The sequence below is a fragment of the Candidatus Nitrotoga sp. BS genome, assembly GCF_927797785.1.
Taxonomy (GTDB): domain Bacteria; phylum Pseudomonadota; class Gammaproteobacteria; order Burkholderiales; family Gallionellaceae; genus Nitrotoga.
On the sequence record NZ_CAKMLL010000100.1, the window covers coordinates 1 to 43,239 of the forward strand.

General features: G+C 49.0%; 44 protein-coding genes. 17 read left to right on the top strand and 27 right to left on the bottom strand.

The window, feature by feature from the left end; all coding sequences use genetic code 11:
* Positions 1–630 precede the first annotated feature (630 nt).
* Positions 631–888: a hypothetical protein gene (locus MJ769_RS12205; RefSeq protein ID WP_239237419.1), complete on the top strand. Its 258-nt coding sequence runs from the start codon at positions 631–633 to the stop codon at positions 886–888.
* 388 nt (positions 889–1,276) lie between these two features.
* Entirely contained in the window at positions 1,277–1,708 is a 432-nt protein-coding gene (locus MJ769_RS12210; RefSeq protein WP_239237420.1) for a type II toxin-antitoxin system HicB family antitoxin, read from the top strand.
* A 96-nt stretch (positions 1,709–1,804) separates the two neighbouring features.
* On the opposite strand, the gene MJ769_RS14800 is transcribed toward MJ769_RS12210, so the two are convergent.
* The 4 genes from MJ769_RS14800 to MJ769_RS12230 all read right to left on the bottom strand — a co-directional run bounded on the left by MJ769_RS14800 (position 1,805) and on the right by MJ769_RS12230 (position 3,792).
* A complete protein-coding gene (locus tag MJ769_RS14800; RefSeq protein WP_445083097.1) occupies positions 1,805–2,119 on the bottom strand; it encodes a type II toxin-antitoxin system RelE/ParE family toxin in 315 nt (104 codons plus the stop codon).
* Positions 2,100–2,327 carry an addiction module protein gene (locus MJ769_RS12220; RefSeq protein WP_239237422.1) on the bottom strand — a complete coding sequence of 76 codons (228 nt, stop codon included), beginning with the start codon at positions 2,325–2,327 and terminating at the stop codon, positions 2,100–2,102. Before MJ769_RS12220 ends, MJ769_RS14800 begins: the two co-directional genes overlap by 20 nt.
* A 162-nt stretch (positions 2,328–2,489) precedes the next feature.
* Positions 2,490–2,957 carry a tRNA (uridine(34)/cytosine(34)/5-carboxymethylaminomethyluridine(34)-2'-O)-methyltransferase TrmL gene (gene trmL, locus MJ769_RS12225; protein WP_239237423.1) on the bottom strand — a complete coding sequence of 156 codons (468 nt, stop codon included), beginning with the start codon at positions 2,955–2,957 and terminating at the stop codon, positions 2,490–2,492.
* Positions 2,958–3,075: 118 nt separating this feature from the next.
* Complete coding sequence (locus tag MJ769_RS12230) at positions 3,076–3,792, bottom strand: ComF family protein (RefSeq protein WP_239237424.1); 717 nt, start codon at positions 3,790–3,792, stop codon at positions 3,076–3,078.
* A 56-nt stretch (positions 3,793–3,848) separates the two neighbouring features.
* On the opposite strand from MJ769_RS12230, the gene bioB reads away from it, so the two are divergent.
* Genes bioB through bioC form a run of 4 tightly spaced genes read left to right on the top strand, consistent with a single transcriptional unit; the run spans position 3,849 to position 7,695 of the window.
* Complete coding sequence (gene bioB / locus MJ769_RS12235; protein WP_239237425.1) at positions 3,849–4,862, top strand: biotin synthase BioB; 1,014 nt, start codon at positions 3,849–3,851, stop codon at positions 4,860–4,862.
* A gap of 41 nt (positions 4,863–4,903) precedes the next feature.
* Complete coding sequence (gene bioF, locus MJ769_RS12240) at positions 4,904–6,070, top strand: 8-amino-7-oxononanoate synthase (RefSeq protein ID WP_239237426.1); 1,167 nt, start codon at positions 4,904–4,906, stop codon at positions 6,068–6,070.
* On the top strand, positions 6,054–6,833 hold the full coding sequence (gene bioH, locus MJ769_RS12245) for a pimeloyl-ACP methyl ester esterase BioH (RefSeq protein ID WP_239237427.1): 780 nt from the start codon (positions 6,054–6,056) through the stop codon (positions 6,831–6,833). Before bioF ends, bioH begins: the two co-directional genes overlap by 17 nt.
* Positions 6,826–7,695 carry a malonyl-ACP O-methyltransferase BioC gene (gene bioC, locus MJ769_RS12250; RefSeq protein WP_239237428.1) on the top strand — a complete coding sequence of 290 codons (870 nt, stop codon included), beginning with the start codon at positions 6,826–6,828 and terminating at the stop codon, positions 7,693–7,695. The genes bioH and bioC overlap by 8 nt, the downstream gene beginning before the upstream one ends.
* Positions 7,696–7,884: 189 nt before the next feature.
* Here bioC and MJ769_RS12255 read toward each other — a convergent pair whose 3' ends face one another.
* The 4 genes from MJ769_RS12255 to MJ769_RS12270 form a co-directional block, all read right to left on the bottom strand.
* The gene (locus MJ769_RS12255) at positions 7,885–8,316 is read right to left on the bottom strand and encodes a type II toxin-antitoxin system VapC family toxin (protein ID WP_239237429.1); all 432 of its coding nucleotides are present in this window, start codon (positions 8,314–8,316) and stop codon (positions 7,885–7,887) included.
* Positions 8,313–8,567 (bottom strand): type II toxin-antitoxin system Phd/YefM family antitoxin, encoded by a 255-nt coding sequence (locus MJ769_RS12260; protein ID WP_239237430.1) that lies wholly within the window; start codon positions 8,565–8,567, stop codon positions 8,313–8,315. The genes MJ769_RS12255 and MJ769_RS12260 overlap by 4 nt, the downstream gene beginning before the upstream one ends.
* 517 nt (positions 8,568–9,084) lie before the next feature.
* Positions 9,085–9,744 (bottom strand): ankyrin repeat domain-containing protein, encoded by a 660-nt coding sequence (locus MJ769_RS12265; protein WP_239237431.1) that lies wholly within the window; start codon positions 9,742–9,744, stop codon positions 9,085–9,087.
* Positions 9,745–9,974: 230 nt separating this feature from the next.
* Positions 9,975–12,407, bottom strand: coding sequence for an alpha-amylase family glycosyl hydrolase (locus MJ769_RS12270; protein WP_239237432.1), 2,433 nt, complete (start codon positions 12,405–12,407; stop codon positions 9,975–9,977).
* 601 nt (positions 12,408–13,008) lie between these two features.
* On the opposite strand from MJ769_RS12270, the gene MJ769_RS12275 reads away from it, so the two are divergent.
* The 3 genes from MJ769_RS12275 to MJ769_RS12285 all read left to right on the top strand — a co-directional run bounded on the left by MJ769_RS12275 (position 13,009) and on the right by MJ769_RS12285 (position 15,446).
* Entirely contained in the window at positions 13,009–13,893 is an 885-nt protein-coding gene (locus MJ769_RS12275) for a hypothetical protein (RefSeq protein ID WP_239237433.1), read from the top strand.
* Between the two features lie 392 nt (positions 13,894–14,285).
* Positions 14,286–15,092: a hypothetical protein gene (locus MJ769_RS12280; RefSeq protein WP_239237434.1), complete on the top strand. Its 807-nt coding sequence runs from the start codon at positions 14,286–14,288 to the stop codon at positions 15,090–15,092.
* A 9-nt stretch (positions 15,093–15,101) separates the two neighbouring features.
* A complete protein-coding gene (locus tag MJ769_RS12285) occupies positions 15,102–15,446 on the top strand; it encodes a DUF3135 domain-containing protein (protein ID WP_239237435.1) in 345 nt (114 codons plus the stop codon).
* 173 nt (positions 15,447–15,619) lie between these two features.
* Here the strand turns inward: MJ769_RS12285 and MJ769_RS12290 are convergent, their stop codons facing one another.
* Positions 15,620–16,009, bottom strand: a complete 390-nt coding sequence (locus MJ769_RS12290) for a VOC family protein (protein ID WP_239237436.1) — start codon at positions 16,007–16,009, stop codon at positions 15,620–15,622.
* Between the two features lie 254 nt (positions 16,010–16,263).
* On the opposite strand from MJ769_RS12290, the gene MJ769_RS12295 reads away from it, so the two are divergent.
* The 3 genes from MJ769_RS12295 to MJ769_RS12305 all read left to right on the top strand — a co-directional run bounded on the left by MJ769_RS12295 (position 16,264) and on the right by MJ769_RS12305 (position 18,541).
* Positions 16,264–16,422, top strand: coding sequence for a hypothetical protein (locus tag MJ769_RS12295; RefSeq protein ID WP_239237437.1), 159 nt, complete (start codon positions 16,264–16,266; stop codon positions 16,420–16,422).
* A gap of 332 nt (positions 16,423–16,754) precedes the next feature.
* Positions 16,755–17,357: a hypothetical protein gene (locus tag MJ769_RS12300; protein WP_239237438.1), complete on the top strand. Its 603-nt coding sequence runs from the start codon at positions 16,755–16,757 to the stop codon at positions 17,355–17,357.
* Positions 17,354–18,541 (top strand): DUF2157 domain-containing protein, encoded by a 1,188-nt coding sequence (locus MJ769_RS12305; protein WP_239237439.1) that lies wholly within the window; start codon positions 17,354–17,356, stop codon positions 18,539–18,541. Before MJ769_RS12300 ends, MJ769_RS12305 begins: the two co-directional genes overlap by 4 nt.
* A gap of 604 nt (positions 18,542–19,145) precedes the next feature.
* Here the strand turns inward: MJ769_RS12305 and MJ769_RS12310 are convergent.
* The gene (locus tag MJ769_RS12310; RefSeq protein ID WP_239237440.1) at positions 19,146–19,763 is read right to left on the bottom strand and encodes a hypothetical protein; all 618 of its coding nucleotides are present in this window, start codon (positions 19,761–19,763) and stop codon (positions 19,146–19,148) included.
* 186 nt (positions 19,764–19,949) lie between these two features.
* The gene (locus tag MJ769_RS12315; protein WP_239237441.1) at positions 19,950–20,717 is read right to left on the bottom strand and encodes a class I SAM-dependent methyltransferase; all 768 of its coding nucleotides are present in this window, start codon (positions 20,715–20,717) and stop codon (positions 19,950–19,952) included.
* A gap of 386 nt (positions 20,718–21,103) precedes the next feature.
* Here MJ769_RS12315 and MJ769_RS14470 point away from each other — a divergent pair, with 386 nt between their 5' ends.
* The 4 genes from MJ769_RS14470 (at position 21,104) to MJ769_RS12330 (ending at position 25,302) form a co-directional block, all read left to right on the top strand.
* On the top strand, positions 21,104–21,235 hold the full coding sequence (locus MJ769_RS14470; RefSeq protein WP_256445725.1) for a hypothetical protein: 132 nt from the start codon (positions 21,104–21,106) through the stop codon (positions 21,233–21,235).
* A gap of 194 nt (positions 21,236–21,429) precedes the next feature.
* A complete protein-coding gene (locus MJ769_RS12320; RefSeq protein ID WP_239237460.1) occupies positions 21,430–22,401 on the top strand; it encodes an extracellular solute-binding protein in 972 nt (323 codons plus the stop codon).
* A gap of 4 nt (positions 22,402–22,405) precedes the next feature.
* Positions 22,406–24,052, top strand: coding sequence for an ABC transporter permease (locus tag MJ769_RS12325; protein WP_239237442.1), 1,647 nt, complete (start codon positions 22,406–22,408; stop codon positions 24,050–24,052).
* 167 nt (positions 24,053–24,219) lie between these two features.
* Positions 24,220–25,302, top strand: a complete 1,083-nt coding sequence (locus tag MJ769_RS12330) for an ABC transporter ATP-binding protein (RefSeq protein WP_239237443.1) — start codon at positions 24,220–24,222, stop codon at positions 25,300–25,302.
* A 103-nt stretch (positions 25,303–25,405) separates the two neighbouring features.
* Here the strand turns inward: MJ769_RS12330 and fur are convergent, their stop codons facing one another.
* The 16 genes from fur to lnt form a co-directional block, all read right to left on the bottom strand.
* Positions 25,406–25,831 (bottom strand): ferric iron uptake transcriptional regulator, encoded by a 426-nt coding sequence (gene fur / locus MJ769_RS12335; protein WP_239237444.1) that lies wholly within the window; start codon positions 25,829–25,831, stop codon positions 25,406–25,408.
* A gap of 749 nt (positions 25,832–26,580) precedes the next feature.
* Positions 26,581–26,997: an ExbD/TolR family protein gene (locus MJ769_RS12340; RefSeq protein WP_239237445.1), complete on the bottom strand. Its 417-nt coding sequence runs from the start codon at positions 26,995–26,997 to the stop codon at positions 26,581–26,583.
* The gene (locus MJ769_RS12345) at positions 26,997–27,725 is read right to left on the bottom strand and encodes a MotA/TolQ/ExbB proton channel family protein (protein ID WP_239237446.1); all 729 of its coding nucleotides are present in this window, start codon (positions 27,723–27,725) and stop codon (positions 26,997–26,999) included. The genes MJ769_RS12340 and MJ769_RS12345 overlap by 1 nt, the downstream gene beginning before the upstream one ends.
* A 13-nt stretch (positions 27,726–27,738) precedes the next feature.
* Positions 27,739–28,509, bottom strand: coding sequence for an energy transducer TonB (locus tag MJ769_RS12350; protein ID WP_239237447.1), 771 nt, complete (start codon positions 28,507–28,509; stop codon positions 27,739–27,741).
* Positions 28,510–28,912: 403 nt separating this feature from the next.
* Positions 28,913–30,337 carry an efflux transporter outer membrane subunit gene (locus MJ769_RS12355; protein WP_239237448.1) on the bottom strand — a complete coding sequence of 475 codons (1,425 nt, stop codon included), beginning with the start codon at positions 30,335–30,337 and terminating at the stop codon, positions 28,913–28,915.
* Positions 30,338–30,408: 71 nt separating this feature from the next.
* A complete protein-coding gene (locus tag MJ769_RS12360) occupies positions 30,409–33,546 on the bottom strand; it encodes an efflux RND transporter permease subunit (protein ID WP_239237449.1) in 3,138 nt (1,045 codons plus the stop codon).
* A complete protein-coding gene (locus tag MJ769_RS12365; protein WP_239237450.1) occupies positions 33,540–34,712 on the bottom strand; it encodes an efflux RND transporter periplasmic adaptor subunit in 1,173 nt (390 codons plus the stop codon). Before MJ769_RS12365 ends, MJ769_RS12360 begins: the two co-directional genes overlap by 7 nt.
* Before the next feature lie 105 nt (positions 34,713–34,817).
* The gene (locus tag MJ769_RS12370; RefSeq protein WP_239237451.1) at positions 34,818–35,459 is read right to left on the bottom strand and encodes a CerR family C-terminal domain-containing protein; all 642 of its coding nucleotides are present in this window, start codon (positions 35,457–35,459) and stop codon (positions 34,818–34,820) included.
* A gap of 208 nt (positions 35,460–35,667) precedes the next feature.
* Positions 35,668–36,411: a 3-oxoacyl-ACP reductase FabG gene (gene fabG, locus MJ769_RS12375; RefSeq protein WP_239237452.1), complete on the bottom strand. Its 744-nt coding sequence runs from the start codon at positions 36,409–36,411 to the stop codon at positions 35,668–35,670.
* A complete protein-coding gene (gene fabD, locus MJ769_RS12380) occupies positions 36,408–37,364 on the bottom strand; it encodes an ACP S-malonyltransferase (RefSeq protein ID WP_256445726.1) in 957 nt (318 codons plus the stop codon). Before fabD ends, fabG begins: the two co-directional genes overlap by 4 nt.
* Positions 37,365–37,387: 23 nt before the next feature.
* Entirely contained in the window at positions 37,388–38,374 is a 987-nt protein-coding gene (locus tag MJ769_RS12385) for a beta-ketoacyl-ACP synthase III (protein WP_305854711.1), read from the bottom strand.
* Complete coding sequence (gene plsX / locus MJ769_RS12390) at positions 38,344–39,381, bottom strand: phosphate acyltransferase PlsX (RefSeq protein ID WP_239237454.1); 1,038 nt, start codon at positions 39,379–39,381, stop codon at positions 38,344–38,346. Before plsX ends, MJ769_RS12385 begins: the two co-directional genes overlap by 31 nt.
* A gap of 102 nt (positions 39,382–39,483) precedes the next feature.
* Complete coding sequence (rpmF, locus tag MJ769_RS12395; protein WP_239237455.1) at positions 39,484–39,663, bottom strand: 50S ribosomal protein L32; 180 nt, start codon at positions 39,661–39,663, stop codon at positions 39,484–39,486.
* A 30-nt stretch (positions 39,664–39,693) separates the two neighbouring features.
* The gene (locus MJ769_RS12400; RefSeq protein ID WP_239237456.1) at positions 39,694–40,218 is read right to left on the bottom strand and encodes a YceD family protein; all 525 of its coding nucleotides are present in this window, start codon (positions 40,216–40,218) and stop codon (positions 39,694–39,696) included.
* 130 nt (positions 40,219–40,348) lie between these two features.
* Positions 40,349–40,594: a GIY-YIG nuclease family protein gene (locus tag MJ769_RS12405; protein ID WP_239237457.1), complete on the bottom strand. Its 246-nt coding sequence runs from the start codon at positions 40,592–40,594 to the stop codon at positions 40,349–40,351.
* 23 nt (positions 40,595–40,617) lie between these two features.
* A complete protein-coding gene (gene lnt / locus MJ769_RS12410) occupies positions 40,618–42,138 on the bottom strand; it encodes an apolipoprotein N-acyltransferase (RefSeq protein WP_239237458.1) in 1,521 nt (506 codons plus the stop codon).
* A 140-nt stretch (positions 42,139–42,278) separates the two neighbouring features.
* Here lnt and MJ769_RS12415 point away from each other — a divergent pair, with 140 nt between their 5' ends.
* Positions 42,279–43,004, top strand: coding sequence for an HAD-IA family hydrolase (locus MJ769_RS12415; protein ID WP_239237459.1), 726 nt, complete (start codon positions 42,279–42,281; stop codon positions 43,002–43,004).
* Positions 43,005–43,239 lie beyond the last annotated feature (235 nt).

The window sequence follows — 43,239 nt, forward strand, 5'->3', positions numbered from 1 at the left end:
GCTATTCAAATCGCTTTGGCGGGTAAGGCTCTTGAGGGATGGGGTGAGTAGTTACCAATTGAATTAATATTTGCGCTGGAGTGACGAATTAATCAGTGCTTCCCCAGGCTTTATTTCATTCAGCTCTGCCGAGTTGAGGATGGACTCCCTTGGAGAAAATGCACATCAAAAAGTCCTTCACAGATAGCAATACCTCTATTCAATAACACTAATAACGTTGCGAGCAGCCGCTTTGCGGCTTGCCTGTTTATCTCTCTATCTGCACAATATAGCGATACTAAAAAGGTATCGTTTACATATCGACAAAATTGATAAGCAAAATTCGTGCCTTAATGAAAATATAAAAATAACTACATTAATTACAATATGTTAAATAATTAAATTCAGGTGTCAAGCACTTACAGGAGCAGTTTTATAGGCCAAGTGTACAAATTTTCGACAAATACAATTATGAACTCTATGGAGGATTCTCAAGTTTAGATATTCTGCGTCAAGCGAACGGCACATAGCGAGTAGCAAAGTCGCAAAGCGGCTGCTCGCAAAATTTGATTTTTAGAGGTGCCCACTATTCAACCTTAACTCTCGCCGTTTACATTACTAGACAATAATCTGACAACATAAAAAGGAACAATGATGAGCGCTTCAAATTACAAAAAAACAAAACTCTTAATGATCAATGCTTTGGGGGTTGCTTCACTAGTACTATTTTCAAATTCAACTGTAAGCGCGAAGGAGCCTTCCACGATAGCTGGCGGTGACTTGGGAAGTGGTCGAATAAAAGCTGAGACGGCAAAACCAATTAAGAAACCTTCAGCGATATCTAGCGGTGATTTGGGAAGTGGTCGAATAAAAGCTGAAAAGGAAAAGCCAAATAAGCCTACTAAATGAATTCAATAACGAGTTAAAACTCAAACTGTAGTGACACGCGGTAGAACCCGCGTAAGGCAATGCGCTTTGCTTATTGATGCCCTGCTTCATTGAGGTGGTCTGCTCTTTTTAATCTATCACGCAAAAATTTGTTGCATATTCGGTCGTTTTCGTCCGAAAATCGCACTATGACTGGAAACGAATTTATCCGCAAAGTAAAGGCGTAAGGCAAAAAGCTAGTCGTTGCCGTCGTGCTTAACACCTCCCGTGGCAAAGGTAGCCATCAAACGCCTTAACTTTGCCGCGCATTTACGATAGTTCGCAATTCAAAAGATGAGTTGAAAACGGGAACGTTTCACGGCATGTGTTCTCAACCCGGAATTAAACCCAGTGATTTGTGAGGTGTAAAATGGACCGATTTGAATATCCTGTATTGCTGAAAGCTGCCGAAGAAGGCGGATTTGTTGTGACTTGCCGAGACCTGCCACCGTTGATTACTCAAGGTGAGGACAGGGAGGATGCTCTGGTACAGGCCGTTGATGCGATGGATGAGGTGTTCGCGACTTATATGCTGGAAGGCATAATTTTCCCGACGCCGAGTAAAACCAGGCGCGGTGAATATTCGGTCGCGCCGCCCGCTGAAACAATGGCAAAAGCGGCTTTGTATACGGCGATGAGTGAAGCGGGAATCACAAAAGTGCAGCTTGCCAAACAAATGGGCATTGATGAAAAAGAAGTGCGCCGCCTGCTTGATCCGCACTATGGCTCAAAGCTGCCGCGCATCGCCCAAGCCATCCAGTTGCTTGGTAAACGGCTGGTGATTGGATTGGAAGCCGGCTGAAATGGTGCGCAATGACAAGGGGGCGGGTTCACATTGCTTTCAAAATACAAACCGCTTAATTCCACTTTTTAAGATGAGTTGGTAGGAAGGTGTATCTTAAGAGGTTCTCGCCACCCAAACTGCGGGATCTCTGCGGCCATGAAACACGGCCAGGACTATAATGCGGTGCTGTTCTGCACGAAAATAAACGCTGTATGGAAAACGTTTGGCCAAAACACGCCGAATGTCCTCGCGAACAACGGAAAACTGGAGGGGATGTTCAGATGCAAGCGATACGCAACGGTCAATCTCAGCAATGAACTCAAGAGCGAGGCCGCGTCGCTTACTGTCATACCAAATGCTTGCTTCAATAATCTCTATACTGGCGGCGCGATGAAAAGTGACAACAGGCTTATTGCCTGATTTTGGCAAGAGCAGCAGCTTTTACTTCGCTCCAGGGAATAACATCGTTTGGGTTTGCCAGATGATCTCTAAGACGGCGGTCAAGTTCTGTTTTTTGCGATTCTGTTAACGCTGGCGCCGCCCCTCGACTAACGATGCCGTACCAGATGGCCTCAACCAACTCGATCTGCTCATCAATATCGAGCACACTTGCTTGCTGTAAGAGTTGTGTGTTCATGACCAAGGCTCCATTCAAAACTTATGGGGCAATTCTAACCCGCTTAAGGCGCAATGTGCTTTGCTTATTGACGCCCTACTTCATTGCGGCTACCGTTCCGAACAAGTCATCACTCATCACCCATCCCGCATGCAGGAAAGAATGGAGCTGTATGTACGCTTACTATTTATTAGCCCCCGTAAACCCGCATTGACGCCAAGCTTCAAACACCGCTACCGCGACTGTGTTGGATAAATTCAGGCTGCGATTATTCGGTAGCATAGGCATGCGCAGGCATTGCTCCGGTGATAATGATGCCAATATATCCGCAGGTAAGCCACGCGTCTCTGGCCCGAACAGCAACGCGTCGCCCGCCTGATAACATATCTCGTGATAAGGCTGCTTGCCTTTGGTCGTGTATGCAAACAGACGGGCACCCGGCAGGGTTTGCAGGCAGGTAGTGAGGTCGTCGTGTACGCGCAGATCGGAGTATTCGTGATAATCCAGCCCGGCGCGCCGCAACTGTTTATCATCCAGTGAAAATCCAAGCGGCCGGATCAAATGCAGTTGCGCCCCGGTGTTGGCGCACAGGCGAATGACGTTGCCGGTATTAGGTGGGATTTCAGGCTGGAAGAGGATGACATTAAACATTTAGGGAAACCTCTGTTTTGAAATGATGCGCATCCCATCTTTTCCCTGCATGCAATGATGGTTATCTTTGCTTATAGGGGCGTGGAGATTGCGGGACAACTTGGTGTGAATAAAAAATTTACGAAGCTGAATGCGGCAATGTCCGCGCAATAACCCAGGCACTGATTTCGCGTGTGCCCGCTTTGCGTAAGGTTTGCGCCACTTCGTTCAGCGATGCACCGCTGGTCATTACATCGTCCACTATGGCGACGTGCTTGCCCGAAAAATCTTGCGTGCAAATAAATGCGTGACGCATGTTTTTGTCTCTTTCTTTTCGTGATAACGCTGCTTGTGGCGGCGTATCGCGCCTGCGTTGGCAGGCATTCAGCAGTACTGGAATAGCCATTCGTCGCCCAATATGCCGTGCCAGTTCAAATGACTGGTTGAAACCACGCGCACGTAAACGCACCGGGTGTAGCGGCATTGCCACCAGGAAATCAGGACGCACCGCAATACGCTGAATCAGTTTGTCTGCAAGACTGTTCGCCAGTACCAGTTTTTCATTATGCTTCAGCGCCAGCACTAACTTGTTGAGCGGAAAAGCGTAGGCGAACACGGCCACTGTGCGGTCGAAATGCGGCGCTTGTTGCAAGCACTGGCCACAGGTCGCGCCATCGTGCGTAGGCAGGGCGCACACCGGGCAACATGGCGCAGTCAGATAGGGTAAGTCAGCATCGCAAGCTGCGCACCATACGCCATTGCGGCTGGCGGTGCCGCACAGAAAACAGGGTTGCGCGGGCAGGGCTTGCCACAATTTTGTGCGGATGTTCAAAAAATGATGAGTCAAAATTGACAAGGTTGCGCCCTTTCATGGATGATGCCGAACCATTGTAATTCATTAGACTGCAAGCCATGACGACTCACACCGTTCAATTTACCCGTCCATCCAAACCCTCGGTACCGTCTCAAACATCAAGCGAAACGCAGTGCTGGAGTCTTGCCCAAGTTGAGGCGCTGTTCAGGCTGCCATTTGCCGATTTACTCTACCGCGCACAGCAAGTGCATCGGGAGCATTTCGATGCCAACGCGGTGCAGTTGTCCACTTTGCTGTCCATTAAAACAGGTGGTTGTCCTGAAGACTGTGGCTATTGCCCGCAAGCTGCACGCTATGATACCAGCGTGAAAAGCCAGGCATTGATGGAGCTTGATGACGTGCTGGCAGCTGCCCGCGTTGCCAAGGCCGCTGGCGCGACGCGCTTTTGCATGGGTGCTGCCTGGCGCGGTCCCAAGCAGCGAGATCTGGACCCGGTGCTGAACATGGTGCGCGAAGTTAAAGCGCTGGGGTTGGAAACCTGCGCCACGCTGGGTATGTTGAAAGACGGCCAGGCCAAGCAGCTAAAAGACGCCGGACTGGATTACTACAATCACAATCTGGACACCGCGCCTGAGTTCTACGACGAAGTCATTACCACTCGTGATTATCAGGACAGACTGGACACGCTGGAGCGGGTACGCGATGCGGACTTAAATGTATGCTGTGGCGGTATTGTTGGCATGGGCGAAAGCCTTAATCAGCGCGCCGGCCTGGTCGCGCAACTGGCCAACCTTGACCCCTATCCTGAAAGCGTACCGATCAACCTGCTGGTACAGGTAGAAGGTACGCCGCTGGCCGACACCAAAGCGTTGGATCCGCTGGATTTTGTACGTACCATCGCGGTGGCACGCATCACCATGCCCATGGCGCGGGTGCGACTGTCTGCCGGGCGACAACAAATGAGCGAAGCGGTGCAGGCTTTATGTTTTCTCGCAGGTGCCAACTCAATATTTTATGGCGAGCAGTTGCTGACGACCGGCAATCCAGAAGTGGAGCGCGACCGCGCGCTACTCAATAAATTGGGTATGTATCCGCTTGCGGCAAAAATGTAGACGGTATTGAATAATCGCCTTGCCTGTGATGGAAAATTTCAATGCCTTTTGAAGTGCTGCAGGTCGACCTCGACACCCGTGCAGCTAAAGGACTCCTGCGCCATCGCTGCGAGTTGCAAGATGCACAAGGCACACGCGTCAAGGTAAATGGCAAACCACTTCTGTCTTTTTCCAGCAACGACTACCTCGGTTTAGCTTGCCACCCGCAGTTGCTTGCCGCTTTGCAGGCGGGTACACAACAGTATGGATTGGGTGCGGGTGCATCCCATCTGGTCAGCGGCCATTTCAGCGCACACGAAGAGCTGGAACAAGCACTTGCTGAATTCGTCGGCAAGCCCGCAGCACTGTTATTTTCCTCCGGCTATCTGGCTAACCTCGGAGCGGTGCAAGCGCTGGTCGGCAGGCGCGATAGAATCTTTGCCGACAAGCTGAATCACGCTTCACTCAATGACGCCATGTTGTTGTCGCGCGCGCAAGTGCGCCGCTATCGCCACAATGACATGGCACATCTTGCGAAATTATTAAAGCAGCCACACAACGGTCGCAAACTTGTTATTACCGATGCGGTATTCAGCATGGATGGCGACCTCGCGCCACTGCCGGAATTGTTGGCGTTGTGTGAGCAATACGATGCCTGGTTACTGGTGGATGACGCGCACGGCTTTGGCATATTGGGTGAACAGGGGCGCGGCTCATTATTTCACCATAGAAATTCAACTGGCCTCACCTCGCCGCGCATCATCTACATGGCGACGCTGGGCAAGGCGGCGGGCGTATCCGGCGCTTTCATTGCAGCGGAACAGGTGGTGATTGATACGCTGGTACAACATGCGCGCAGCTACATCTACACAACAGCCAGTCCACCTGCGCTGTCCTGCGCGGTGCTGGCCTGTTTGCGCTTATTGCAGAAAGAAGAGTGGCGGCGCACACAATTATCGAAATTAATTGCGCAGTTGCGTGCGGGTCTGATTGGCCTGCCGTGGATGCTGATGCACTCAGATACCCCGATTCAACCACTGCTGGTTGGCAGCAATGATGTGGCGGTAGCTTTAAGCGAAGCTTTGCGCGCACGAGGCATCTGGGTGCCAGCCATTCGTCCGCCAACCGTTCCGCAGAGAACAGCGCGGTTACGTATTTCGCTATCGGCGGCGCATAGCGAGCAGGATGTGGCGGAATTGATTTCAGCCTTGCATGAACTTGCACATTGAAAGTCGCGGTGCCGGCGCGCCGCTGCTACTGATACACGGTTGGGGGATGCACGGCGGCATCTGGGGCAATGTGGTGGCACAACTTGCGCAACACTTTCGCGTGCACTGCGTGGACTTGCCGGGATACGGCGCCAGCTCAATGATCGCGCAATATGATTTAGAGGGATTGGTACAGAAATTATCTGAGCATTGGCATATTGAATATGGCGATAAGCCGCTGGCGTTGTGTGGCTGGTCGCTCGGCGGGCAGATTGCGATGCGCTGGGCGCTTCATGCGCCGCACCAGCTTGACAAGCTCGTGCTGGTCGCCACCACACCCAGTTTTGTGCAGCGTAGCGACTGGGAATGTGCAATGGCGGTGCATACCTTGCATGAATTTTCTATTGCGTTGCTGGGAAATTACGCGCTGACGTTGAAGCGGTTTATTGCTTTGCAGGTGCGCGGCAGCGAACACGAACGCGCGTTGCTGGCGGATCTGCGTGCCCGCCTGTTTAGTCGCGGTGAACCAAATATTGCGGCATTGCGCGGGGGCCTGGAAATATTGCGCAATACTGATCTGCGTGCGGTGTTGCCGCAAATTACTCAAGTTGCCTTGGTCATTGCGGGCGAGCGCGATATCTTGACTCCACCTGCAGCATCAAGCTATCTCGCGCAGCAATTGCCCCATGCGCAGTTATTCAATATAAAGAGCGCGTCACATGCGCCGTTTTTATCTCACCCGGAAATTTTTGTGCAACGGATCGAGGCATTTTTAAATGGATGATTATCTGATAGACAAACGCCAGGTGCGAATGGCTTTTAATCGCGCGGCCAATGGATACGATACCGCTGCAGTATTGCAGCGCGAGGTATGCAGCCGCATGCTGGAACGGCTGGATTATATAAAACAGAAGCCAACGTCTGTGCTGGATGTGGGCAGCGGTACTGGCTGGGGCACGCGCCAGCTATCGCAGCGCTATCCGGCGGCGCATCTACTGGCGCTCGACATGGCAATTAGCATGCTCAATGTATCGCGTAGCAGGCTAAGCTGGTGGCGCAAGCTATTCGATAGTGGCAAGCACAGCTACATATGCGCCGATGTTGAAGCCTTGCCATTAACAGCCAACAGTATCGAGCTGGTCTGGTCGAATCTCACCCTGCAATGGTGTAACGACCTGCCTGCCACACTTAGCGAATTACATCGCGTATTGAAAGTGGAGGGCTTGGTGATGTTCAGTACCTTCGGCCCGGATACGCTCAAGGAACTCCGCAGCGCATTCCATAGCGTGGATGACCACAGACATGTAAATCGCTTCGCGGACATGCACGACATCGGCGACATGTTGAAGGCCAACGGTTTTGCCGCGCCCGTAATGGACATGGAAATTATCACGCTGACTTACGATAATTTGAAAGCAGTGATGCAGGATTTGCGCGACATAGGCGCGCACAATGCCACTGCCGGACGCGGACACGGCATGATGGGTAAAGCTGCTTGGCTGGCGCTGCAGGAAAATTACGAACGATTCCGACAAAATGGCAAGCTACCCGCGACTTTCGAAGTGATTTATGGACACGCGTGGAAGCCAAAGTCCAAAGTAACAAAGGATGGTGCGCATATTATTCAAACGCCTTTTAAACTATAAGGCTTGGGAGCGAACGGAGTAAGCGCACCAGTGTTAGTTCCGTTATCTCTTCACTGCTGTCCGGTTAACACGCAAATAGATTCAGTTGGTTATTGAGCTGCTTGTTCATGTTGTGCCTGTTACTCGGCGAATTATGCATGAGTCCGGTTGTGCTTTTATTACCGGCGCGGCGCAGTACAGCACCAGATTTTATGTGTCCCGCTGATCTTTCCACGGGTTAATCGTTTTAACACCGCATCTCAGGAAATCGGCCGTGTTGCGTGTAACGACCACCATTCGGTTGGTTTGTGCTATTGCTGCGACAAGGGCATCCACAACAGGCAGTGGCTGCCCGGTTCTTTCGCCGTTACCGAGCATTTCACCCCATACAGTGAATACATCAATATCCGCGTTGAGAATTTTGCCTGCGAAGAATGGGATAAGCTCTTTCTTCAAATGGGTCTCGATAGCTTTTTTTCGCTTGGAGTCGTTGAGTTTCGCAATACCCTTCTGAATTTCGCCTATGCTCACGACACTAATGAAACACGCATCGGTGTGCAGGTAAAACCACTGCCGGACATCGTCGCTCTGTTTATTTTTGACAAACTCCGAAAGGACGCAGGTATCGAGCAAATACTTCATAGCTCGACATTCCTCCCCATGTCTGTGCTCCTTGCAAGATCAATATCCGCGAACCCGGATGGGAGACCGTCCAATACATCCAGCAACGTTTTTGCAGAACCCTTTCCAGTCATGCGCTGGTATTCGCTGTAGCTCAGTACTACAGCCTCCTCCTTGCCGCGCAGGGTAATGATTTGAGGTCTTGCATGAGCACCACGCACCACCTCACTTAACTTGTTTTTTGCTTCTTGCAGTTGCCATGTATCCCTCATCTCAACACTCCTTATCTAGCTATGTTGGCTAGACAGATTATAGCAAAATTCATCGGGTGCCCGTTCATCAAATCCTCGTCAATTTAAAATTCGCCTGGGGAACCGCATCGAAGAAACAGAAGGGATGATTGGAATTGAAATGTGTGGGTGGAGAGATTGAGAATGCGCAAATGCGCAAGAAAGCATACACAGATTGCGCCAAATCTTGCGCCCAACGCGACAAAATGCCTGCACCATTGCGGCACAAGCGGCTTACCTGTCCCACAGAGCTGGAGACAACTTTGACGCGCTATTTAAATAGTTTATAACAACCCTATTTCGCAGCGCGCTTTGAATCACTTGATGCCCATCCAGTCATTGAAAAAATGGTGCGCAGAAAAACCAGATTTATTTGTTAAACGTGTTTACAAACAGGCGGGACTGGACACATAAATACCATCTCTAACGTCAAGCTTCAGCAAGTTCAGTAATGGGAAATGGAAACTCCCTTTGGTTTGTTGCTTTCCTGGGCAGAAAATCAGCGTGCTCCTGCAGCGCGCAGCATGGTGGCGATGGGCGTATAACCGCGACGCACAGCATGCTGGAGAGGCGTGATGCCTTCATTGTCGGGAAGGTTTACATCAGCGTCAGCGGCAATCAGCAGACGCACGATTTCCTGATGCGCCGTGCCGCCGTTGGATAGCTGGATGGCTTCGAGCAAAGCCGTCCAGCCGAGACGGTTGATGTGATCTATCTTGACGCCAGCTTCAATCAGCATGCGTACCACTTCTACATGCCCGCGTTCGGCCGCAGGAATCAACGCCGTGCCACCGTAGCGATTGGTGCTGGCCAAGTCGGCGCCATTGGCCAAACTCATCTTGAGTATTTCAAGCCGACCCTCGGCACCCGCCAACAGATAGGGGCTGTCCTGCTTGGCATCAGTGGCGTTCACGTTGGCACCGGCCTCGATCAGCGCACGGGCGAAATCGACCTTGTTCATCTCGGTGGCTAGCAGTAATGGGGTGCGGCCAGCCTTATCGCGTACCTCACGTAGCGATAGACCGAACGGATTTTGGAGTAGGCGTAGCGCCGAAGACAGATCATTGGTGCGAACAGCCACATGCAGGGGAGATGCTGAGGCAGGTGAAGCGAACATGACGCAAGCCACAAAAAAGAAGTTGCAAAGACGTTTCAACATGGCAATTCCGCATTTGACCTGGAGAGGTTGTCATTATAAGGAATGCGTATCTTATGCGCATCTGGCAGGTGGTGATCCAAGTTGGGTTGGTTTGTTTGGAAAAGCCACATAACAGAAATTTCACCCTTACCGATGCAGCCAGATGGATTAGCAGTGCTACATAGACTGGACGCGTTTGGTGGAGTGGGGCAGTACCGTTTTTATTATTTCAACGAACTCGTATTCCTTCATCATTGTTTTACGAGCACCACGAAACTATTGGCAGGGACTATTACATTAAGTCGACCTTGGTTGGACGGAATACTGGCACCGCCATTGCCCCTGTTTTGACCACCATAGATGGCGGCGTCGCTATTGAATATTTCCTTCCATCCGGCATCAGGGATGGCCAGCAAGTCCTTCTCGATGATGTAACCGTCGACAAAGGCAGTGTTATTTAAGCTGGCTACGATAATGACTTCTTCATCCCCGCGCCATCTTTTAAATGCGATCACTCGATTGGAATTCGACAGGTGGAGAATGTCTATGTCCTGGCTGCGAATCGAGCGCAGTCGGCGACTAAGGCTTATTAGATCCTGATAAAAGCGAAATAGTGCCTTGCCGTTACCCGTTCGTTCGCCGATGATATTTTCGCGGTTCATCAGAAAGCGGTCATATGTGTAGTGTTTCTGTGCTCCGATCTCTTCGCCCATGAAGAACATGGGGATGCCCGCCGAAAGCAAGGTCAGTCCGCAGCATACCCGCGAGCGTGCCTCTGCCGCGATGCGTGTGGCACCTATTACAGAAGCACCATTGACGGCCGTCACCATGGTTCGCGCCGTACCGCCGGCATTGCCGGCTTCGTCGTGAGATTCGTGGAACACGACTTGGTCATAACGGCTGTTGTAAAGGGCGTTGGCAAACCAGTCCATCTGCAGCGGCTCGTTGCCGCCGAACCCGGCTTGTTTCAAGAGACGTGCCCGATTCCCGGCCATGTCGGAATCACCGATCAAGTGGTGGTAGAAAGCCAACTCCCACTTTGCGCTGAAGCCCAGCCCTCCTTGCGCTGGCGGTTTCGTCACGGCGTCCCATCCCGTATGATCTTCTGCGATCAGCATCACCGTAGGCTTGATCATGCGCAGGGTACGGCTCCACTCCCGCAGGAATTTTTGCCCGAAGAGGTTGGCGTTGTCTATCAGTCGTCCATCGGCGTGCAGCGTGTTGTCGCGGTGAATCGCCTGTGTCAGATCCACACGCAGCCCATCGACGCGCATTTCTTCAATGAGAAAGGCGGCACTGCTGATGAACTGCTGGCGCACAATTTCTTCCGAAAAACGCGGGGTAAAGCCGGTGGAGCCGTTATCAAGGTAGCCTCCCTCCGGAAACGGACTGCCATCATTTTTTTTGTAGCCAGAAGCGCGCCCTTCATACCAGTAATACATATTTTCTTCGGGCAAGGTTGAATCGTATTGCCACTGGGCGCGCTCCGCTTCGTTGTCATAGTGGTTATAGACCACGTCCTGGATGACTGCGATGCCGCGCCGGTGACACTCACACACCAAATGACGATACTTGTCGCGGCCCCCGGCGCTGGATTCGATACAGAAGTGATGACTGTCGCCATAGCCCCAAGCGGTATTACCTGAAAACTCCGCCATAGGCAGCAGCTCTATGGCATTCACACCGAGTTCAACGAGATGGTCCAGGAATTGTAGCGCGTCACTCAAATCGCCAGGGCCGGGCTTGCCGAACCCCAATGAGCCGACATGTAGTTCGTAAATAATCAGGTCTTCGAGGTGAGAAGGTATCGGCAGGCCGGACGTGGATTCTCTGGTCCAGAATTCCTCCGACGGAATGCAGTCCAGTTTCATTCCGCGAGGGGTGGATGAAAAATCTCGGCGCACCACGTCGGCATCAATTACTACGCTACAACTCACGGATCCGTCCAGCGTTTCAACCGTCCCCGGCCAAGCAGTCTTGGCCGGGTTGATATTGCCTCTGCCGATCTGGCTACGGGAGAAAATGTCAGTGCGATAGACGTGTTGCCCTTGCGCGTTCAGGATGCGATACATGTAAGGCAGGCTTTTGAACATCTCAAAATCGCCCTGCGGCCCACCTTCCCAGATGCCATCAGCCAGCTGAATCAGGGTGATCGCGGGCTGTGTCTGGTTTACTCCGGAGCTATCGTCGGCTATGTAGCCATTTGCCGGATTTCCGAAAACCACTTCTACATTTTTGGCATTTGGAGCCCAAATGCCAAAACGTAGACTGGGCGTGGAGCTCCCAGCAGTGAAGTGCTTGTTGGCTCCCAAGCGGCGGCCGTAAGTGAAAAAATAGCGTTCGATCTGGGGAATGGTCGTCTCACGATTGAGCCGAAACTGGCGATGGCGAGCAACGGAATTAACATCCTGCACTTCAGTTGGAATGCCCCAGAAGTTCGCACCCTGCGGCCCGTCAAAGATAACCCCCCACTTGAAGGTTTTATTCTGATCGACAAGGTCAAGTGAGATCGAGGTCGTAAAGATTGGGCAGCCATCCACGCCGATTTCCTCTTGCATCGGAGATTCTGTCCAGTCATCCGAGTATCGGCCACTACCATCCCAGCTGCCGCGCAAGCGGGCGTTGCGAAATATTGCCCGTTTAAGGCCGGTGATGTATTGAAATTTCACTGTCTGTATGGTCATAAATATTTCAACATCCAAATAATATTTAAAGAAGCCAGGCTCAAATTATTCTCACAGATAAGGCCAAATTCGCTCGTGGTGGTCGATGGTGGATGGACTTGTGTCCCTCAGTCCAATGAACTCCAGCATTCCCGGCTCCGAAAAGTATGCCAGCAGTTAAAAATCTCATCGAGGGTCAAATAGTAGAGTGGCACCCAAAAAAGTAAATAAGCAAATTGCTTATTTACTTTTCATAAATATCATTAAAAAATACGACGCATGTAACGTTGCGAGTGTATTTGCAATGCTGCACGGGCAGCATTTATTTTTACCCTTACAATATCCACCACCTTGATATTGGTTTTCTGCATATTACATGCGCAGGTTCGCCACTCGTATTGTTTAATGGTAATAGTCGAAAACGTGAGTTAGCAGCTATAACGTTAGGGGCAGGGCGGAGTATGGCTCTCGACGAGTGGGTATATCTCATTGCAACCGATGGATGTGACGCTCCGCATCTCCTTCCGAGCTTTCAACCCGGATGCACAAAAAAAGCGCGTCAGTTAGCGCTGCGTTTAATATATGAAAATGGTAATCTGAAAATTTGCCAGGCGAAATGATCATGGTGCTCAAAATCGGACTGTTACCCATTATATTGAGTATAGTTTTTCTGGGTTTCTTTGTGGCCAAAGCGGCAAGGAGGCGTGGCAAAAATCCGTTGGTGTGGGGAGGCCTAACCGTTGCTGTGATCACCGCTGTGACCTGGCAATATCTGCCTGGATGGGCGGAGACTGTTTTTTATCGAGGGAAGATAAAGCAAGCGACTATCATTCAGCGGCAGGTCATCAACTTGGCAGAGGCTAAAGAAATCAATTTTCGCGTAAGTATGGATAGCGTTAATTTCGATGTGCCGCTTGTATATAATTTTAAAGGATACAAGCAGCAATTACACGGTTGGGGGAGTGTGCAGCAAAAAAAGATTAAAGGTAAGGAAAGGCCGGCTGTTGACTTCATCAAAATTGATGCCATGTTGCCGGACCTTTCTCCACTTAGGCCAGAGAATCTAGCGCAATTCGAAAAATCAGCATGGGAACAAAACGTGCACGCCTCCATTACGCATATGAGGCCGTGGGATCGCTACTTTCAATATTTTTTTGAAAAATTGCAGCGGAAACCAGATTTGCCGGAATTACCCGGGATGTTGCATTACTACGATCAATCCGGCAAAACAGATGTATTTTTAAGCCATGATTACCCTACCGACGAATTGGTACGTATTCGGTGTGCTGATGAGAATTTTTTTCACAATGCATTTCCGATCTGCGTAGTTGAAAGCACGTATCGCCCTGTACCGGACATAGTGATATCCAAGCCCATAAAAAGTACAGTTTTTTTTCTGACGTATGAACTGCCCAGCCAATCTATTGCGCAGTGGCAAACGATAGATAAGAAGCTTAAATCTCGGTTTGACCAGATGGTGAGCATAGACGCACCAGCCTTACCTTAACCTGCGGCGAAAATTACGAGGCGAGTGGATTATGAATGGCGGTTGGTTGACCACAATTCATGCCCGGCGTTTTCGCGGATTGTAGAGCCAACAAATCTTTTCCCCCTGCTGTTGTAAATGCAAAGGCACGGGCGGCAAAATTTTTAAAACTTCGCTTCGCTTTCTCATCATCGGGAAACAACGTGCGCTTTCGGGTGTGCGAGAGGGCGAGACATAAGCGGGGACTATGTCATTGGAATAAAAGTGTCATATCAAGGTTTGCCCCTTCGATATATTCTGGTGTGCTCCCTTATTCTGTACTGAGTCGGATTAATGTCGAGTTCTTTTACACTGCTCGCTGAAACGTTTTCTGTCACTATATTTTGCATATAAAGTTCAAATTGTTGTGGTGTATGGCACACATTTTGCTTTGGTTAACAGTGATTGGCATGGTTTTAATTTATAGAGGCTCCCATGATCTTAAAAACACATTCACGGCAAGTATCTTCGCTGTCGCCTCAATGATGCTAGCTGCCCCAGCCAGTGGATTGCCTATGCTGGAAGTCAATAGTTCGAATGGAGGCTCCCGCTTCGGGTACCTAGCCACCAATGAAATAACCTTTGGCTACCGTTTTACGGCTAACGAGATTATCTCTGTAAATTCCCTCGGTATCGTCAACGCATTCGGCAACGGGATACAGATCGCGCATAGCGTAGGGTTATGGAACAATTCGGGAACCCCGCTGAGCTCGGTCTTCTTCGCATCAGGCTCTGGCACAGCGGAGGCCGGATTTCTTTACCGCGACACCCCTAGCGCGATCAATCTCGTGGCGGGCGACATCTATCGAATTGCCGCTACTTTTGTTGGCCAGGATAGTAGCGACCCAGTCCTCAATCTATTGCTTGGAAACTTTGATAGCTATCTCAATATCAATTCGGCGGTTACAATCGAAAAGGGAAACGCTTGGCATCTGGAAGACCTTGCCGAGAACGATTTCGACTTCCCTGATGCATTTACTACCTTCAGCTCCAGCAACCGGCCATCGTTTATTGTGACCTCAAACTTCCTTTTTACACGGAAAGCATCGAACTCAGTTCCTGCACCGAAACACTGGCCATACTTTGTTTGGGATTGGCGAGTCTGGGATTTCAACGCCGCAAAAAGCGATCTGAAAGCAATATCTGACTCCCCTTATACTTATATTTTTAATGCATTTTAGGTTGAACAAATGGATAACTTCGATTTCGATGTTTGGGCAAGGCTGGCGAGAACAGCTCCGGATGAATTCGAGCAACGGCGGCGTGATGCTATTGAAAGTCTGATATCAAGTAGTAACAATGTTCGCCGCCTGCGTGGATTGCAGTGGCGTATTGACATTGAAAGGAAACGTGCACGCACCCCGCTGAAGTCCTGTTTGCGCATATCAACCATGATGTGGGATGCGTTCATGGATTTAAATAATGCATTGAAGACCATTGCGGGAAATGATTGTCAATCAAGAAGCGCATCATCTCATTCTGCGGGAAGCGCAGAAATTATCTATCTGGCTACTGAATACAAATCACACGAATGAGACGGCAATACAAGCTGACGCCACATTCAACCTGCAAGTGCACAACTAGCAGGTTGAATGTGGCGCATAATGATTGTGGTGTGATTTTGCGATATCAAAAATGACATGTCATTTTTGATATGTCTGAGAAATTTTAATTGTTATATGCTGGGTGCTCATGTGTCCGAATTTATCTATTCTTTGATCTCATACGTAATGATAGAGACTACAGCTCCACCCTTGTCCGATATGGCACACATTCGGCCAACACCTGGCAAGTCCATTGGAGGATAAACGGCTTTGCCGCCAGCTGCTTCGGCTTTTGCAAGCGTCTTATCTACATTATCAACAGTGATATAGGTTCCCCAGTGATCAGGAGTCTGCTCGCAACCTTTTGGTTTGGCCATGATGCCGCCCACAGGAACACCGTTGGCTTTCAAAACATGATATTTTCCTTGTGGCATCTCCATTGTTTCGATTTCCCAGCCAATCACTTCAGTATAAAAACTAATTGCGGATTCAACATTGTCCACCGATAGTTCGGACCAGCTAAAAGCTCCATGTTGTTTTAATGTTTCATTCATAAAATAGCTCCATTTCGTGGGTTTGAATTCAGAATGCTCGCGTCTCACCTCAAGGATTTAACCCATAAAAAACAACTAGCTATTTGCGCTATGAATTGCCCAGCCAAACTATTGCGCAGTGGCAGACGATAGCTTAAGAAGCTTAAATCCAGGCTCGACCAGAGGGTGAGCATTAATGCTACATCCTTCCTTTAATCTGTGGCAAATTGTCGTCTCTGTTTTGCAGTTGTTTAATTGTCCTGTTACGTGAGCTGATGAATGATGCAATGGTCTTGCGCCGCACCCGCCAATGTGTGTTCGAACGTGCCGTGGATATGCTCGCCCGTGCGGCAGAAATAATGTCAGCACTTATCCTTTGTCGCGACATTCAGGCAGCAATGAGCACAGAAATTTTCCCCTGGAGCATCCGCTGATTCTTAACCCGCTAGCGCACTCTCCAATCATGCAGTTGACGAGCTGCCGCAAAACCTTACAATCCTCGCAGGTTCGGCTCAGTCCAACATGGTTTATCTGCCGCCAATACGGGATGCGGGTAAACAAGTTTGGGCGGGGCGGCAGAAAAATGCTATTCATTGAAAGTACACGGGGGCAGGCCTCACAAAATAATATAAAGTAAATCTATGCGATGAGATAAAACGTTCGCATAGACCAAGGCACAACAGCCAGAGATAATCAGCGGTGCATGATTGCAATTCCTGATCGCTGTTCAATCGCATCAAGCATCATCATATAGGAGCGCCCCTGCATGAAATCCTTCATCCGCGAAAACCCCACTATCGCTTTTGGATTAGGTTTGCCCCTGTTACTTGTTGTCGTCTTCCTCTTGGTTTCTGGGATTCCTTCTCTGCTGGTTGATCCGCCTCAATACGACGTGCTTTATGCGACTGAATACGTTGGAAACTCGAATGGCGTGCAGATCTCCGTGGTGAACAAGAAAATTCAGGTCGTCTATCATGGCAAGGTACAAGACTACCAGCGGCCGCGTCTGTGGCGTTACAGCCCGAAAACCGGGGCGGTGAAGGAAATTACTATCTTGCAGCCACCCGGCCTTGCGCCGCCCGGACAAAAAGTCGCAACGCCTGAGGAGGCGTCAATGATCACGACGATCGAGGTGCCCGATCTGGCCGGAGTGACGATCGATTCTTCCAGTATTGCAGCGGATGGCTATGAATTCAGTACGGGGTTGAAGGGTTATTCGGGCGATGTTTTCACCGGCATATTCTATTCCTCGCGTTACAGCAATGAAGCGGTGCTGACGAAAAAAGGGCGCAGCATCCGTCTGCCGAACGCCGGCAACCGATATTTCAGTAGCAACACCCGCTTCATCGGCTGGGTGGTAGCGCCATGATATGGCTGCTGTTTCTCATCATTGTGCTGATCGGTGGCGGCTTCTGGGGCTGGCCATTGCTGGCCGGTATGCTTGGCGCATCAACTGTAACGGATAAAAACAGCGCACTCGCAAGCATCGCGCAACTCATGCGCACCTATGACATCAAACCCGTCGAAGTCGAGGCTGCCTTTCTGGCACCTGCCGCTACGCTTGCTGATCCTGTAAGGCGCAGTAGAGGTCATGTCGCGAAGACGCTGTTTGTCTATCTTGGCGCGATCTTCATCCTCGCCGGTGTGGGTACTTATATAGGTACGTTCTGGCAGAGCATGGGCAGTGTCACACGGGTTTTCATGACGCTGGGCGTGGGCTATATTTTGCTTGTCGTGCTGGTTTCTGCGCTGTACGAGAATAAATATCCGAAACTTATTTTGCCGCTTGCGCTTGCTTCGGTGTTCATGATGACCGGTGGCTGGTTTGTGTTCATCCACGAGATGTTTCCGCACGGCGACAACTGGCGTGTCGCCGTGCTCGCTGTGTTTGGCGTGATGGCCATGCAATTGGGCGTGCTGTTCGGCAAATACCGGCGCACGGTGCTGGCCTTCACATTGCTGTTTTTTGTATACGGATTCATGCATGTGGGCCTCGATCTGCTCGACGTGCCGTCGGCTTACATCGCCATTGTTCTTGGAGCCTCGTTATTCCTGGTGGCAACCGCACTTGAGAATACGCCGTACCGTGTGCTTGCTGCACCCGCATTGCTGATCGGGATTTGTTGGATGAACGGCGGCCTGTTTGACCATGTCGCGCTTGCCACCGCCGCCAACTGGGCGAGTCTGCTCGTCGGCCTGTGTGTGATGTCCGCAGCCTATGGACTACAGCTGGCGGGGCGCTATGCAGGTCTGACCGCTCTCGGTTATTTCTTTGGGTCGATCCTGGCCTATAGTGGTTTGTTTGATCTGTTACATCACACCGCTTTCGAACTTGGCTACCTCGCGGTGACCGCGACCATGCTCTATGCCTGCGTGGTTCTGCAAAGCCGGGCGCTGTTGTTTACCACGGTAATTGCGATGCTCGGCTTTATCGGGTTTTACACGGCCAAGTATTTCGCGAACTCTTTGGGCTGGCCTATTACCCTTGTCCTGATGGGGGTCGCTTTTCTGGGCGTCGGCACGATCGCTATTAAGGTCAGACGGCAAATCTAGGTTATAGATGACGCTTCGCTTTTTTATAACGTTACTCAGTTTTTTCATTCCGCACAATTCGGCAAGCTTGCATGCATAGGGTGATCAAGTTATTAGCTTTGATATGCAATTTCTTAAATTTCAATGCTGTAATAATGAAGCAGCTGGAATGGTGCAAAAATTTAACGAAACATTAACAAAAGTGCTTGACATTATGTTGCTTATTCACAAGGCACGAATATAAACCTGACAAAAAAATAGTTTTAGCATTGTTTTGAACGTAAAATATAACTTGTTGTTTTTAATTAAAATAAATTATGCTTATAATATAAGCGACTGGAAAAAATCGTATATAAAGTTAGCAGTTATCCTGATTTTATTGAAATTACTCACATTGTTATCCACAGTTTATGTGGACAACACAAAATACTTAATTAAGTCAGTAAGGTTAGGTCAATATGATAGAAATTGATGGAAGAAATGTTGATAAAGTGCAATTGCCGCTATAGCCCTGTAATGTTGAAACATTACAGGGCAGCTCTAAAAATCCAATTTTTCTCAGCTTACCTCAGTATTATCGAGCTAAAAATCGCGCCATCCAAGGCAATGGACGCTTGCCTATCCGTCAAGGCTTGACGAAGCGAAATGCGAATTTGTCTGTCGGTATGTCCATATCGGAATAAGCTTGATTGCGAGGGTCGGACGGATTACGAAGAAACATACTTTCTTGTTCAAGTTGAAAACCGATTTTTTGAAGCTCATTCAAAACGATAGCCTGGTCAATGCGACGGAGCGACTTTGCTGTTTTAATATCAGTGCCTGTTTTGGCGGAGTGGTCGATCACGATGAGGTGTCCGCCAGATTTCAATGCCTTAAATAATCGTTGGTTCAACCTGGCACGGCGGGCCACCGACAGATAAGTGCTATTGTGATAATTCATGATATTGGTAATCAAATCCAGTTTGGGCGCATCATCGGGTATGGGGTCTTCTAAAGGCCGTGTCACCGACACAATGTTCGATGGGCGGTGATCGCCCAATCGTTGGATGAATGCTGGTCGTTGGCGCTCTCCTTGCGCCCATACCGTTCCGGTGCTTCCAACAGCCAGTGCAAGCAATTGTGTGGTGTATCCATTGCCGGTTGCAAGATCCAGTACCCGCATGCCTGGCCGCACTCGGGAGAACTGCAGGAACTCAACCGGTTTGCGTGTAGCATCAGCACGCTTATCTTGATTAGTACGCATGGGGCTGGCCGCCGCCTGTTGGTAAATGTCGGATAGAGTTCGCGAGTTGTTTAATTCAGGCGCGGCGTATCCGTTTATTCCCCATGTTAACTCTCTGCATATAAAGCCAAAGATAGCGATAAGTATTAGTACCCGTCGGCCAGTTAAGTTGTATCGTGGGATCACAAAAAAATCTTTTCAAAAATATTAAGGCTTGACAAAGCGCAAGGCAAATTTGTCTGTCGGAATATTCATATCGAAGAAAGCTTGATCGCGAGGGTCGGACTGGTTGTGTAGATATATACTTTCTTCTTCAAGCTGGAATCCCGCCTTCAGAAATTCTTCACCAACGATTTTTTCGCCAATGCGGTGTAGTGATTTTGCATCTGAAACTCCACTCCCCGGTTTTGCTGAGTGGTCGATTACAACAAGATGTCCGCCAGGTTTCAATGCATCAAATAGTCGTTTGTTCAGTTTGGCGCGGTCAACGGGTTTATAGGCTATATCATGGTAGCTCATGATGATGGTAATTAAGTCTAACTTGGGCATATCACTGGGTATAGGGTCTTCGAAAGTGCTTACTACCGGAACAATGTTCAATTGGGGATGGTCGGCCAATCGTTGGACGAATGCTGGCCGTTGTTTGTCCACTTGCGCCCATACGGCCCCCTTATTTCCAACAACCAGCGCGAGTAGCTGCGAGGTGTATCCTCCGCCAGCGGCAACATCCAGTACCTGCATACCCGGCCGCACTTGGGCGAACTGCAGGAACTCAACTGGCTTGCGCGTTGCATCAGCACGTCTGTCTGCATTGGTCCGTATTGGGTTGCTAACCGCCTGTTGATAACTCTCCGTTACAGATTGCAAATTATCCAATTGAGGCGAGGTATGTCCGTTCATGCTCCATGCCAAACTGAAGCTGGCGATGAACGTCGAAAGCCATCGGCTCGTTACGCAGTATTTTTTTGTTACCATGAAGACTCCTTAATTTATAATTTCGTACTTGCTGATTTTTACAGCTACTACAACGGTCGTCTGAATTGTCGAGTTTACTTTTCCATGAAGAAATAATAATCGATTCAGCGACTTTCTAATGGTGTTTTGGACTGGGAAAATACTCCTGCACCACTTGGGCTACATTTGAGGTATTCTTCATACAGTTTAAAGTGTAGCGCACTAAGTGAATTTCGAATTACCTCCACCACTTCTATTTCGTTTGCATGCGTTTAATAATTATATTTTTGGCAAATTTGTTGCTTGTCACGTTCCATACCGCTTGGGCGGATGACGTAATCAAGAACGACGCGCCTATCATTTCTCCAGCCAATGAGGGCTTACATGCTGAATGATTAGTCTACGCCATGAGTTTGATTGGTACGGGTTACAAATTAGGCGGGCAGTCTTTCGATACCGACATGGGTGCGAGATATTGGGCTAAACGCTTTAATGGTGCACGGCGCGTCCTTAAGTTTGAAGCTCAGGATGACAGTTGAGGCTTTTTAAATATAACATTTAACAAGAAGAATATTTATTGTCGCATTTGATAATAATTATCACTTGTGGTTAACTAGTACGTAGTTGCTTGCCTTCTCATGTAATTTATCTAACTGACACTTTGGAGTTTATAAAAATGGACAAATGCATGTCGTTATTACATCGTTATTCTGGAGTTTTCGTCGTTACTGCCATGCTAACGGCGCCAATGACTGCTTACGCCGCTAATGAAATTGTGGTTTATACGGCTCGTAATGAACAGCTTATCAAGCCGCTATTCGATGCCTATACCAAAGAAACCGGCACCGCTATCAAGTTTCGCACTGACAAGGAAGGGGTGTTACTACAAAAGCTTAAAGCGGAGGGAGTTAATACACCTGCCGACATGCTGATTACGGTAGATGCCGGTAATCTGTGGCAAGCTGCCAATCTGGGGTTGTTGCAGCCAGTGCAATCCAAAACACTGTCAGATAATATTCCCGCCCATTTGCGTGACCCGGCTAACCAGTGGTTCGGTTTGTCGGTGCGTGCCCGCACTATCGTTTACAACAAGAATAAAGTGAAACCAGGTGAGCTTTCTACCTATGAAGATTTGGGCAATCCAAAATGGAAAGGGCGCCTATGTTTACGCACTTCGAAGACGGTTTATAACCAATCGTTAGTGGCGATGATGATTCACGAATATGGTGAGCCTAAAACTGAGCAAATCATTAAATCTTGGGTAGCCAACCTCGCTACCCCACCAATATCTGACGATGCTCGAGCGATGGCCGCAGTGGCCGCCGGCCAGTGTGATGTAACGGTGGTTAACACTTATTATTTCGGTAGATTGATGAAGAAAAAGCCCGACCTTCCGCTTGCGATTTTCTGGCCAAATCAGGATACGAAAGAAAGTGGAGTACATGTGAATGTTTCTGGTGCAGGCATTACTCGCCATGCTAAACATCAAGCTGAAGCGGTTAAGTTTCTTGAGTGGTTATCCACTGAAAAAGCCCAGAAACTATTTGCTGATGTAGACATGGAATATCCGGCTAGTCCCAAGGTGAAGCCTGATGCCTTGGTTGCGGCTTGGGGCGAATTCAAGCAAAATCCACTCAACGTGGTTAAAGCAGGCGAATTGCAAACCACTGCAGTGAAATTAATGGATCGTGTCAAATATAAATAGCTAAATGCAGCGATCTCCTACATCTATTGCAAAAGCGCCCAAAGCGGGCGCTTTTGCTTTGAAATTCCGCTTGCCCAGCGGTTGGACTCTGGCGGCGTTACTTATTGCTACGCTCACCTTGCTTCCGGTCGCTGTAGTGCTCAGTTCATTGCTAACGCCGGAATGGGAAATCTGGACGCATCTGCTGGAATATCAACTGCCACAATTGCTAACCAATACTTTCTGGCTAGTATTGGGGGTGGGATTGGGTGTGGCGATAATTGGGGTTGCCCTCGCGTGGCTTACGGCAGTATGTGAGTTTCCAGGACGCAGGCAGTTTTCCTGGGCACTATTATTGCCGTTGGCGATTCCCGCCTATGTGACGGCATTTGTCGCAATCGGTTTGCTTGATTTTACCGGGCCGGTACAAACCTTGGCGCGAGAATGGTGGGGGGCGATTGAATTTCCGTCGATTCGATCGAGGGGTGGCGTCATTGCGGTGATGACATTGGCGCTCTACCCTTATGTGTATCTGATTGCTCGAAATGCTTTTCTTACCCAAGGAAAGCACGCGCTGGAGGTGGCGCAGTCCCTTGGGCTGTCGCCCACCGTCGGGTTTTTTCGGGTGGCCTTGCCGATGGCGCGGCCTTGGATCGTGGGCGGCGTGATGTTGGCTCTTATGGAAACCTTGGCGGACTTTGGTACCGTGGCGGTATTCAACTACGATACTTTCACCACAGCTATCTATAAGGCGTGGTTCTCACTGTTTTCGCTCCAAGCCGCTTCGCAACTAGCTTCGCTGCTGATTGTGTTTGTGTTGGTGGCGTTGCTGGCAGAGCAGCAGACCCGCACACGCATGCATTATACTCAGGCTGGCAAACACAGCGTCCAGGCGCGCATCTTGCTCACGGGTGCACGGGCTTGGCTGGCTTCAGGTTTTTGTCTGGTAGTGCTGGCACTTGGATTTATCATTCCTGTCACTCAGTTACTACTGTGGGCGTCAGAAGTGGTGGAGCAAGATTTAGATGCGCGTTACCTGGATTTTGTCTGGCATTCGCTGGCGTTGGCTGCTTTTGCTGCACTACTGGCAGGAGCAGTTGCCTTATTATTGAGTTATAGCGCGCGCCAGCATCCCGGTTTGCTATTACGCATGACGGCACGCATCGCCACTATTGGATACGCGTTGCCGGGGGCGGTGCTGGCAGTGGGGGTTTTTATTCCGGTGGCGTGGCTGGATAATCGATTAGTGGCTGTGGGCTGGGTACAGTCGCCGCTGTTGCAAGGTTCGTTGATGGTCATGCTACTGGCATATCTAGTTCGCTTTCTGGCGGTGGCCCACAGTCCGATAGAAAGCCAAATGCATCGCATTACCTGTAGTGTGGATGAGGCTGCACGCAGTTTGGGTGTGTCTGGTGCCAACTTAATCGCTCGGGTGCATTTGCCAATGTTGCGCAGCGGCTTTTTAACGGCGGCGGCGTTGGTATTTGTGGACGTGATGAAGGAAATGCCGATTACGCTCATGACGCGACCGTTTGGATGGGATACTCTGGCAGTAAGGGTGTTCGAGATGACCTCGACAGGTGAGTGGAACCGCGCTGCATTACCCGCTGTGGCGCTGGTACTGGCCGGGTTAGCACCCGTGATTGTGCTGACAAAATATCGCTCAAAATAGCTCAGATGTGTCGGGGTGCTGTATGCACGAAGTCAGAGTAGCGTGACGGGCCAAGGCCGAAAATCGTCCGAAGGTCACTCCAAACATTCTGGATCCGTGGGGGAGGTTTCGAAATTTATGGCTATGCTGTTGAATAAATATAAAGAGAAAACTGAAGTCGACTAATCATGCTACTAGAACTTAAACACGTCAGCCAATCCTATGCTGCACGCAGAGTACTGCGCGACCTCTCGTTTGCGCTGAACACTGGCGATATCGGCTGCCTGCTAGGCCCCTCAGGGTGCGGCAAGACCACCGTGCTCCGCGCTATCGCCGGATTTGAGCCCATTACCGGTGGTGAAATTGTGCTTAACGGCGAACTGGTGAGTGCACCTGGTTTTATTGTGCCTACCGAGAAGCGTCGTATCGGTATGGTATTTCAGGACTATGCTCTGTTTCCGCATTTGAATGTAGCAGCTAACGTGAGTTTTGGCTTGCATGGGCAATCCCGTATTGAACGCAATAAGCGTGTGGAAGAATTGTTACAAACAGTCGGTTTGGAAGGGAGTGGCCAAGCATATCCGCATGAACTTTCCGGTGGTCAACAGCAGCGCGTGGCTTTGGCTCGAGCGTTAGCGCCCTGTCCAAATTTACTGCTGATGGACGAGCCATTTTCAAATCTGGATGTTGAGCTGCGTGAACGACTTTCACTAGAGGTGCGGGATATACTCAAGCAGCAAGGCGCTACCGCTATTATTGTCACTCACGATCAGCATGAGGCATTCGCCATGAGCGACATGATAGGGGTAATGCATGATGGCGAGATCGAGCAGTGGGACAAAGCCTACAATTTGTACCACCTGCCTGAGAGCCGCTTCGTTGCTGATTTTGTCGGTCAAGGCGTTTTGCTGCCAGGAAAGATGCTTAACGCGGACCAGGTTGAAATCGAGCTGGGTACACTACATGGTGAAATATCGGGAGCTTGTTCTTCGGAAAACTGTAATGTGGACAGCAATAATGGGGGCGAGGTGGAGGTGTTGTTACGCCCAGACGATATTATCCATGACGACGCGAGCCCACTGCTTGCCCAAGTTGAGCACAAGGCGTTTCGTGGTGCGGATATTCTTTATACTTTTCGCCTGCCGAGTGGCAACCGCGTGCTTTCCTTGGTGCCGAGTCACCATAACCATGCCATCGGTGAGTGGATCGGGATCCGTTTGGAGGTAGACCATGTGGTGGCGTTTCCCCTTATCAAAAATGCCGCGTCATGAAGCAGGCTTGTTCTTAATATCAAGGTGGGCACCGGATTTGAGCCGCTCTTAACTCAATGCTTACTTTCTAGCAATAAATATATCCTTCGCCCCTGAGTTGCATTTATGTTTTGTGTGGGCACTTAACTTTAGTGCAGTCGGCATAAAGGTAAAGCGCATGCTCACGGATCGTGAAACCAAGTTCATCGGCAATTTTTATTTGCCGTTTTTCGATTGCGGGGTCGTGGAATTCTTCAACTCGACCACATTGCAGGCATATTAAATGGTCATGGTGCTCACCTTTGTTAAGCTCGAATACCGACTTGCCAGTTTCAAAGTGGTGACGGACAAGCAGTCCTGCTTGCTCGAATTGTGTAAGTACACGATACACCGTTGCTAGACCGACATCGAGTCCCTCTCCGATAAGCATTTTATAAACATCTTCGGCGCTTAAGTGACGTACCTCGGCATTTTCGAACAGATTGAGGATTTTTACACGCGGTAGCGTAGTCTTGAGGCCGGCAGTCTTGAGGTGGTTTGGCGCAGTCATGAGGTTACCCTTTAAAGTTTATTGATGGAGCTTCGCTCGTTAAAATCGCATTGTATTAATATTTTGCCATTGATAGCTGCATCATGCCAGAAATGGCAGTTTAGTCTGTTTTTATGGATGCTCTGAATTAATAGGTTTCCCTTCCTGGTGATTCGCATGAGGCTGCTTAAGTGAACTTGGTTTTCGTTCATCTGCCGCATACTTTGCGTCGACATGACTGTCAAAGTAAATGCCGCTTCCATATTGATTAAGTATTGGTAAATGAACTCAATTCGGTCGCGTAGCACTGACAAATAGTGGGTGCATTAAAGGGCACCTCTAAAAATCCAATTTTCGTCACAATACTGCGTTACTCGAATAAAATTATCGCTTACATATCAACTATATGCCTCGCTCAAATTTTTTACTCGCGCCTTGTCTTGTCTAGAAAATTGAATTTTTAGAGGCGCCCTAAAGTTTGGTTAGAATCAATTCGCTAACTCGTGCGCGCAAAGTATTTTTTCGACGATCTGCAAATTATGCATGGCGGGTGCCTCTTGATGATCTTCAGTCACGCGATCATCGACCCATGCCTCCCCTCAGTGGTATCAATTTTTTATTGCACAAAGTGTAGTTGGTTGGTGCTCAATATCTTGCTTTAGGAATTTGTACTAAGCATGGAGCTTAGTCTTGGTGAGGTTAAAAGCAATGCGAGCTTTTTGTTAGCGCAGTGCATTCCCTCCTTCTTCAGATAGCTTGTTATCGACAGGTTATTTGTTTTTTGGATCAGTAACGAATCCGATCTTACTTAAGCCGCCGGTCTGTGCGGCAGCCATAATTTCTACAATTTTTTCATATTGTGTAGTTCGTTCGGCACGTATGTGCAGTTCAGGCAGCGGTATTTTTTTTGCAGCTTCAGCGATACGGGCTTTCATTTGCGCTGCATCAATGAGTTCGGTATTCCAGTACATAAGGCCTTGTGCATCAATCGACAGATTGATGTTATCCGGTTTGACTTCATCGCGTTGATTGGTCGCACGTGGCAGATCTATTTTTACGCTATGGTTTATCACCGGAATAGTGATGATAAAAATGATTAACAGTACCAGCATTACATCGACTAACGGTGTGGTGTTAATCTCCGGGTTAAAATCGTCGTCCGAGTCGGACAGTGAGCCCATAGCCATTATGCACTCCTTGAGCTGGTAATTCTGCCAGCATTATCGTCGGCAATGGCGGTAACGCTGGAACGAGCGCCGGTAATGAACAGCGCGTGTAAATCAAATCCGAATTTATTTAGTTTTGCAATAGTAGATTTATTGCTACGGACTAAAGCGTTATAGCCAAAGGTGGCCGGAATTGCTACCGCCAAGCCAAGCGCTGTCATGATCAATGCTTCGCCTACTGGGCCAGCGACCTTGTCAATACTCGCTTGTCCCGAAGTGCCGATCGAAACCAGGGCGTGATAAATGCCCCACACAGTACCGAGCAAGCCGACAAATGGTGCAGTCGAGCCGACCGACGCCAATATCGCCATACCGGTTTGCAGCTTGCCAGAAGTTTCATCTATCGCTTGCCGCAATGACAGCGTAACCCAATCGCTGAGCAAGAGCTGATCGTGTAAATGACCTTTGTGCGCTGCATGATGGCGCATGGCGGACGCACCTGCATGTGCGATATCGGAAAATGGATTGTTGGTGCCAAGCGTGAGTACACCTTCAGCCAAGTTGGTTGTATCCCAGAATTCGTGACCGGCAGCATGAGACGCACGACGATAGTTTATTAGTTGCATCGCCTTAGTGACAATTACATACCACGATGCGATCGACATGACGATAAGTAATACCGTGACGCCTTTGGTGATTAAATCGCCTTCAATCCATAAACTTTCTAATCCATAAGGATTTGCTTGCATGATGATTCCTTCTTTATTGATTCAAATTAAAGTCAATTGGCACGATGGCATAAACGCTGATCGCTCTACCATCTTCGATATGTGGCTTGAACATTACACGCAGTACTGCTTTTCTTGCGGCTTCATCTAGTTGAGACGAACCCGACGTTTTTTGTACCTCGACCTGGATCGGGCGGCCACTTTCATTCACTAATACGCGAAGCACAACACGCCCTTCTTCACCCCTGCGTATGGCGAGAGGGGGGTATTCCGGTTTAGGTGCTTGGAGATACTCCACACCGGTTGAAATAGTCTTGGGTCGAGAGGGCGGGGGCGGCGCAGGCCGCGCGGGCGGCGTTGGCTCAGATGGAGGAGCCGGAGCCACTACGGCCGGCTTAGGAGGAGCAGGCGGTTGTGGAGGAACCGGCGGGGTTACGATTGCCTGTTCTGATGGCATTTTGTTAATAACCGGAATTACCGGTGGCGGCGGCTCAGGCGGCGGTGGCTCAGGTGGCGTTGGTCTGGGCGGTGTTGGTTTAGGTGGCGTTGGTTCGGGCGGCGTTGGTTCGGGCGGCATCGGCTCAGGTTTCTCGTCAGCTGTTATTAGGCTGACAAATACTTCTTTGACTAGTCCCTGTTCAGCTTTTGGTAATACTCGCTTGGTTTGGTAGAACCAGCCGTTTAGCAATGCGAAGATGAAACCAATGTGCAGCAAGATGATGAAAACCAATGATACTAAGCGCTTGACCTGCGGCCAAGTCATAATAGGAAGATTCGGTGTCGAAAATGATGATGTTGCGCTCATGTGTCGTTCTTATACTGCAATTGCCAACGCATAGAGTTGGAAAGCCATTGCCGATGTTAAATAATTGAACATTATAAATGAGAGTTGACAAGCTAAGCAGTTAGTTTAGCGGTATTTGTTTGTCGATCGGAAAAATATGCACAGATTAATCAACCTAACAGCAGAATGCCCAAGCTGACGAAACTCATTGACTATATTAATCTTTCGGTGACAAAGGTTCGGTGACCATATGCCAATAAGCGTTATCAATCGATGGTAGCGCATCAACTTGGGTAACTTAATGAAATGCGAATGCGAATGATGCTCTCTTATTATCATCTTGTTTTAAAGAATTGCAAGCTTTGCATTTTAGAGTAGCGAGCAATGAAATGCCCAATTCAAGCAAGGATGAAGGCAATTGATTTCAAGATGGTAATGATGGCTGTGTCGGCTTAACGGTGGATTGCTGCCACCCTCCAGCCAATGCCTTAAACAAGTCAGCAACTGCTGCACGCTGGGCACGCTCTGCATCTATGCGGGTCAGTTCTGCTTGCAGGTAATTCCGTTCCACATCCAATAATTCCAAGTGGCTGGAAATACCAATTTTATATCGCAATTCCGCTTGTTTATGAGCTTTCGAAAGCGCCGTGCTACGGGAGCTTTCGGCGGCTAGTATCTGGCGTGCGGATTCTTGCGCGAACAAAGCGTTGCGCACATCGGCAAAAGCGTTGGCGACTGCCTGTTTATATTGAGCTAACGCCTGATCACGGCGAGATTCCGCTACCTTTACGCCAAATTTAATGCGGCCAGCATTAAAAATTGGCTGACTAATACCAGCGGCAAACCGGAAAACGCCAGCTGGTCCGGTAAATAGATCCGAGAGTGAAATACTTTGACTGCCGAGATAGGAGGTTAAACTAATTGACGGGAAGAATTGCGCGCGCGCTGCGCCAATACGCGCATTCATTGCCATTAATTTTTGTTCTGCTTCTTGTATATCGGGTCTGCGCAGTAGCAATTCAGCCGGTAAGCCATCGGGTACCCAAACGTTAGCAAGGGTGGGATTCCCACGCTCCAGTTTGCCATTCATCACGTTGCGCGGAGAGCGGCCCAGCAACAGCGCGAGACTTGCTTCGCGTTGGTCACGCGTTTGAATAATGGAGATGAGTTGCGATTGCGCAGCGTCTGCATCAGCCTTAGATTGGTGCAGATCATATTCAGAAATGACCCCTGCTGTGTAACGCTTTTTATCTAACGCGAACCGCTCCTGACGCCCGGCTAACAGGCGGCGTATAGCAGACTCTTGGACATCTGCTGACAACAAAGCAAAGTATTGCTGTGCCACTTGTGCAGTTAGTGAAAAGTGTACAGCGTCTTGATTAAACTGTGCCGCAAATAAATCAGCACGTGAAGCCTCGCTGGCGCGGCGGAATTTCCCCCAAAGATCCAGCTCGTAGCTGGCATCCAGGGTGGTGCGCGAGAGGTTCACGATACGTACCGGAGGAATAAAAAGCCCAGGGTTAATACTACTTTTCGTGCGGGATTGAGCTCCATTGGCGTTGAGTTGCGGATACTGATCTGATTCGGTTATTCCGAGTTGAGCACGCGCTTCTAATATTCGAGCAGTGGCAACTTGGGCGTCCACATTATGAGCAAGTGCCTCATCTTCGATCTTATTGAGAACTGGGTCGGCGTACAGGTTCCACCAGCGTTCTCCGGCAGCATTTACCGGCTTGGATGTCGCTGGACTAATAGCGCTTGGCTTGGCTACCCAATTTTCTGGCAAATCCATTTCCGGACGCTGATAGGTGGGCCCCGCAGTGCATGCAGCTAGTAGTAAACCACTCAACAGAAGCACGAGAGATGTTCTGGCTTTTGTGAAATAGTTATTTGTGCAATGTTTCATATTAATAAATCGCGCTATTTTTTGGATGATGCATGATCGTCTTCTTGATGTCTGCGCGGATGACCGGGAAAGATGCGACGAATGACAACAAAGAATACCGGTACTAAAAATACCGCCAGAACCGTTGCCGCTATCATCCCCCCCATGACGCTAGTGCCAATGGCTTGGCGACCATTTGCCCCTGCACCTGAAGAAATAGCCAAGGGCAGTACACCTAAAATAAATGCGATTGATGTCATTAAGATGGGACGGAATCTTAGCCGACAGGCTTCCAGCGTAGCATCAAACAAACTGTAGCCACGCTCCTGCAGGTCACGCGCAAACTCAATAATCAAGATCGCATTTTTGGCCGAAAGCCCAATGATAACTATAAGTCCTACCTTGAAATAAACATCGTTTGGCATGCCTCGCAACGTCATGGCTAGCAGTGCGCCAAGGATACCGATGGGTACTACCAGTAGAACCGCTACTGGAATTGACCAGCTCTCATAAAGCGCTGCCAAGCACAAAAATACGGCAATTAACGAAAGGCCAAATAGTAATATGGCCTGGCTTCCAGACAATCGTTCCTCATAAGATGTTCCAGACCATTGAAAACCAAAACCGGTTGGTAATTGGCTAGCCATTTCCTCCATTGCTGCGATTGCATCACCGCTACTCCGACCTGGAGCGGGGCCACCGGAAATTTTCATTGAGGGCAGGCCGTTGTAACGGTCCAGTTTTGGCGATCCGACATCCCAGTGTGTCGAAGTAAATTCGGACAAGGGCACCATTGCGCCCTGAGTATTTCGTACCGGCAAGCGCAATATTTCCTCAGGTGTCGTCCCTACGCTTGCTTCTGCTTGCATCTGAACCCGCAGAATGCGTCCTGCACGCACGAAGTCGTTGATATAGGCAACGCCCAGTGCTGATTGCAGGGTTTCATTCAAGTCAGCCAGGTCGATACCTAATGCACTTGCTTTTAGTCGGTCAATATCCAGCCGCAATTGCGGTCCCGCTTCTTGTCCCTCTGGCCGTACGCCCGCTAATGCTGAATTTTGACTGGCTATGCCCAATGCCATATTACGCGCTTCAAGTAGTTTTTCGCGTCCCTGACCAGCGCGATCCTGCAAGCGAAAGTCGAATCCGCCCACAGCGGCTAACTCTGGAATGGGTGGAACATTAATGGAAAAAATCATGGCTTGCTTGATGCGAGACAGTGTCATGTTGGCACGTTTGACTATAGAAGAAGCAGAGTTGTCTTTTGTTGGGCGCGCATCCCAGCCCTTAAGTCGAACGAAAGCAATCGCTGCATTTTGACCACGGCCAAAAAATGAAAAGCCAGCCACGCCGATAACGTGTTCAATCTCGGGCTGCTTAAGATAAAACTGTTCTACTTGAGTAAGAACTTCGAGCGTACGTTCTCGAGTAGAACCCGGGGGCAACTGGATCACGCTAATAAAATAACCCTGGTCTTCCTCGGGCAGGAAGCTGGTTGGTAAACGTGAAAACAGTCCCCCCACCGCAACCAGAATGACAGCATAGATCATAAGATAGAGCCCGATCTTTTTTAAAACGTGTCCCACGCCAGATTTGTAACGTTGGGTCGTTCTGCTGAAAAAACGATTAAACCAGCCAAAGAAACCTTTGCCAGGTTTTTTCTCATGCTCAGGTACGTGTTTCAGCAATGTGGCACACAGTGCTGGTGTTAACGTTAAAGCCATCAACATTGAAAAGGCTATAGTCAGTATCAGCGTTACCGAGAATTGGCGATAGATGGCTCCGACAGAACCACTAAAGAAAGCCATCGGAATAAACACTGCAATTAGCACTAAAGTGATGGCGATAATGGCATTTATAATTTGCCCCATCGCCTTGCGCGTGGCTTCGCGTGGGTGTAATCCTTCTTCTGTCATGATACGTTCGACATTTTCCACGACCACAATGGCGTCATCCACCACCATGCCGATAGCTAACACCATGGCAAATAACGTCAAAGTGTTGATGGAGTAGCCTAATACGTACAGACCAACTGCGCCTCCGATGAGCGCAATCGGTACCACGATAGTTGGAATGATCGTGGCACGAAAGTTTCCCAGGAATAGATACATAACTAAAAAAACAAGGACCATCGCTTCAGCCAAAGTCTTCAAAACTTCCCGGATGGATATTTCAACAAATTGAGAGGTGTCGTAAGGCACAACCCAATCGATTCCTTTTGGAAAAAATTTAGCTAGCTCAGTCATCTTGGCTTTGACAGCTTTAGCGGTATCCAGGGCATTGGCACCTGGTGATAAGCGAATGGCTATGGCTGAAGATGGTTGACCATCAAGACGAGCGGAAACGGAATAATCTTGTGCCCCTAATTCCACCGACGCTACGTCTTTGATGCGCACTGTGGAGCCATCCGGGTTGGCGCGCACAATAATGTTGCCGAATTCCTCAGGGGATGACAATCTCCCTTGGGTAACAATGACCGCGTTCAATTGTTGGCCAGCCATTGCTGGTAGTTGTCCCAACTCGCCCATGGCAAGCTGTATGTTCTGCGCTCGTACAGCGCGTGAAACATCGCCTGGGGTCAAGCTGAAGGCGTGAAGCCGTTCTGGCTGAAGCCATATTCGCATTGAATATTCGGTGCCAAAAAGTATTCCTTCACCTACCCCGGGCACACGCCGGATGCTCTCCAGCAGGTTGGCCGCTGCATAACTGCCGAGCGCAACGTTATCGCGGCTTTTGTCTGGCGAAATAAGTGACACGAACATCAAGTAATTTCGTGCTGATTTCGCCACAGTTACCCCCAAGCGGCGCACATCCTCTGGTAAACGCGCTTCGGCACGCTTGATGCGGTTTTGGGTTTCAACCGAGGCAATGTCCAGATCAGAGCCCGCTTCAAAGGTTAGTGTGATAGTGCCACGGCTCAGTTCGGAGGACGAATCCATGTACAGCAAGTGTTCGATGCCGTTCAATTCTTGCTCAATCAAGGCAACGGCGGTTTCCTCAACTACTTGGGCGGAGGCACCAGGGTAGCTGAGAGTAATAGCCAGAGCGGGAGGAGCCACAGCCGGATAAGAGGTGACGGGCAAGCTGCGTAGCGCGAGCCCCCCGCCAAGCAGGATTACCAGGGCGATAACCCAGGCAAAAATGGGGCGGTCTATAAAGAAATTGGCTAACACGACAGCCCTCTATTTTTCGCTTGGGCTATTGCCATTGGGGTATTTGTAATTGCAGCTTGATTTAAGGGTACGGGCTTCACAATGCTGCCCGGCTTCACTTTTTGCAAGCCGTTGACAATTACCTGTTCCCCACCTTTTAACCCCTCGGTGATGATGAAATCTGCACCCGACATACTGCCAGTTTTAACCCGCTGTATGGCCACCTTGCTCTGGGAATCTACAATCATCACAAATTGCCCTTGTGTATCCGCTAACAGAGCACGTTGAGGTATTTGGATAGCGTTGTCGATATTGGCCTCGGGGAAGCGAATGCGAACAAACATCCCGGGTAGCAGTTCTTGCTTAGGATTTGGAAACTCTGCTCGAAGGGAAACGCTATTGGTACTGGGATCAACGGCCAAATCGGAGAATAGAAATTTGCCCGATTGGGGATAAATACTTCCATCTTCAAGAATCAGCTCAATTGTTGTTGATTCGGTTCGTGTCAATCCCCCAGCTTTAAATGCCCGTTGAAGTCGGAGAGTGTCGGCACCCGATTGCGTGAAATTTACATAAAGTGGGTGAACCTGTTCGATAGTTGCAAGCAGTGTGGCTTCATTACGGCCCACAAGCGCACCTTCGGTAATTTGGGAGCGTCCTATGCGACCGGAAATAGGCGCGGGTACACGAGTATTGTCCAAATCTTCCCGCGCTTTAGAAAACGTTGCTGCGACCTGTTTGAGCTTGGCATCTGCCAATTCATATTCTTGCGGACTAACTGCCTTCGCGTCTAAAAGGTATTTATAACGTGCTAGCGTTTTACGGGCTGCAGCCACGTCTGCTTTGGACGCATCATAAGCTGTCTGATAGTTGCGTGAAAAAATTTGATACAGCGAATCACCCTCTTTAACATTGCTGCCCTCAATGAATTTCCGTTTTTCAACTACTCCTTCCACTCGGGCTCGTACTTGAGCTGTGCGATATGCCTGAAGACGACCGGGCAAGTTTTGAGTGAGCACTGCCGAGCTTCGCGTAACGGTTATTACATCGACTTCGGGAGGAGGGGGGGGCGTGGCCGCAGCAGGTATTTTTTGAGTGTCTCCAGAACCGCAGCCTGAAAGCAGTATGGGTAAAATAATGGCCGCGCAAGCCGCCTTACAAACTGACAAAAAAGCGTCTTGTTTCATCTGTATCTCCAGTAAATCGTTCGCCTTAATTTGATCAGGTCACCCGAATAATAACCACCATGCAAAGCATTTATAAATAGCTTCTAAATGCTTAAACGCAAGTAATTACGGACATTGGTTTTTTGCAATCTTCTTCAAGCCAGCCAGAGAAAACTCCCCGATATGTATTGCGATGCTTTCGATTTCTCTGTGGTCATAGCGCAATTGGGGATGCAATCGCTGAATGACTGGTTGCGCATGACGGTAATATACGCACTGCCCTAAAATACTGAACACACAGCGGCGCAATTCTGCTTCACTAATTTTATTACCCACGATTTCGCACACCAAATTAGCGACAAACTGATGTACCGGTGCGATGGCCTCCTGTACGATCTTGCCTAGTACTGGGGTTGGTTCCGCCAGTTCGCGCGCCATGAACTGACATTGCATTGAAAATTCATTTTTATCCAGTAGCTGCATCAAAAAATCGTGAATGAAATTAAGTAACCGCTCTTGAGCACAGACTGAGCCTTGATTGATTTTCTTACACAATGTCAGCAGCGGCTCAAAATTCAAGGTAGCAGCGAACAAAGCTTCTTTGCTGCTGAAATAATAATTCACCGCTGCAATATTCACTTCTGCACGGCGGCAGATTTCTCGTACTGTACTTTGTTTAAATCCATTCTCAGAAAAAACTACGCGAGCAACCGCAAGCAAGCGCTCGCGTGTCTGTTCATTTAAACTAGTTTTTGTTTCAGTAATCATGCGGAGATGTGCTCAGTGAAATAACGCTTGGGCAGAGTAGTCTTTCATCTGCGATTCGTTTGCCATCTTTTCAAAAAGATGGCAAACGAATGTATCAAACGCTTGTTTTAAAGTCAATGGAGAGCTTTGTAAATGGGGTTTGAGTCTGAGCGGGTAAATTAACCCAATGGAGTTTAAGTCTGAACTACAGTAAATGAAACCAACTACCTCATTCCATGTGTAATCCACCATTTACATGCAGGGTCGCACCGGTAATGTAAGAAGCGCCTGGACCGGCAAGGAAAACTACGGCAGCAGCAACATCGGCCACTTTCCCCAAGCTTTTTAATGGCACATGCTCAACCAGTTTGTCACGCTGTGGCTGAGACAATGCCTCGGTCATGTCGGTAGCGATAAAGCCGGGTGCGACGCAATTAACGGTGATGTTTCGACTACCAATTTCGCGAGCCAGCGACTTGCTGAAACCGATAATGCCAGCCTTGGAAGCGGCGTAATTAGCTTGTCCTGCGTTACCCATGCTGCCTATCACCGAGGAAATGTTGATAATACGGCCATGGCGTGCCTTCATCATGGCCCGTAGCACGGCACGACTCATGCGGAACACAGATTTCAGGTTGGTCGCAATGATGTCGTCCCATTCCTCATCACTCATGCGGGCTAGCAAGTTGTCGCGGGTAATGCCTGCGTTATTTACCAAAATTGAAATTTCACCGTATTGATTTCGAGTATCGCTGAGAACCTGATCAATTTGTACGGCATCATTGACGTCAAGCGCCATGCCACAGCCCTTGATGCCAGCTGCTGCCAAATATTCACTAATTGCTTGTGCCCCATTGTTGGTGGTTGCGGTGCCGACCACGATTGCACCCTGTCTGCCTAGTTCCAGTACTATACCCTGTCCGATGCCACGACTGGCGCCAGTTACCAATGCGATCTGTCCTTGCAAACTCATTCATCCTCCGGTTGTATTGCCAATACTGTATATGCGGATTTCAAGGCTATGCCATCGTTTAGTGCCAATGCCTGTTGGTTTGTGTCTATGCGTTTGTTCAGAGCCATCAGTACTTTGCCGGGTGAACATTCGACATTATGTGTAATAAATTTTTGACTGAAACGTTGAACAGTTTCCACCCAGCGTACCGGAGAATATAATTGGCGTACGAGCGCATCTTTAATAGAGGGCGCATCCATATAGCTTTTTACATCTGCATTGTGCAGTACTGGGATGGAGGGGGTTTGCATCGTCACGTCATTTAATCTTACTCGTAACAATTCGGCTGCACCACGCAATAGGCTGCAGTGAGATGGTACGCTCATCGGTAGCATCAGCGCGCGTTTCGCCCCTTTGGTCTTGGCTAACTCCATACCGCGTTCCACTGCCGCACGGTTGCCGGCAATCACTACCTGTCCGGGCGTATTAAAATTTACGGCTTCCAACACTTCGTCTTGAGCAGCTTCAATGCACACTTTAAGCACGCTTTCGTCATCCAGTCCAAGAATTGCAGCGATACCTCCTACGCCTTTCGGCACGGCTTCTTGCATGCATACAGCGCGATAACGAACCAGAGGCAAAGCATCAGAAAATTGAAGTGCCCCACTTACCACCAGCGCGGTGTATTCGCCGAGGCTGTGCCCAGCCAGCAACGCCGGTGTTGGAGCATTTAAGCTTTGCCAGGCGCGAAATACCGCTACTCCGGCAGTTAGCATGAGAGGCTGCGTATTCACAGTGTCGTTGAGTTCTGCATCACTGCCCTCCGCAACCAAATGCCACAAGTCTTGTTGCAAGATATCGGAAGCTTCGGCAAAGGTATTGCGCACTACGGGAAAGTCGGCGTAATTATTCATCATGCCGCGTGATTGCGAGCCTTGCCCTGGAAAAACGAAAGCGAATTTAGTTGTAAGCAATTGGAGAATATTTTGAGAAGTAGTTACCAGCGCAGTAGAACTGCACCCCAGGTGAAACCGCCGCCGACTGCTTCAAGCAGCACATGCTGATCGGACTGAATGCGCCCATCGCGAACTGCGGTGTCGAGCGCTAATGGAATGGATGCCGCCGATGTATTGCCGTGATGGGCAACGGTCACCACCACTTTGTCCATGCTCATGCCAAGCTTCTTGGCTGTGGCCTCCATGATGCGGATATTGGCTTGGTGGGGGATTAACCAATCGATGTCAGCACCCTGCATTTTGTTCTCGGCCAAGACCTCTTCCACTACTTCACTGAGTACCTTGACAGCGAACTTAAATACCGCCTTGCCGTCCATTTTAATGTAAGGATCACCGAATATCTTTCCGTCACGTATGCCGCCGTCGGCATGTAACATGTTACGGTGGCAACCGTCGGCATGCAACTTGGCGGACAGAATGCCCGGCACATCGCTACGCTGCAATACCACCGCACCCGCTCCATCACCAAACAATACACAGGTAGTGCGGTCTTCCCAGTTAAGTATTCGGGATAACACTTCGGTGCCTACAACTAAGGCATTGCGCGCCTGCCCACCTCTAATAAACAGGTCAGCAGTAGTTAATGCATAGATAAAGCCGCTGCATACAGCTTGCATGTCGAAGGCCGCGCCATTCTTAATGCCTAGCTTGTCTTGCAGGATACACGCAGTACTGGGTAGGATATGATCCGGCGTGGTCGTAGCGACAATGACCAGATCAATTTCATCCACGCTGACCCCGGCCGCCTCCAGTGCACGTCGACTGGCATGCGCTGCCATGTCACTGGCCTGTTCATCTTCAGCGGCAAAGTGCCGCTCGACAATGCCACTACGGGTGACAATCCAGTCATGCGAAGTTTCGACCAACTTTTCAAGATCGAAATTAGTCAAAACTTTGGTTGGTAGGTAGCTGCCGGTGCCGATAATTTTTGAGTATATCAGGAAGCCTCCCTTGCCTTTTGTTGGCATGTATGGTGCCATTTTTCTATGTGTTCGCTGATGTGATGTAACATGCCGCCTCGGGCTTCTTCGGCGGCACGTTCAATGGCACAAAAGAAGGCAAACGCATCTGCAGAGCCGTGGCTTTTAAGTACGATACCTTTCAATCCTAATAGGCTGGCACCATTGTAACGGCGGTGGTCAACACGACGTTTGAATGCCTTGAGTACCGGAGTGGCAATCAGTCCGGTCAATTTGGTAAACCAATTACGGTTAAATTCCTCACGCAAAAAACCACCCAGCATCTGCGCCAGCCCCTCTGTTGTTTTTAATGCAACATTCCCGACAAATCCGTCGCAAACCACGATGTCGGTTATCCCTTTGAAAATATCGTTGCCTTCGACGTTGCCGTAAAAATTTAAATCGCTTTGCCGCAACAGTTCATTTGCCTGCTTGACAATTTCATTGCCCTTAATATCTTCACTACCGATATTGAGCAGACCCACAGTAGGATTGTTTTTATGTTCAATAGCATGAATCAGAGCAGTACCCATCAGGGCGAACTGCAATAAATTCTCAGCGTTACAATCCACGTTCGCGCCAAGATCGAGCATACAGACTTGTCCCTTGTAAGTGGGCAGAAAGGATGCAATCGCAGGTCGATCTATGCCTGGCAGCATTTTCAGCACATAACGCGCTATTGCCATCAATGCGCCAGTATTCCCGGCGCTTACGCAAGCCGATGCCTCGCCATTTTTTACAAGGTTAATGGCAACGCGCATGGAAGAATCTTTTTTGCTACGTAACGCCAATTGTGGAGATTCGTCCATGCCGACCACTTCACTGGCTGCGTGGATACGCAGCCGTGGTCCGATAGATGTTTTGATGGTGTGCAACTCAGCTTCGATGGCTTCAGGCAATCCAACCAATACGATAGTATCGTTTGGATGTTGTTGCATATATCTCACCGCAGCGGGTATGGTGACGCGCGTTCCGTGATCGCCTCCCATGGCATCAATGACTATTGTGACATCCACCAGGCAATCCTCTTACACTATGTTCAAACTTGAATATTGGGATACTATAGATGCGTCTGCACCTTTCTTATTTTGGTGCGTATCCGCTACTGCAAGAATTGATCAGTCGCCTTTTATTTTGACAACTCTTTTGCCACGATAATAGCCAGTTGGACTGATATGATGACGCAGATGTTGTTCACCAGTGGAAGGTTCAACCGCCAGTGCCGGGCTAACCAGAAAATCATGTGAACGGTGCATGCCACGCTTAGATGGGGATTTTTTATTCTGTTGAACAGCCATATTAACTCCTTGCAAAACCAATAATAAAAATTACTTGTATTTCAACTCGGATAGAACCGCAAATGGGTTTGTATCTATCCGACCTATCTCTTCAACTACATACCCTTCTTGCACAGGGCGACAATCGCCTACAGGATGCCTCGGTGCAAATGGCAGATTCAGTAAAATTTCTTCCTCAAACAAGGCAAGCAAGTCCAAATGGTTATCAACCAAGATGCTATCTATCTCATCTTCTTCGACAGAAGAATCATCCCAATGATTCACCAGAAGCAACTGCGAAATCAGCTTCAATGGATAGGCTATGCCCTGCAAACATCGCTGACACTGTAGCTGGAAAAGTCCGTCCAGCTTCACTTTCAGCATCGGTTTGTCATTCCTGTCACGAAAGCCGTGCAGCGTGTAGTTAATTTTTTCTGTGTGACCGTGTTCAAAACTAACTTCAGGAATAGACAGCTTATCTTGAAGCCGAGGCATCTCAGCCAATGTAATTTCACCGTGCAACTCGCGGTTGTTATTAGCGAAATCCAGGCTATCTATAAATTGCCGTTCAAACATAAGGCGAACATGATATATACCTCACCTGCTTCTGTCAAAAAAGCCTTTCTATATTAATCGTATCGGCTCAATATTGATTTAGCAATGCTTGCCGACAAGTGCCGCGTTATTTGATCTCAATAGGCCGTTTTCATGTTATTTCGAATAATGCTTGTTTTTCGCCACGTGATAATTTTTTGATCTGGAGCTCGCGCTTTAAAGCAGAGGATTTATCGGCACATGACTCGACATGCACTAGGCGCACTGGGCGACGGCCACGAGTGTATTTCGCCGCCTCTCCAGTATTGTGCGCAGCCAGACGCTTTCCCAGATTATTGGTGATGCCGCAATACAGGGTGCCGTCCGCACAACAAACGAGGTAGCAAACCCAGTTCATAGTGAATTCCTCAATGCGCTCCGTCACTTTGATCTTTTTACACTGGAAGAGTGTGTTGGAGGTGAATGAGGGCGTGACCTGTGCTGCACCAGCTTGGCCACGACAAGCATCGTCAGCAAAATAATCAGCACTGCCGAGTTACCCCAGCGCACATACGGTGTGCTGCCGGTATAACCCTGCACCTGTCCGGTTAGAGCACCCTCCACATGCTGTGGCAACCTTTGCTGAATGCTGCCATCGCGCCTGATGATAGAGGTAACGCCAGTGTTTGTGGCGCGCAGCATCATGCGTCCTGTTTCCAGTGCACGCATTTGTGCGATCTGGTTGTGCTGAATCGCTGCGTGCGATTTGCCATACCAGGCATCGTTAGTGACATTTACCAGCAAGCTTGCCTCAGGCAAGTAACGAATGATTTCTTCGCCGAATACATCCTCGTAGCAAATCTGCACGGCAACGCGTTGGCCCGCTATGCGCAATACCGGTTGCCGTTCGCCACCGCGCGCCAAGTCAGACATTGGGATATGCATTACTTCGTTGATGAGCCAACCCAACGCTGGGCGTAATGGGATGAATTCGCCAAATGGCACAAGATGGTTTTTTTTGTAGCTTTGGCTGCTTGCTGTGCCTAGAGTGAATACGCTGTTGTAATTCAGCTCGTTGTCACTTTCAAATGCGCCGATCAGAATATCACCGTCGTTTTGCTTAGCGTGATTGCGCAAATCATTCATGTAACTTTGCGGCAGATCATGGCGAAATAGTGGTAATGCAGTTTCCGGTAAAATGATCAAACGCGCATCGGTCTGTAGCACCAGCCGGCGATAGATTTTCAGCGTGTCGACAAGCTTCTCTTCATTGAATTTAAGATCTTGCGGAATATTGCCCTGCAACAATGCAACCTTGAAAGGATCCCCTTCAGGTTGTGTCCAGTCTATGCCACGCAATGCAGCAGCACTGGCCCAAAGTACCAAAAGTGCCGCCAGCGCTGCTTTACCCTGGGTATTCCAGCGCATTTGCCATATTAGCGCCAGTAACCCTGCGCTTAAAGTTACCGCTAGTGAAACACCATAAACGCCGAATAGTGGCGCATATCCCACCAGGGGGCTGGCAGATACTTGCGAATAAGCCACTGTCAGCCAGGGAAAACCAGTAAACAGCAGTCCGCGTATCCATTCCAGAAGCACCCACAACGCAGGTATTAAAAATATCAAGCGTGCCCAGGAAGGAACCCGCAACATTGCCTGTAAATAACCAATTAACGCAGGAAATAGCGCCAGGAATGCAGCGAGCAGAGCGGTGGTGAAAAGTGCCAGTAAGACCGGCATGCCGCCGTAATCATGCTGTGCAATGTATAGCCAGCCTGTACCGGCACTGAATAAACCAAAACCAAAGAAAAACCCCAGCCATGCTGCCGCACGCTTCCCGTTTGCCCTTTGCCACAGCCAGAACAGTGCAGCGAGTGTAAAGATAACAAGTGGGAATAGTGAGAAGGGTGCAAAGCCTAAAACGGTTAGCAGGCCAAGACAAAAAGCTATAATGAGTTTCACTGAAAATTTTCACCGGGTTGATCTTGTCAATTATATGACTTCCCCCATATTATTTAAAATTACATCGGGAAACGTTGAGTTCGACTAAAATGCAAATGAATTTTTTATGAGCATTGTTAAATCATTAATGGAAGTGCGGAATGAAAACTAAAGCTATTATTTTTGACGTAGACGGCACGTTAGCAGATACCGAAGAGGCACATCGCCTCTCATTCAATAAAGCATTCAAGGAAAATAATCTCGACTGGAACTGGGATGTCGCCTTATACGACAAGTTACTTAAAGTAACCGGTGGCAAAGAACGAATCAAACATTACGTTGCTGATTATGTGCCTGATTTCAAGAAGCCAGTTGATTTTGATGGCTTTGTGAAACACCTTCATGAAGTAAAGACCGCGCATTACACCGCGATGTTACGCGAAGGGGGTATTCCATTGCGCCCAAATATTAAGCGCCTGATTACCGAGGCCAAACAGGCAGGCATGAAGCTTGCAATTTCTACCACCACTTCACTGGATAACGTTGTCACACTTTTACAACAGGGGTTGGGTGCGGATAGCGAAGCACTGTTCGACGTCATTGGTTATGGCGATCTTGTCCAGCATAAAAAACCTGCCCCCGACATTTATTTTTGGGTGTTGGAGCGGTTGGGCCTCGATGCTGCTGAATGCATTGCGATGGAAGATTCTGAGAATGGCCTGCGCTCCAGCCTCGCTGCCGGATTAAAAACGTTTATTACCATTAATCACTACACCAGCAAACAGGATTTTTCGGGCGCGTCAGCGGTTCTGGATGACTTAAGCGACTTGGAAAGTTTTTATCAGGTTGCGGGTCTCGATTTTTCTGAAGATGCGGTTTCTGCGTAATTTTGGACCCATATTTTTCCTGCGTCATTCAGATAGGTAAATACACGCATTGCTGAACAGCCAATGTAAGTTTTAATGGTACCCGCTTACTAATCTAATTAAAGCGTGCTCGTGGCGCATGACAACCATAGGGATGATACGCGTCGCAATCGTGTGGCATAACACTCACGCTCCGTTTCTTAACTAGTGTAGTGAACCGTAATTAATGGAACTAATAACAATGGTGCCTGTCTCA

Bases quoted from the DNA above. Each gene is read 5' to 3' on its own strand.
- MJ769_RS12205 (WP_239237419.1), top strand. From the start codon at position 631: ATGATGAGCGCTTCAAATTACAAAAAAACAAAACTCTTAATGATCAAT.
- MJ769_RS12210 (WP_239237420.1), top strand. From the start codon at position 1,277: ATGGACCGATTTGAATATCCTGTATTGCTGAAAGCTGCCGAAGAAGGC.
- MJ769_RS12220 (WP_239237422.1), bottom strand. From the start codon at position 2,327: ATGAACACACAACTCTTACAGCAAGCAAGTGTGCTCGATATTGATGAG.
- trmL (WP_239237423.1), bottom strand. From the start codon at position 2,957: ATGTTTAATGTCATCCTCTTCCAGCCTGAAATCCCACCTAATACCGGC.
- bioB (WP_239237425.1), top strand. From the start codon at position 3,849: ATGACGACTCACACCGTTCAATTTACCCGTCCATCCAAACCCTCGGTA.
- bioF (WP_239237426.1), top strand. From the start codon at position 4,904: ATGCCTTTTGAAGTGCTGCAGGTCGACCTCGACACCCGTGCAGCTAAA.
- bioH (WP_239237427.1), top strand. From the start codon at position 6,054: ATGAACTTGCACATTGAAAGTCGCGGTGCCGGCGCGCCGCTGCTACTG.
- bioC (WP_239237428.1), top strand. From the start codon at position 6,826: ATGGATGATTATCTGATAGACAAACGCCAGGTGCGAATGGCTTTTAAT.
- MJ769_RS12255 (WP_239237429.1), bottom strand. From the start codon at position 8,316: ATGAAGTATTTGCTCGATACCTGCGTCCTTTCGGAGTTTGTCAAAAAT.
- MJ769_RS12260 (WP_239237430.1), bottom strand. From the start codon at position 8,567: ATGAGGGATACATGGCAACTGCAAGAAGCAAAAAACAAGTTAAGTGAG.
- MJ769_RS12265 (WP_239237431.1), bottom strand. From the start codon at position 9,744: ATGTTGAAACGTCTTTGCAACTTCTTTTTTGTGGCTTGCGTCATGTTC.
- MJ769_RS12270 (WP_239237432.1), bottom strand. From the start codon at position 12,407: ATGACCATACAGACAGTGAAATTTCAATACATCACCGGCCTTAAACGG.
- MJ769_RS12275 (WP_239237433.1), top strand. From the start codon at position 13,009: ATGGTGCTCAAAATCGGACTGTTACCCATTATATTGAGTATAGTTTTT.
- MJ769_RS12280 (WP_239237434.1), top strand. From the start codon at position 14,286: ATGGCACACATTTTGCTTTGGTTAACAGTGATTGGCATGGTTTTAATT.
- MJ769_RS12285 (WP_239237435.1), top strand. From the start codon at position 15,102: ATGGATAACTTCGATTTCGATGTTTGGGCAAGGCTGGCGAGAACAGCT.
- MJ769_RS12290 (WP_239237436.1), bottom strand. From the start codon at position 16,009: ATGAATGAAACATTAAAACAACATGGAGCTTTTAGCTGGTCCGAACTA.
- MJ769_RS12295 (WP_239237437.1), top strand. From the start codon at position 16,264: ATGAATGATGCAATGGTCTTGCGCCGCACCCGCCAATGTGTGTTCGAA.
- MJ769_RS12300 (WP_239237438.1), top strand. From the start codon at position 16,755: ATGAAATCCTTCATCCGCGAAAACCCCACTATCGCTTTTGGATTAGGT.
- MJ769_RS12305 (WP_239237439.1), top strand. From the start codon at position 17,354: ATGATATGGCTGCTGTTTCTCATCATTGTGCTGATCGGTGGCGGCTTC.
- MJ769_RS12310 (WP_239237440.1), bottom strand. From the start codon at position 19,763: ATGCGTACTAATCAAGATAAGCGTGCTGATGCTACACGCAAACCGGTT.
- MJ769_RS12315 (WP_239237441.1), bottom strand. From the start codon at position 20,717: ATGGTAACAAAAAAATACTGCGTAACGAGCCGATGGCTTTCGACGTTC.
- MJ769_RS14470 (WP_256445725.1), top strand. From the start codon at position 21,104: ATGAGTTTGATTGGTACGGGTTACAAATTAGGCGGGCAGTCTTTCGAT.
- MJ769_RS12320 (WP_239237460.1), top strand. From the start codon at position 21,430: ATGCTAACGGCGCCAATGACTGCTTACGCCGCTAATGAAATTGTGGTT.
- MJ769_RS12325 (WP_239237442.1), top strand. From the start codon at position 22,406: ATGCAGCGATCTCCTACATCTATTGCAAAAGCGCCCAAAGCGGGCGCT.
- MJ769_RS12330 (WP_239237443.1), top strand. From the start codon at position 24,220: ATGCTACTAGAACTTAAACACGTCAGCCAATCCTATGCTGCACGCAGA.
- fur (WP_239237444.1), bottom strand. From the start codon at position 25,831: ATGACTGCGCCAAACCACCTCAAGACTGCCGGCCTCAAGACTACGCTA.
- MJ769_RS12340 (WP_239237445.1), bottom strand. From the start codon at position 26,997: ATGGCTATGGGCTCACTGTCCGACTCGGACGACGATTTTAACCCGGAG.
- MJ769_RS12345 (WP_239237446.1), bottom strand. From the start codon at position 27,725: ATGCAAGCAAATCCTTATGGATTAGAAAGTTTATGGATTGAAGGCGAT.
- MJ769_RS12350 (WP_239237447.1), bottom strand. From the start codon at position 28,509: ATGAGCGCAACATCATCATTTTCGACACCGAATCTTCCTATTATGACT.
- MJ769_RS12365 (WP_239237450.1), bottom strand. From the start codon at position 34,712: ATGAAACAAGACGCTTTTTTGTCAGTTTGTAAGGCGGCTTGCGCGGCC.
- MJ769_RS12370 (WP_239237451.1), bottom strand. From the start codon at position 35,459: ATGATTACTGAAACAAAAACTAGTTTAAATGAACAGACACGCGAGCGC.
- fabG (WP_239237452.1), bottom strand. From the start codon at position 36,411: ATGAGTTTGCAAGGACAGATCGCATTGGTAACTGGCGCCAGTCGTGGC.
- MJ769_RS12385 (WP_305854711.1), bottom strand. From the start codon at position 38,374: ATGCCAACAAAAGGCAAGGGAGGCTTCCTGATATACTCAAAAATTATC.
- rpmF (WP_239237455.1), bottom strand. From the start codon at position 39,663: ATGGCTGTTCAACAGAATAAAAAATCCCCATCTAAGCGTGGCATGCAC.
- MJ769_RS12400 (WP_239237456.1), bottom strand. From the start codon at position 40,218: ATGTTTGAACGGCAATTTATAGATAGCCTGGATTTCGCTAATAACAAC.
- MJ769_RS12405 (WP_239237457.1), bottom strand. From the start codon at position 40,594: ATGAACTGGGTTTGCTACCTCGTTTGTTGTGCGGACGGCACCCTGTAT.
- MJ769_RS12415 (WP_239237459.1), top strand. From the start codon at position 42,279: ATGAAAACTAAAGCTATTATTTTTGACGTAGACGGCACGTTAGCAGAT.